This window comes from Rossellomorea vietnamensis NBRC 101237 (assembly GCF_001591825.1).
Lineage (GTDB): Bacteria > Bacillota > Bacilli > Bacillales > Bacillaceae_B > Rossellomorea > Rossellomorea vietnamensis.
Genome location: NZ_BCVQ01000001.1, coordinates 113,097 through 169,382 on the forward strand (window position 1 = coordinate 113,097; position 56,286 = coordinate 169,382).

Consider the following 56,286-nt stretch of genomic DNA (forward strand, 5'->3'; position numbering starts at 1 on the left):
CGAGCATGTGGGGAGCACGTCGATCCACGACCTTCCGGCGAAACCGATCATTGATGTGATGGCAATGATTCCATCTTTTGATGAAGTGGAGGAGATTGCGGAAAAACTTGCGGAGGATGATTGGCATTTTGTGCCGGTGGAGCTTGATGAACGGCCATGGAGGAGATTCTTTATTAAGGTTGAACATGATAGGCGTGTCGCCCATCTGCATCTCATGATGGAAGGGGAACCGCGATGGGAACAGCAGCGGCTATTCAGGGACCGGTTGAACGGAAACCCTGCCTTGAGGAAAGAATACGCAGAACTGAAAAAAAGTCTGGCAAATCAATTTCCGGATGACCGGGAAGCGTATTCGGAAGGGAAAGCAGCATTTATAGAGAGAGTATTGGGGGAATGAAATTGAAGAAACGAATGCTGATGATTATGATACTCGCCATAGGATTCCTGTTGATGGCCTGCAGCGGTGAACAGCAGCAGGTGGTGGAACAGGCACAACCGGAAAAGGAAAGCGAAGACGCAGCGGCAGAAACGGATGAAGAAATCGATTCGGTTGATTTGGAAGAGGCAACTGCTCAAGGACAAGATCAAGGTCAAGAAGAATCGGACGCCACGGAGGAACCACTTGCTACATACCCTTCAGAAAAAGTCGAATACGCCCGCGTCTGGTTGCAGGTAATCGGGAATGGAGACGTAGAAGAACTGAACGTCCAACACATTTCAGCCGGAGAGCAGCTGAATCCTTATGATGACAAGAGCGTCGCCTATCCGGAAGACGTCATCGTGTTAACCGGCAAAGCGTCGGCAGACGGAACCGTCACCTATAGCGGCAACGGCGACGGCACGATCAATGTGTACGATGTTCCATCGCACTGGCCGAGCAGTGAGCAAATCGAGGAGTCGATGGAAGAGTATACGAAGAAAATCGTGGATGGTACGGAGAAGGTGTCGGTTGATGCGGGGGATGAGGAAGAGGTTGTTGGGTTGATCGAGAAGATTAGTGGTTAGGAGGATCATATTGAAGAAAGAAGCATTATCAAAGAAATGGAATACCTTTCGAACAATCACACTAGTGATTATCCTGTTCATTTATATAAGGTATTTATTCGATGAAGATCCAACGAATGACCGCATTGGGTGGTCAGTGATGATTCTTTTTTGGACTTTTAAGGGGTTGTTTGATGCGATTGAAGATAAAAACAAGGGGAATAAGAAGTCAATGGTCGCCAATATTGTCTTTGTCATGGCTGGCTGTGGAGTCCTGCTTTGGCAGGGAATACAAGTGATCTTTTAGCTTCTGAGGGACGGACCTCATCAGTAAAGTTCTTATGTATTGATCATGATGACGGATGATTCTCTTACAGATGGGGGACTCTTTTTAATAGGAACGGAGTGAGGAGTGGACGTATGGAATTTGACGGTAAGAGGTTAAAAGAAAAGGCACGTGCAGCCATGCATAAGTTGAAGGATAATGTGAAAGGGTCGTACTATTCGATGGCCGATATCCCGTCATCGTCCGTACAGGAGCTTGCGGTTTTTATTCAGCTGAATCCTGAGTCCCACGTAACGAAGAAGAATCTGCTGGGGAATTCATTTTCCTTTTTCAGACTAAATCTGGACAGGCATGATTTCTACCTGGAAACCAGGGCTGGCCGTATTTTGCATCTGGATGGATCGAAAGATGGAAAGAGATTCGTTTCCTATCGGTCCTACCGGGATGCAGACGATTTACATTCCCCGGTGAAATTGAGTTGAGGTTTGAAAGGTAGGCTTTCTTACTGAAGAAGGCCTCTTTTTTTGTTCTGAAGAGGGACGGACCTTCCCAAATATGAAACTTTTTACAGTCCGGTTTCGTATCTAGAGTATAAGCTAATAGGAGGCATCCCTTTATGAATCCATATAGAAATAAGCGTTACTGGATCCTCATGCCACCATTTCTTTTAACAACATTGGGACTTTTCTTTATCCTTCCTGAGGATAAAGGGGTATATCCTTTTTTGGTCGTGATCGCGTTTTGGATTACATATTATGCTTGGAATGACTATACTTTGAAAAAGAGCGAGGAAACCAATGAATCTATTAAGAAAAGGATTAATTAGAGGTCTCATCCCTTTTGTTTTTTTTACACTCATTTGGCTGCTATGGACACTGTTTGAAGGCTCATCGGCCATTTCGAAGCAACTATTCCTTTACGGTCTGATCGCATTTTTCCTCGGAGTGGCAAGTGTCATCTATGAAGTGGAGCGATGGCGCTTCATCCAACAGATTGTGGTTCATTATCTGGTCATGTTCGTGACGGTTTTCCCGACGTTACTGCTGAGCGGTGCGTACCCCGTGGATTCTATAAGGGATGTAGCGAGGGTATATTTCCTTTTTAATCAGATGGGGTTGATTCTATTTTTAAGTACTTATTTTTTGTTTAAATGGAGGAATCGGGCGTATATGAGGGAACAGAATGAATAGAACGGTGGCGAGTGGCTCTCTTGTAGAAGAGGGCTATTTTTTTATAATGATCGTCATGACGGAAACCCTAAGTATAAATTGTGACTCTAAGGAAAAAACTAGAAAAACGTCTTATTCAAAAGGTGACCCATGCAAAATTACTCGAACGACAACACCGCCAGATGGTACCGGGCTCATGTAAGTCTTCTGGGTACCACTCAAATCCATCTTCGAAATCCCTATATCATTGCCTGGTGGAGTGCTGCCTTTCCTGGTTTCGGGCACCTGCTCTTATCGAAATATCTCAGGGGGTTCGTCCTGGTCATATGGGAGGTCCTTGTCAATATCCAATCCAATGTAAACCTGGCGATGATCTATTCTTTTCAGGGGGAAATTGAAAAAGCGAAAGATATTTTGGATACACAGTGGTTATTGATTTATATCCCCGGGTATATCTTCAGTATTTGGGACAGCTACCGGACGACGGTCGATCTGAATAATGTGTTTATTATGGCTGACCGCGAAGAGCACCGGTTTAATACCTTCAGTATCGGGGCGTTGGAGATCAATTATCTGGACAAGCGAAATCCGGTCATGGCCGTGATCTGGTCGCTGTTTATCCCCGGCCTGGGGCAGCTTTACATCCACCGGATTGTGACGGCATTCTTTGTCATCGTTTGGACGGTCGTGTTTTTTTACTATTCTCACGGTCTTGAAGCGACTTCCCTTTTATTTCTGGGGGAGATTGCGGAGTCGACGGCTGTCCTGGATGCGGAATGGCTGTTGTTTTTTCCTTCGTTGTACGGTTTTTCCATTTTTGATTCCTATATGAACACGGTTGAAAATAATAAATTGTATGAAAAGGACCAACGGAAATATTATTTGGAGAATTACCAGTCTCCATCGTTTCAGGTATTAAAAGGGAAGAAGGTGAACTAAACGATGCAGCTCTTCTCAACATTCGAGCACACCATTCACATCGAGTTGGCGGTTGCCACGTTGGAGAAAAAAGGTATACCGCAAGAAAACATCTTTGTGGTTCCCCTGGATAATATGAAGGAAGAACGAAAGATATTTGACACATTGGAGCGGTCAGACGGCACGTCATTGATTGATATTGGAGCCGCTTTGTCGACGGCCTTTGCCGTAATAGGAGCAAGTATCGGGTTTGAACTGGCATGGGGACCGATTTACTGGGGACTGATCGGTGCTGCAGTCGGATTTATGGTTGGGTTCGCCATTCGCCTCTTTACAGAGCTCGTTTTGAAAAAGAGAAGAAGAGTGCTGAAAGGCTTTCACTCCGAACTCATCATGATCGTGGACTGCAAAGAGGACGAAGGGGAGCTGGTCGAAAACATCCTGTTCCGTCACTTTGCCATGGGAGTAGCAAAAGTAAAAGGTGACTCGAAGCAGGGGGACGGTTCTTCTGCTTCCACCTAATCTAGGGAAACCCTGATGATGTTCCACCCATCCTCCACCAGGAAAACAAAAAAGGGAACGTCCAACTAAGGAGGTTCCCTTACCCTTTCAAGAAGAGATCATACTCGAAAATGTCATATACGACATGATTACCCAACAGATGGAGAATACAATGCCCGTAAAACTAAAAATGACCCCTAACACGGCCAGATGCTTCCCCTCCTGACCATTCTGTTTGACTTCTCTCCGTCCGATCATCCCCAGAATAGCGCCTATCAGACCGAGAATCGCCCCCACCATAGGAAAAATCACCATCACAACGGACAAGATCCCCAGTAAGACAGACGCCACGGCTTTTCCATTCAAGCCTTTCCTCTCTAGCTCATGATTCATTCCTCACTCCTCCTTATGAAAAAGTATATGAATCCACCATGGGAAAGGGTGAGGGACGGACCTCTGCACTCCTTCGCATTTTCTCGAAACCATCCCTTTGACTATCTACCGAAAAAGGAATAGACTAATATAGTTCCATTATGAACAGTTCATTATATTAACCATTAGAAATGAGGGAATATCCATGGGAAATCAGCAGATCACTCCTGCACTGCAATTATTGCGCTCCTTTTCACGGGTGAATAAGACGATGATGCGGTTCGTTCAGAAAACGGCTGCAGACAACGGCTTATCCGTCCCTCAATATACGATATTGGTGACGATCGCCCCTGAGGGAGAGCTGACACAGAAGACGATCGGGGAGAGGACGTTCCTGCCGAAAAGCACGCTTAGTCAAGCCGTCGATGGGCTGGTTCAGGCAGGATTCCTCCACCGGCAGCAGGTGGAAGACAATCGCCGTGAAATGCTTCTTTCCCTCAGCCATCAGGGGGAGACGATGCTAAAAGGCATCCACAAGCAGGAAGGCAGCATTCACTGCTTGACGGCAGGTGCTGTCGAAAAGCTGTCTGAAGAAGAGTTCGCCGGACTCTTGCAGGCGCATGAGCGAATTGCCGACTTCTTTGAGGAGAAAGGGAAAGAGGAGGATGCCACATGATTAAGCTCTTGAAACACTTATCCACATATAAATGGATGGTCGTCGGGATTTTTGCACTGATTTTCATTCAATCCATGTCGACCCTTTACTTACCGACCCTCATGTCTGACATCATCGACAAAGGGGTCGTCGTCGGGGACATCCCGTATATATGGAAGATTGGCGGATTCATGCTCGTCGTGTCCGCTCTCGGTGCGGTGGCTTCCATCATTGCGAGCTACTATTCTTCGAAAGCCGCCGTCGGGTTGGGACGCGATGTCCGACGAAAGCTCTTTTATCATATTGAAAAATTCTCGCTCCAGGAATTTGATGAGGTGGGGACGGCATCTCTCATTACGAGAACGACGAATGATATCACCCAGGTGCAGCAGGTGGTGATTATGTTGCTCCGAATGATCATCAGTGCGCCGATCATGCTCGTTGGCGGGATCATCATGGCGGTGTTGATGGATGCGAAATTATCCCTGGTCATTATCCTGACGATGCCGGTATTGGTCGGGTCGATCCTTTTGATCCTTTATAAAGGGATTCCATTGTTCCAGACGGTCCAGAAAAAGCTCGATCAATTGAATCTGGTGCTTCGTGAGAACTTGACCGGTATCCGCGTCATCCGTGCCTTCAACCGTGAACCTGAAGAGAAGGAGCGACTGAAGCGGACCAATCATGAACTGACCGATGTGTCGATCAAGGTAAATAAAATCATGGCCTTCATGATGCCTGTGATGATGCTCGTCATGAATATGACCGTCGTCGCCGTCATCTGGTTCGGTGGCATCCGGATCGATAACGGCGGGATGCAGATCGGGGATTTGATGGCGTTCATTCAATACGTCATGCAAATCATGTTTGCCTTAGTCATGGCGTCGATGATGTTCGTCATGGTGCCACGTGCCGATGTGTCGGCGAAGCGGATCAACAAGGTGCTTGAAATGACGCCTTCTTTTAAAGATAACGGAACGAAAGCAGCAGACGTTCAACAGGGGACCCTCGAGTTCGACTCAGTCACGTTTCACTATCCGGGTGCCGAAGAGCCTGCCCTGTCGGATGTCAGTTTTACCGCAAATCCTGGTGAAACAACGGCCATCATTGGCGGGACCGGTTCAGGTAAAACGACGCTCATCAACCTGATCCCTCGATTTTATGAGATCGCGAGCGGCACGATCCGGGTCAATGGTGTGGACATCAGGGACGCTTCCCAGGAAGAAATCCGCTCGAAGCTTGGACTTGTGCCGCAGAAGGCGACACTATTTACCGGAACGATTGCGGAGAATATCCGCTTCGGAAAAGAAGAGGCGAGTGATGAAGAAGTGGCAGAGGCAGCCCGGATCGCCCAGGCGGAAGAGTTTGTCAGCCGGATGGACGGGGGATTCCAGGCAGAGATCGAGCAGGGCGGATCGAATCTCTCCGGAGGTCAGAAACAGCGCTTGTCGATTGCTAGAGCCCTGGTCCGGAAACCGGATATCTATTTATTTGACGACAGTTTCTCAGCCCTCGATTACAAAACCGATGCCAGGCTCCGTGCCGCATTGAAACAGGAAACCGGTGATGCAACAGTGCTCATCGTCGCCCAGCGGGTCAGCACGGTGATCGATGCCGACCAGATCATCGTGTTGGATAAAGGTGAAGTGGCCGGAATCGGGACTCATCTTGAGCTCCTTGACACGAATGAAGTGTACCAGGAAATCGTGGCATCACAGCTTTCAGAGGAGGAATCGGCATGAGTAAGGAACGTAAACCTCAAAGAGGCGGAGGACATGGAGGATTCGGACCGGGCGGCGGCAACATGATGATGATGGGGCAGAAGCCGAAAAATTTCAAGAGCACCTTGAAGCGGCTCCTTGGTTATCTGAAACCGCGTCGTGGGCAGTTAATCGCTGTTCTTTTTGCTGCCATCTTAAGTACGGTCTTCGCCATCATCGGACCGAAGATCATGGGGAACGCCATCACGGAATTATTCGAAGGCGCCTATGCGAAGTTTCAAGGGGTGCCCGGTGCAGGGATCGACTTTGAAAAAATCGGTGAGATCCTGCTGTTGCTTGCCGGACTCTATGTGTTCAGCAGTATCTTCAATTTCATCCAGCAATACATCATGTCGAGCGTCGCTCAACTGACGGCGTATGACTTAAGGGAAGATGTGAATCAAAAGATCGAGAAGCTTCCATTGAAGTATTACGATGGCCGTGCGAACGGGGAGACCCTTAGCCGGATGACGAATGACATCGATACGATCTCAAGTACGCTGCAGCAAAGTCTGACCCAGTTCATCACGTCGATCGTAACGATTGTCGGGATCATCATCATGATGCTATCGATCAGTCCACTATTGACGTTGATTTCTGTAGTGAGCTTACCGGTTTCCGTCTTTGCCATCCGACCGATATTGAAGCGGTCCCAGAAGCACTTTGCCGATCAACAGCGGACCCTCGGTCAGTTGAACGGACATATTGAAGAAATGTTCACCGGTCACCAGGTCGTGAAAGCGTTCGGGCATGAAAAAAAGGCCGGCGTGCAGTTCGATTCGGTGAACGATGAACTGTATGAAGCAGGAAGCAAAGCCCAGTTCATCTCAGGAATCATCATGCCAATCATGATGTTCATCGGAAACATCAGCTATGTGCTGATCAGTGTCGTCGGGGGGATCCTCGTGACGAATCGTGCTATTTCCATCGGGGATATCCAGGCGTTCATCACGTATACTCGCCAGTTCACCCAGCCGATCACCCAGACGGCGAACATTGCGAATATCATCCAATCGACCGTGGCAGCGGCGGAACGGGTATTCGAGCTGTTGGATGAGGAAGAAGAAGTGAAAGAAGAAACCGTGGCTCACCTTTCCCGTCCGGAAGGCGAGGTTGCGTTCGAACATGTGGACTTCGGATACGGTGAGAATTTGTTGATCAATGATATGAACATTCATGTGAAGCCTGGCCAGACGGTTGCCATCGTCGGACCGACCGGAGCAGGTAAAACGACGCTCATCAACCTGTTGATGCGGTTTTACGAACTGAACGGCGGGAAAATCAAGATCGACGGCATCGATACGAGGTCCGTCCCTCGAAGTGAACTGAGAAGAAGCTTCGGTATGGTATTGCAGGATACTTGGTTGTTTAAGGGGACGATCCGGGAAAATATTGCGTACGGGAAGACGGGTGTGACAGAAGAGGAAATCATGCAGGCGTCCGAGATGGCCCATGCGGATCATTTCATCCGTACGCTTCCGGAAGGCTATGATACAGTCCTCAATGAGGAAGCATCGAATATCTCACAAGGACAGAAACAGCTGATCACCATCGCACGGGCGATCCTCGCCGATCCTCCAATCATGATCCTGGATGAAGCGACGTCCAGTGTCGATACCCGGACCGAGCTATTGATCCAGCAGGCGATGAATCGCTTGATGGAAGGCAGAACGAGCTTTGTCATCGCTCATCGTCTTTCTACCATTAAAGATGCAGATCTGATTCTCGTCATGGACCAGGGATCTGTCATCGAACAGGGGACGCATGCAGAATTGCTCAGACAGAACGGTTTTTATGCCGATCTGTATAATAGTCAGTTTGGGGAAGTGGCTGGATAAGAAGCATGGGGACGGTTCTCCTGCTTCCTGTTATCATAATCGATGACCAGGAAGCAAAGGAACCGTCCCTCTGCTTCTTTCATGTTAAAATAGATGTGTGATAGCGATTTTCGCTTCATAGTAGAGACTCTTAGTCTAGTATTTTGGGAATTTACATACAAGAGAGGGACCAGACAAAATGAATCAAGAAACCAAACAAAAATCCGTTGTCTTTGCTCTATTAATTGCCACGTTCCTGACAGCCATCGAAGGAACGATCGTCAGTACGGCGATGCCGAAGATTGTGGAGGACCTTGGCGGAAGTGAGCTGTATACGTGGGTCATTTCTGTCTATCTGTTGGCGATTGTGATCAGTACACCTGTCTTTGGGAAGATGGCTGACTTATTCGGAAGAAAAATTATGTTTACGATCGGTGTCAGTATTTTTCTAGCAGGTTCCATGCTCTCGGGATTATCGCAATCCATGGAACAGCTGGTTCTGTTCCGTTTGATCCAGGGGATAGGAGCGGGGGCCCTGACAACCTTGCCGTTTACGATCATCGGGGATGTGTTCACCTTTGAAATGCGGGCGAAGATGCAGGGTTGGATGAGCAGCGTCTGGGGAATAGCCGGCATAGCGGGTCCCCTTGCAGGCGGGTTTATTGTCGATACGGTTTCATGGCATTGGATTTTTTATATGAATCTACCATTTGGTATCGTATCTCTTTTCTTATTATGGACGTCGTTAAAGGAAAACATAGAAAAGAAGAAACGAAAAATAGACTACAGTGGAATTTTCACTTTTGCCGTTAGTATTACGGCTTTTCTCTATGCGTTGACGCTCCTGAAGGAACACCATCATGTGACGGGGGGAATACTCACGTTATTGATTGTGGCTGCTGTTGGAATGAGTTTGTTTCTTTGGATCGAATCCAAGGTGGAAGAGCCGATGCTCCCACTTTCGTTATTTAAAAATCGCTTTATCACTATTTCGATGATTGCAGGCTTTTTGCTGGGCTTCATTCTCGTTGCGATTACGTTCTATATTCCTTTATGGGTACAGGGAGTCACCGGATTGAATGCGACATTGTCCGGGGTGACGATGCTGCCAATGTCGATTACCTGGCCCCTTGCTGCGGTTTTGTCAGGAAAGTTGATGGCCAAAACGTCCATTGGAAGGATCACCGTGATGGGGATTTCCGTCATTACAGCGGGATGTGTGGGTTTGGTTTTATTTAACGAGAATACGATTGTTCCGTTGATGATGATTGTCACGGCGATGATCGGCTTTGGCTTCGGGTTGTCCCTGACCGCCTTCACGGTCGCTGTCCAATCTTCTGTTGAATGGAAGGTCCGGGGCGCTGCCATGGGAACGTTCAACCTCATGCGGAACCTCGGCCAATCCATCGGTATTGCGGTTTCCGGCCTGTGGCTGAGTGATCAGCTGAGCGGTCATGTATTAGAGTCAAGCTTGCATACCGTCTTTATGATTTTAGTCGTACTCGGCATATGTGCCATAGTAACAGCGGGAGTGCTCCTCGGTGAGAAGGGGAAAGAGCTTTCTTTGAATTAGAGGGACGGACCTCCTTCGAGACTCATAGGAAAGTGGATAACATAGACTACTCATGAGGGAAAATCATATCTGGTGTCTGACCGACTAATGGGTCAGGCACCTTTTTTATCCCCGCAAAGAAGGAGTATATTTCCATCGGGATAAGACCATGATGGTACTACTACTTCACGGGAGGGGCTACATATGTTCTTCAGCAGGATACAAAGAAGTCCCGGGGAAACCGGAGGCGAGACAGAATCAAAGCCGGACCTTCCCATTTCAAGCTCAGGTGAGTCCTTTACGAAAGAAATAAAAGCTGTGTTTCATGAAAGCGCAGATCTCGTCATGATGAGCCCAAGGCCCGGCGTGACCTTCATCTATTTCGATATGCTGATTGACAAAACGATGTTAAACCGTGACATCATGAGTCAGCTGGGCGGGGAAGAACTTACCCCCGACAGATTGAAAGAGAAGCTGAATGTCGGAAATATAGAGCTTCAAAATCAGGTGAATCCGTGTGTCAGCAGCCTTCTCGGCGGAGCGGTACTCATCCATCTTGAAGGGTATTCTAGTGTATTGGCCGTGAATATCCGTTCAGGGGACAGCCGTTCCTTATCAAAGCCAGAAAATGAATCGATTGTCATTGGGCCACAGCTCGGATTCAATGAGAGTCTTTCTACAAATATTTCACTGGTCCGCAGATATTTAATGAACCCGAACTTATGCAATAAATCCATCACCATGGGGAAGCAGACCCATACAGCCGTTTCCCTCTTATACATAGAAGGGGTTGCCTCGGAACAAATGGTGCAGACCGTAACGGAACGTATTTCCAATATTAAAATAGACGGGGTATTGGATAGTTCCCTTTTGATGCAATTGATCGAGGATAACAGTTTAAGCATTTTTCCACAGTTGATCTTGACCGAGCGTCCGGACCGGGCCTGTTCCTGGCTCCTGAACGGAAAGGTCGTCATTTTGGTGGATGGGAGCTCACTGGTGGTCGGATGTCCACAATCCTTCGTTGAGTTCTTTCAAAGTATGGAAGATCAGAATGTGAAGTGGCAGGTTGCTTCTTTTTTTAGAATTCTTCGATTTATTGCCATGTTGCTGTCGGTCTTTTTTACGGCGATCTATGTCGCTTCATTGACGTTTCACTATGAGATTATTCCGCAGCCTCTTTTGGTCCCTTTAAGTGAATCCCGCTCAAGGGTTCCCTTTCCGCCGATCATAGAAGCATTATTACTCGAATTCATTATTGAGTTACTAAGGGAAGCGGGTGCACGTCTGCCGACGAAAGTGGGACAGACCATGGGTATCGTCGGCGGTATTGTCATCGGGACGGCTGCTGTGCAGGCGGGTTTCACCAGTAACATCCTGATTATCATCGTGGCTCTTGGGGCTTTGGCTTCTTTCACCACACCAAGCTTCATGATGGGGAATGTGATTCGCATTATTCGATTCCCGATCATTATTTTGGCAGGATTCTGGGGCTTTTATGGAACGATGTTTGCATTTTGTTTCTTGCTGATTCATCTCTTGAGACAAACAAGCCTGGGGAGCCCATTTCTTGCGCCTTTTTATCCTGTGCGGATCAGGGATTGGGCGGACAGTATCTTCAGGCTGCCCCTTAAATATACGTCAAAACGTCCTTATCAGGCCAGGCCATTGGACTCCAGTAAGTACGATGGAGATGAATGAGGCCAGTTAAAGGAGAAGGGAGGGAGCTATGAAGATTCACGTACACCCACAACCACAATCACTTCTCAATGCTTTCATGGTCATGTTCATCATCCATTCTGTCCAATTGGGCGTTGGGGTGCAGGGGTTTCAGCGGATTATTTATATGGATGCAGGGCACGATGCCTGGATTTCTGTCGCTCTTTCCGGGGTGGTGACCTGCTTTATTGGCTTTATCATGGTGAAAACCCTCAATTACTATGAGAGCTCGGATCTATATGGGATCCAGCAGGATGTATACGGAAAATGGCTGGGCTCCTGTATGAATGCCCTTTACATCTTTTATTGTCTGGGTGCGTTCCTTGTCGTCATGCGAAATTATATTGAAGTGCTTCAAGCATGGGTGTTTCCTGAAGTACCAACCTGGTTCATCAGTCTGACGCTCTTGATGTTAGTACTATATGGAGCCCTTGGCGGCTTCAGAATCATTGCGGGCGTTTCATTCTTCAGTGTGTTTCTGTCACTTTGGCTACTATTTCTGCTGGGATACCCGCTTCAATTCAGTCACTGGTCGAACCTCCTTCCTATCTTGGAGTCCAATGCAACTGAAATCCTTAAAGGGACCTATTCCATGACCTTCACCGTCATCGGATTCGAACTCATTTATTCTTTTTATCCCTTTATAAAAGAGAAGAAGAAGGTTCACATGTATATGCAGTTTGGGTTAGTGTATACAACTCTTTTGTATGTGGCCATCATGCTCGTTACTCTAAGCTATTTCAGCGGAGGTCAATTGGAACGGACCATCTGGGGGACCCTCTCCCTGTTTAAAATCGTCCGGCTGCCTTTTATTGAACGATTTGAGTATGTGGCGATCACCTTCTGGATGCTCCTGATCCTTCCTAACTTGATGCTGTACCTCTGGTCGGCTTCCAGAGGTTTGACACGCATGTTCGGTGAAAAAAGGAGAAGGGGCTATATTTGGGCATTATCCTTTATATTATTTGGCTGTATCCAGCTGTTTGTGACCAGACAGCAAATCAATCAGTTGAATAATGTTTTTGCCCAGCTGGCCTTCTTCGTGGTCTATTGTTATCCACTCTTCTTGTTTCTTATTGTATGGCTGAAGAAAAAAGTCTTTCGAAAAGAGGTGAAATCATGAAAACGCCTTTCATCATGACGCTCTCCCTCGTCTTCCTTCTCATCCTCACGTCATGTGCAGAAACCAGTACGCTTGAGAAAATAGGGATGATCACGACGGTGGGATATGACAAAGGAGAAGGTGAAAAGATCAATACGACGACACTCATCCTTGAGACGGATCCGCAATCGATGGATAGTACAAATGTGATTTCAAGTCGATCGCTAACCAGTAAAGGAGCAAGAATCGAAAGCAATCTGAAGTCTCCCAAGAAGCTTGAGTCAGGTCAGCTCCGCGTGGCATTGTACGGAGAGGATGTGGCGAAAGACGGTTTGATCAACCTGGCCGATACGCTTTCCCGGGATCATTCCATCAGTGATTTAACGTTCCTCGCTATAGTAGAAGGGAGTGCAGGCGATCTCTTGAAGCATAAGTATCCCCAGTTTTCTGATGCCGGCCAATATGTGTATAAGGAAATTGAGCAAAACATAAGGGGGGAGGTCATCCCTTCACCCACCCTTCATGAGATGCTTCACGATTATTATTCAATTGGAGTGGACCCTTTATTGCCCTTACTGAAATTAGAGGATGACATGATCAATATTACCGGCATGGCGCTACTGAAAGGAGATAAGATGGTGGGGAGGATTTCCCCGAGTGACAGCTTCTATGTCAAACTGGTGAGTGACCGGTTTAAAGCAGGGAGTTTCGAGATCACCTTCAAGAACGGGGAGAAAGAACCGCTCATGCCCTCACTGCCCCCATCAACGGATATTGCGATTGCCCTGGATACGATTAGAAGTAAAAGCAAAATTGAACTAATCGACTCCGCTTCCTTGGATTTCCACCTTAATATCCATATCAATGCGCGCTTGCAGGAAATCAATCGGGATATTGATTTAAAAGAAAACAAAAACCTGGATTTGATTGAAAAAAAACTCAGTAAAAAAATCACCAAAGAAATCGATCAGCTCATCCAGTATTCACAGTCCAAACAATCGGACGTATTTGGCTTTGGTGAAGAATACCGAACAAAAGAATCTCATTCCGACCTGACGGATGAGAAATGGCATGACATGTATAAGGACATTAACGTAAAAGTAAACACAGAATTCGTCATCATAAGGACCGGTGTAGTGGAGTAGAAAGGTACAAGTTCCCGTCCTCTTCTTCTTTTTGAATTCTTCTTTTTGTAGCAGGATTTTTTTTTCGTAGACACGAATAAAGAAATATTCGGGTTAAAAAAAGGAGAGTGTTATGATGAGTTACAAATTCTTGGATAAGGAAATCGTAACGGACTTCCTTAGGACCAATAGAGAGGATTTTCAACAGAAACTATTATCTGAGGCTGTAAATGTCAGAGGGAAAATCAGTGATATTCTCGAAAAAGGAAACATTGATCTGTTAAAGAATGCCGAACTGGTCGCTCACTACATCGTTGAAAACAAAGAAGAAGAGTTGATTGAATTTGCGAAGATTGAGGGGATTGCCTGGGCACAACATGATCTTACCCTGGCTTTCAAACTCGAATGGGTCCATGCCATAAGAAGAACGTTATGGTATTTTCTTTATCAATTTGATGAGCAGAATGGAGAGGATGAATCTCCACGGAAGCCCTTCTTTGATCTGGAAAAAAGGATTAATGACAACGTGGATCAATTCCTGAATAATTTCTTTATCAGCTACTCCGATTACAAAGATGAGCAGTTATGGTCGCACAAAAAATTGGTGGAAAATCTTTCGGTTCCGATTATCCCGGTTAATAGCACCATTGCGGTATTGCCATTAATCGGAATGATCGATTCTTACCGCGTCCATGCATTGGAAGAAAAGGTGCTGATGGAAATCGGATCGATGAAAGTACAAACCCTGATTATCGACTTATCGGGTACCGCGGAAATGGAATTGGATGTCCTTTATCAATTTGAGAGGATCCTAAGCGGAATCAATATGATGGGCTGCAAAGCGATCTTAACAGGGCTGCGGGTAGAACTTGTCAGAAAAATAGTCGATTCAGGAATCGCATTTGACAGTCTGGTAGAAATAAAGGGTACACTACAACAAACGCTGAAAGAACATTTGTGAGAAAAGCAGAGGGACGGTTCTCGTGCTTCCAAAATGGAAGCACCGGAACCGTCCCTCTGCTTCTTGTCGAACTTCCACGTCATAGAAAGGATTTCCCGGGAAAGTGTCGAAGAAATTAGAATAGATATTTTTTCCTAAAGGAGATTCATTATGGTAGAAACGGTCCATCATTTACTATTACATGTGGTATTTATTCTGTTTACGATTCTTCTATTTCAACTGTTTACGAGTGAATCGGATAGGGATACTAGAGGATTTCACGTTACTTTTTTCCTTATGAATCTTGTTGTTCTCGTGTTTACGATGGCTTTTCCCGAGGTTTATTCGAGTGGTTATGTGTACGATTTTAAAGTGATCCCGGTGATTCTTGCCTTCCTCTATGGAGGGAAGAGAGTGGGGATCAGTACGTTTTTCGCCATGCTCGTCATCGGCTGGTTCACGGACCATGTATGGATCTTTCTCCTCGTGAATTATGCGATTTACAGTATGCTGCTGATCCCGTTATCTACCTGGTATCGAAAGCTTTCCTGGAAAAACAAAATGCTCCTGATTTCAGGTTTTTATTTATTCATCCCGGTTACACGGTCCCTTTATTTACTCACGCACCAAGAAACGGAACAGCTTCTGTTTATGGCCAGCTCCACATCCATCATATGGGTTACGCTGATCCTGTCGATTTATTTGATTGAAAATCGATTGGAACAGATCAGGGTCAAAAAAGAGCTCATCAAAGCGGAAAAATTTAACGTGGTGAGCGAGCTTGCAGCATCCGTTGCCCACGAAATCCGGAATCCCATGACGACGGTGAGAGGGTTCATGCAGCTCCTGCAGAAGGAAACGTTAACGGATCAGCAAAAGAGCTTTATCGATATTAGCATCCAGGAACTCGATCACGCCCAGGACGTCATCAATCAATACCTTTCCCTGGCAAAGCCCCAGACGGAGGAATACGAGGTGTTCAGTCTGTCCGAGACGATGAATGAATCCGTTGACGTCATGTCGACGTATGCCGTGATGAACAGTATAAAAATCAATAAGAATATTGAAGAAGATCTGATGATCAGAGGGATGAAACTGGAGGTGAAGCAGGTCCTCCTCAATCTTTTGAAAAATGCCATCGAGGCGGTAAAAGAAAATGGGGAAATCACGGCTGCTGCGAGTCGCCATCCTGACGGCCGAATGCGGATCATCGTTCAGGACAACGGAACCGGCATGCCTCCGGAACAACTCAAAGTACTCGGCAGGCCCTATTATTCCACGAAGGAAAAAGGGACGGGACTTGGACTCACGGTGAGCTATCAAATCGTGAAGCGGATGAAGGGTGAAATCAAAGTGGAAAGCGAACCTGGAGTGGGAACGACATTCAGCGTCTTTTTTCCAGGCAATACATAAGAGGGACGGACCTCTTGCTTCTTCTAAGCAAGGGTCCGTCCCCATCCAAATTTGCAAAACAAGGAGGAGCTGTACATGATCAATTATGACGGACGTACATTCGTATCCATTGAAAATACAGCAAACGGTGAGGTGTCCTCAAAGACCGTGTTTGAGTATAAGCAAGAAGGAAAGATCCTTTCAGCTACGTATAGTGGGGGAGATATTACGAAAGGGACCCTGATTGGCATTGTGAAGGACGATGGCAGCTTAGTGTTCAGATATAACCATGTGAACACGAATCATGAAATCAGGGGTGGTCAATGCACCTCTGTTCCTGAAATACTGAAGGATGGCCGGATAAAACTGCATGAAAAATGGAAGTGGATGGATCGTGAACAAAGCGTAGGGGAATCGGTAGTAGAGGAACTCATGAACGGGGGAACTGGTGCTACCTTTTAAATATTGACAGCGATCGGAAAGGTAGTGACTGAAGGGAGCGCCAACTTGGTCGACGCTCCCTTTCTTCCCTCTATTATTAATGAATGTCCCTCTTCTTAAATCTCCCCCCGCGCACTTCATTGATATCTGCGACAGCAAGGAAGGCGGAAGGATCCAATTCTTCCACAATGGATTTTAATTTCGCTTCTTCCAGTCGGGTGACGATGCAGAAGATGACTCGTTTGTCGTCTCCGGAGTATCCGCCTTCCCCACGTAAATAGGTGACACCGCGTCCGAGGCGGGCGAGTATCGCATCACCGATTTCTGCGTCTTTGTCACTGATGATCCAGGCGGATTTCGATTCGTCAAAGCCGTCGATGACGATATCGATCGTTTTGAATGCAATGACATAGGCAAGGACGGAGTACATGGCACGATCCCAGCCGAGGACGAATCCACCCCAAGTGAAAATGAATACGTTAAACAGCATGATGAATTCCCCAACGGAAAAGGGGAATTTTTTATTCAACAGGATGGCAAGGATCTCACTTCCGTCAAGTGCCCCTCCATACCGGATGACCAACCCCACTCCGGCACCCAGGACAATCCCGCCAAACACAGTGGCAAGCAGCATATCCTGGGTGAAGGCAGCTACATGATGAAGGTAATTCGTTGCCAATGAAAGAATCGAGATTCCTATTATCGTGGATATCGTAAAGGTCTTTCCGATCTGCTTATATCCCAGGAAGAAAAACGGGATGTTCAGGAAAAAAATGAAGACACCGAGACTGATGCCGGTCAAGTTATAGAGGATAATCGAAATCCCGACGATTCCTCCGTCCATAATCATATTTGGCACAAGGAAAACCTCGATCCCGAGCGCCATCATGATGGCGCCTAATACAATGAAAAAGCCTCTTTTCGCGATTTTTAAACGTGTCAGCTTCGGGTGCTGAAGACCCGATTTGATTTGTTGTTCGATTGTTTCGTCCGTCAACGTGCGTTCCTCCTGCCTTTTACTCTTTTAAGTCAAAAATGGCCTTGATATCTTCCCACTTAATAATCATCTCCCAGGAAAATTCCGGTATAAATGAAGAGAGGGGATTACCCGAGAGCTCTGCCGCTATAAACATGACGCCAAAAAAACCAATTAAAAACACAGTACAAAAAAGATAACAAGCCACTGATTCCCAAAAATATGTGTCCTTTTTCATAAAACCCTCCATGCGCTTTAATGAAAAACGCCAATTTTAATAAACCCTAATCCCATAGAGTTTTTGATTGAGTATATGAATGAAAGAGAAACATCGTTTAAGAGAGGTAATTGGATTGTGACATGATGATTTTCTTAAAGCCAATCGCATCAGGAAAGATGTCCATGGCGACATACTCCGTCACATGAGGGGGAGCATACGATTTCAATTTCTTACTTAAGAACATTTTACGAGGTACCACACTGTCAACATGATGAGGGAGTGAAGAGGGGGGAGAGAGCATAGCATCAAAACTTGTGAGATGTGAATCATCCGCTTTTAATACATCGCCATCCATATGGCCGTTGTGGTATTCCAACATGTGTGGCTGCTGGAAACTGATTAAAATCAACAGTAAGAACCATATTGAAGCTTTTTTCATCCTCCCCCACCTCCTTCATATGTATAGGTTCATTATATCATAGGCGCCGTGGGGACAGGTCCTTTGGCTCCTCGATGAGTGAGTTTTATGGAGGAGTGGCCTTTACTTTAATCCGTCATATACTCCTCCACCAACTCATAACAACGAGCCTTCGTCGACTCATACAACGAAATATACCACGCCACATTTTCGAACGTGCCGCCTTCAAACTTCAATCTTTCCTTCTCTGCCTTTGCCTCTTTCTCCTCGATCCATTTCACTTGTTCTGATTTTAACTCTGCCATGACTTCAGGAGACAGCTTTTCTTTCAGAAGGGAGTATATCTCATTCAACGCATCGTCATATTTTTCATAGGAAACTCCATAGTAGTTTTTCATGGCATTCGTGACACCTTTATCTGAATCCTTCTTATCAGGCATGGCATCCAGTTCCTTCTGGATGTTGTCCAGTTTATCTAAGTATGCCTGTTTTCCTTCCACCTTTGTGACGGCTGGTTCCTTTTCCGAACTTTTTTCTTCAGGGGATGTCTCATCTGACTGAGCCTGTTCGTTTTCCCTGGATGCCGTCGTATCTTCAGCCTGTGAATCATTGGAGTCATTACTCGCTGCAGACGCCTCGGAGTCAGGTTTACTGGCGGCATCCTCATCAGTAGATTGACTACAGGCAGACATTCCAACGAGTACCATCGCGGATAAAGTCGTGACGATCAACCAATTGCTTTTCTTCATTATTACAGCTCCAATCTTTAATATAAATGCTCACTTGGGTCATTTTAACATATCCAGATATATCCTTCTAACTTGTTCAGGGAGAAAGTCGGGGAGTCAATGCCATGACCTTCTTTACAAGCTTTCTATTTTATATATAAACTGGTAAAATTAGGATTATCAATCTAGTAAACGACAATGGAGCCCGAAGATCTCATGGCTCACTGGAGGTGCCACATGCTTGATATCAAAACGGATTACGTGTTTAAAAAGGTCGACCCGATCAACAAGGGATGGTCGAGTGATAAGAAATATTTCGTGGAAACGGAGACGGGGGAAAGGCTGCTGCTCCGGACGGCGGATCGTTCTGAGTATGAGAGTAAGAAGAGCGAATTCGAGGCGATGGAGCGTTTGGCCAAAACGGGGATTCCAATGTCTGTGCCACTTGAGTTCGGGTTGTGTGAAAACGGCGATCATGTGTATTCCCTATTTACATGGTGTGAAGGGAACGATGCCGCTGAGGTGCTGCCTGGATTAACGGATACGGAGCAATATGAGCTCGGACTGAAGTCGGGTCGTTACCTGAGGGAAATCCATTCCACTCCTGCTCCGCCCGAAGAAGAAGTGTGGCAAACAAAGTTTAATCGTAAGGTAGATACGAAGATCAGGCAGTACCACGACTGTCCGCTTAAGATCGAAGCCGGCGATCTTATCTTAGAATACATAGAAGCAAACAGACATCTCCTGAAGGGACGCCCCCAAACGTTTCATCACGGTGATTACCACGTCGGGAATATGGTTATTTCGGAAAGCGGCGAACTCTCCATCATCGACTTCAACCGTCATGATTTCGGTGATCCGTGGGAAGAGTTCAACCGCATCGCCTTCAGTGCATCGGCGAGTCCTCATTTTGCCACGGGACAGCTCGATGGCTATTTTAACGGAAGACCGCCGGAGGATTTCTTCAGACTCATGACCTTTTACATCAGCAGCAATATGTTGTCATCCATCCCGTGGGCGATGAGGTTCGGTGAAGAGGAGATCGCCGTCATGAAGGAGCAGGCGAAGGAAGTGCTGGGCTGGTTTGACGGGATGAAGAATCCGGTACCGACGTGGTATGTGGGAAGACTTTTATGTTCAGTGCGTGGATGACATTCCGTATAAATTAAAGGCACCGTTCGACTTTTCTTTTATTAAAAAGTACGGAGAAGTCTTTAAAGTCTATGATGATCAGGATTCGGGCAATATCTGTTTCGGGGTCAGGAACGGTGAAGAGAGACTGTTCATTAAATTCGCCGGTGCCCCGACCTCGCGATATGAAGGGGAGCCGGAAGAGGCGATCGCCGCGTTAAAGTCTGCCGTGAACGTGTATGAAGATTTGGCTCATCCCCATTTAGTGAGATTGATTCGCGGAGAAGAAGTCGGTGGTGGTTTTGCGGCTATCTTTGAATGGAGCGACGGGGAGTGCATGGGGAAGATGTATCCCCGGTCCCGTGAAACATTCATGCAGCTACCTGACAGTACAAGGCTTGACGTGTTCCGTGATGTCCTTGATTTTCACATCCATGCAGTGGAGAAGGGATATGTGGCCATCGATTTCTATGACGGCAGCATTCTCTATGACTTTTCAAAAGGAGAGACATTGATCTGCGACATCGATCTCTATGCGAAACGGCCCTACGTCAATGCGATGGGCAGGATGTGGGGATCGTCACGCTTCATGTCTCCCGAGGAATTCCAGGAAGGTGCCGAGATCGATGAAATCACGAATGTGTTTGTGATGGGAGCCACCGCCTTTGCATTGTTTGGCGGGGAGAAGGATCGATCCAGGGAAAAATGGAGACTGAGCGACGGGTTATATGAAGTGGCGCTGAAGGCTGTGAGCGATGACAGGGAAGCGCGTCAGCCGTCTTTGCTGGAGTTGAAGAGAGAGTGGGACAGGGAAACAGGTTCGGTGTCCCGATAAGGATCCAGGGGGCTGGCCCCCTGGATCCTCAATTCATTAAAGGCAGACCCATTTAGAGCCTGCCTCTTCACCATCCATCAATCTCTCCCCACATTCAGCGGCAGCGTAAACCCAACCGTGGTCCCTTTCTGCTTGTTCCTTCTAATCAAAAGTTCCCCATGATGATGCTCGATGATTTGTTTGCAAATCGCCAGTCCAAGACCGACTCCTTCTGTATTCTCGTTCACTTTATAAAACAGTGTGGACACATGCCTAAGGTGCTCCTCTTCAATTCCCTCGCCCTCATCTTCGACGTAAAACGTTAGATCATGTTCTCCCTTCTCATAAGAAACCGTGATGGTGCTGTTTCGACCGGAATATTTGATGGCATTCTCGATGAGGTTGATGAGCACCTGACGGATTCTATTCTGATCAGCTACGAGTTTCAGGGGTTCATCATCAATCACGATGATCTCCTGTTCTTTTTGCTGGCGCTTTTTATCCAGCTGCAACAGGACTTCCTTCACAAGCTGGTCAAAATGAAAAGGGGAAGGGTTGATTTCGAATGTCCCGTTCTGATAGCGGGAGAAGTCCAGCAGTTCCTCCACCATGTCGATCAGTCTGTCTGTTTCTTTCGTGATGATGGAAAGTCCCGTTTGGGTTTCTTCCACATTCTCCGGGTCCCCTGTCTGCAATGTCTCGCTCCACCCCTTGATGGAGGTGAGGGGAGTCCGGAGTTCATGGGACACGGAAGAGATGAATTCGTTTTTCATTTTTTCCGTCCTGAGGAGTTCTTTCCCCATATTGTTGAACGTCTGGCTCAGGGTGTGGAATTCATCTTTATATCGTCCATCCACCCTTGCTTCCAGGTCACCCTGTGCCATGCGGTTCGATACGTTCGTCAATTCGATGACGGGCTCCGTGATGATTCGTGAGAAAAAGGTACTGACCACGAATACGATCCCAAGGATCCCGATTCCGATCGCTGACAGGGTGATCAGGATCGTTTGGAAATTATTATGCAACGATTCGAGTGATGTGACAAAGCGGAGGATGCCGATCGTTTTATCGCTGGATTCCAATGGGACCGAGACGGCGAGGATGCGTTCTCCTGTTGCGGGATTGGTGCCGAACCAGGTACCTTTTCCTTTTGAGAAGGCCTCCTTTACGTCGGGATAATCCTGTTTTCCCCCTGGAATGAAGCCGCTTGAGGACGATAGGATTCTGCCGCTTCCGCTCAAAATTTGTGTTTCTGCCTGATCGATGGAGAAGTTGCTTTGAAGATCCTGCAGATTTTCCCTCAGATTGTACGTCGATAATTGACTATAACGCTTCGCAAATGAGGCCGAGTTCTGTGCATGATTTTGCAAAATTTCAGCCGTACCGTTGTAATAATAATGATAGATACCGGAAGCGACGATGCCGAGGAACAATAGGATCGTCATGGTGATCAGCGTCAGATTCTGTATGAGTAATCGCCGTCTAATTCCCATTATGCTTTCCTTCCCCGGATTCATCCCATCGGTATCCGTATCCCCATACGGTTAACAAATAACGGGGGGAGGAGGGATCTGCTTCCATTTTCCGACGGATCCTCCTGATGTTGACATCAACGATTTTCGGATCCCCCATATAATTGATCCCCCACACCTGGTCCAGGAGGTCATGGCGGCTGATGGCTTTCCCATTTGCTTTCAGGATGGTGCTGATCAGCTCATATTCCACCGGGGACAAATCGACTTCCTTTCCCTTCAACTTCAGGAGGCGCCTAGTTTCATCTAAATAGATCGATGGAGCAGGCTTTTCCGGTTCAACAGGACGGATCCTCCTCAGCAACGCTTCAATCCGGGCGATCAATTCATTCGGACTGAAGGGCTTCGAAATATAATCATCGGCGCCGTTCATCAATCCATGGACCTTATCCATCTCCTGTACTTTCGCCGTCAACATGATGATGCCGATGGATGAGTTCCATTCCTGGATCTCTTTGCACGCTTCGAACCCGTTCATTCCGGGCAACATCACATCGAGAAGGACGATGTCGACAGTCGTATCCCTCTCTTTCAACTGCTCGATGCCGGACTCTGCATTGTCCGCCTGCAGCACACTGTATCCATATCGTTTTAAATTGATTTCAATGAAGCCTCTGATCGATTCTTCATCTTCAATGATCATGATTCGTTTCACTCTTACCACCTGCATTTCCTCTTGATAAACGTAAGGTCGGTCCCGATACCCATTAAGAAGGCAACAAATGAACATATTTCTTGAATTCGGACACCGGTGATTTCGTCAAGTATACGAATTGATTGCTTTCCATCAGGACATTCCAACCCTCGAGTGAAGCCTGATCGTCTTTGTCCGCGACATACACATCAAAAAGAAGGGAGCCATCGTCTTCTGATAGAAATTTGACATATCTCCGTCCGTCGGAAGCTTCGATGATGATATCTGGCCAATCTTCCGGTAGCACCACTTCATACTGATACGGATAGTTCTGATAGGAGCGCAGGGTGAACTGCGGTTGGCCTTCATCGGATAACTGATAGTACTCATGTATGAACGGCATGTCTACATACGGTTTGTCCGGGTTCGCTTCGATCAGAAGGGGAAACTCCAGGATGCCGTCCCCGTTTTTGTCTTCGCTGTTGGCGGATGTTGCCCGAAATAATTGATCTTTGAATTCTTTTGGCACAAGTTCCACGAGTTTCTTATTTTTCACACCGACGATGAAGGAAGTCGAGGAATGGGCCCCGACAGTTGAATCGAAGATCGCTCCTTTGACGGACGGGGTGACATAGCCCGATGCCGAGTGATAGTAAGGATAGACATACGGATCGAGCTCCAGTTCATCCACCTTCTCCGATTTTCCTTTTGGAAAGGCATAAAGGGAGACGGTGTGCTCCTGGTTTGGTATCAATGAAGAAAGCAGCAGCTCGGCTTTGCCGTCTTCATTGTAATCGTCTGCGAAGAACGCGCTGTATTGGGACTCGAATAGTTTGTGTGGCTTTTTCCCTTCCAAATCATAAATGACAAGAGCGGAGTCAGACGCTTCTGCCGCATAGGAAAAGCCGATCAGGAGTTCCTTCGTACCGTCCCCGTTTAAATCAGAGGCTTCCACCTTCATCAATTCCCTCCCGATATTATTGATTCCGGCCACCTTTGTCCATTTGCCTTCTTTATTCTCAAGGACGATTCCCTCCATTTGAGATGTTTCCTCGGGAAGTCGGTAGAAGACGATCAACTCTTCTTCCCCGTCACCATCGAGATCCGTCTCCTGGATGGTGGCTGCAGTTTTATCTTCGTTTGGAGAGAGCCACTCCGCCTGAGGAGGGACGAAGCTTTGAATGGCCTGCTTCAGTTCCTGCTGTTCTACAGGAAGCTCCGGAGGCTTCATCAAAGAAGAATTGGACTGAAATAACGAACAGCCGCTTGTGACAGACAGCATCCCGGTTAAGAGAAGTATTATTTTTTTCATCTATATTTCACATCCTAGCCTTTGCTTTCAATAGTATAGTGTAAATCCATTCGACAAAAGTAACAAGAAAGTAACAAATTTCGACGTCTCATTGTAACCGCCTAGTAACCCTTTCACAGCTGTTTTCTCTTACGATAAAAGTACAACAAAACAGCCGGAGGAAAGGTGAAAAGCATGCGGAGAAAGAAAAGACGATTAAAGAGAAGTGTGCGGGTGACATTCGCACTGATGTCAGCCCTCTTCATCCTAGTATCGACCATTTGGGTGATGGATATAGGGGAAGCGAAAAGTAATGAAGGACAGGAAAGTTTAGAAAAGGTAATCGCAAAAGAAACGGTCGAAAAGGAACCTGTCAAAAAGCAAACAGATGAAGCGAAGGAAAAAGAGTCAGAGGAAAGTGGGGAGCTTCCTGATCAAGAGGGTCAGGAAGATCAACCAGTCGATTTTGTAACCGTTGATGAACCGGTTCAACAAGAGGAACCGACGGTCGAGCAGCCTGAGGTGGAAGAACCATCCGAGGATAAACAAGATCAGGAAGAACAAGCCGTACACCAGTCGGTCTTCCTCACATTTGATGACGGACCGAATGAAAACACAGAAGGCATCCTGAACGTCCTCGAACGCTACGATGCCAAGGCGACATTCTTTATGCTTGAGCCGAATATGAGAAGGTTTCGAGATTCCGTGAAGGATATGGCGGCAGAAGGCCATGCAGTCGGCATGCACGGAGTGACCCATGATGTGTCGAAATTCTATCAATCTAGTCAATCGGTCGTCGGTGAAATGAAAAAGGGACAAGAAACCTTGGAGTCTATCACCGGAATTCATAGCAACCTGATCAGGGTCCCTTACGGATCGGTGCCGAATATGACGCCAGCCTACCGGGAAGCCGTCGACGGTGCAGGGTTCCATATGTGGGACTGGAACATTGATAGCGAAGACTGGAGGCTGTTAAGCGAAGAATATGTTCCGAATGTGATGGAACAGATCAATGATTTTCCTTATAAGGAATCTTCGAAAATCATTCTGCTTCATGAGAAAGATGTGACCTTGGAGTATTTGGAGAAACTTCTCATCGACTTGACCGAAAAGGGATACAGCATGAAGGCAATCACACAACAAATGAACCCAGTGACATTTTAACGAAAGAGGAGCTGTAAAGAATGAATAAGAAATGGAAAGTAGGCATCACCGTCCTAATCGGATTGACGGTCTTATCAGGTGGACTTCTGTTCTTTGTTTTTTCAAAAGTGGGGGCATTCTTCGATGAGACGTATGAGCCGATTGATGTTCCTGACGCAGGAGAAGAAGAGCAAGAAACTGCTCCAGATGGTAAAGTCCACATCCTGCTGATGGGAGTGGATGAACGGCCACATGATAAGGGAAGGCCGGATGTCATGATGGTAGTGGAAATTGATCCGAAGTCTGACAAAACCAAGGTCGTCAGCCTGCCCAGGGATACCAAAGTATCCATCCCGGGCCGAGATGAAAGCACCAAACTGAATCATACGTACACATATGGAGGGACAAGCCTCACCGTGCAGACCGTTCAACAGTTATTGGACATCAACATTGACTATTATGCGAAAGTAAATATGAACGGATTTGAAGAAGTGATCAAAGAAGTAGGCGAACTGACCATCGACAATGAACTGGACTTCACGTTTGATGGATATCATTTTGCCAAGGGAGAATTGACGTTATCTCCGGATGAAGCACTTGCCTATGTGAGAATGAGAAAGCAGGACCCGATGGGCGACGAAGGACGGAACGAACGGCAGAGGAAAGTCATCAAGGCATCCGTCCAAGAGCTCCTGTAACAGAACGATTACGGCAAAATCCTTAAGTTGATCGATACGGTCTCTCCCTATCTTCAATGGAATATACAAGAGAAGGACTTGAAGACGTTATACAGCCATTATTCACACGCCATGAAACAGATCCAATCGTCGGAATTGCCTGGTGAAGGGAAGCTTGGTGAAGATGGATTATGGTATTTTATCGCAGAGGATCCAGAGCGGGTATTTTCGGACTGAATGTCCCCGTGGATTTAATCAAAAAAAGAGGCCCCCAAGCAACACATTCTGCTTAGGGGCCTCTTCTTTGGTTTATTCGCTCTTTTCCTTTTTTAACTCAAAATATTTATCCATCACCCGTTTGGAAATGACCTTATTAATGTAAGGGTCATGCTCCTGGTGGGACCATGGGACGACGGTTGAGAAGGCAATTTCCGGATCGTCGAATGGGGCATATCCGATCAGAGTCGTGTTGTAGGTTGGCTGTGCACTGTCCATGTCCGGTCCTTTGTAAAATGCCTCTGCGGTTCCGGACTTCCCGGCTGCATTGTACGGAGCATCCTTAAACAGATTGGCCGTACCTTCTGCGCCGTGAAAGACCCGGTAGAATCCTTTCTGAACGTGTTCGATTTCTTCACTGGATGCATCGATCCGGTTCAGCACCTCTGGTTCCTGCTTGTACACGACACTTCCTAACCGGTGTGGCTGGTTGGAAGGTTCACGCACTTCTTTTAACAGATGGGGCTGAACGCGTTTTCCTCCGTTGGCGATTGCCGAAACGTATTGAGCCAGTTGCATCGGTGTGTACGTGTCGTACTGCCCAATCGCAAAGTCAAGGAGAAGTCCCGGATGTTCAGCGGTTCCTTGATATCCAGATGACTCCCCTGGGAGATCGATTCCTGTCGGCACACCCAGTCCCATTTGGGCGAAATGCTCCCTGAGCGTACGGAATGCGTCGCCTTTCAGCTCAATCGGTGCGTGAGGCACATATCGGTTCCCGGCGATCCGAAGAGCGACTTTCCACATATACGCGTTAGAGGATTTCTCCAAGGCATAGAGGTCACTGATCGGCCTCGTTTGATTTCCCCATACATTGAACCACGACGTTTTCTTCGGCGTTCCTTTAATATAAAGAGGTTCATCCACAATCATTTCCCCCGGTTCGATATGATCCGTCATATAACCGGTCAGGAGTGTGGCCCCTTTCACGACGGAGCCCGCTTCGTAGGACGTCGTGTATGTCCCCAAGGAATAATCTTCGAATTCGATTTCCCCGTTCGGGTGGATTTCCTTCACTTTTTGACCGACCATCGCTTCGATTTCCCCGGTGTGAGGATCCATCATGACGACAAAGGCACGGTCCAGGTAAGGAGATCCTTTTGTACCGATGTGTTTCGATAGTTCTTCCTGGACGATTTTCTCGATTGCTTTTTGCAATTCGACATCAATGCCGAGTACGAGATCTTTCCCGCTCTGACCCTGTTGGATGACCTTTGTCCCGACGACCTGACCGTCTTCTATGATGTTTTTCACTTTCTTCTTCTGTCCGTTCAACAGGTCTTCATACTTTAATTCCAGGTAGCTGGTTCCGACGCGGTCATTCCGGTTATATCCTTCTGCGAGATATTCCTGGATCAGATCTTTCGGAATCCCTTCCCTGGTAGATGACACGTCTCCGAGCACGGAACGGAGAGTGTGGTCAAGGGGATAGGACCTTGTCCAATCCGTGGTCACGTCCACCCCGGGCAATTCATCGAGATGTGCGCTCACCTGTGCATACTCCGTGATGGTCACCCCCTTATTCTTCACGATTTGAGGGGAAAGGGCGTACCCTTTGGAAATCGTTTGATAGATCGCGAGCACTTCATATTCTTCTTCTGAAAAAGAAGACCATTCCTTTTCACTGATGCGTTCAAGCTTCAATTGATAGATTTTCTGATCGGCCTCTTTGGTTGAGAGATCCTTCTCTCCCTGAATGCGTTTGATTTCTGAGGCGGAGACCTTCTTATCCGCCTTTGAAGGATTCATCAAGATCCAAAAATCCTTCTTATCCCGTGTCGTGAGGGAATCGGTCTCGACGTCAATCATGTCGGCCAGCTTCCTCGACACTTCCAATAAATCCTTCTGAGACGAATCCGACGTCCGGGTGAAAGTGATGGCCCTCTCTGGTTTATTATCGACAATCAACTTCCCGTTCCGGTCATATACGCTCCCTCTCGGCACGGGTGAATCAACCGTCACGCTTTCCTTCTTCTCAACCGCCTTCTCATAAGACTGTCCATTCGCGATCTGAACCATCCCGAGCCGGACGATCAGCGTACTGAATAAAAGAAACACGGTGACAAAGAGAATCTTCATGCGCTTCGGAAGTACCATTTTCTTTGTTCGCTCTGTTCTATTCTTGTCTTTCATACAATCACCCATTTTATGTATTTGACTTTATTACAATTAAAACAAAGCCATGACAAAAACCCAAGGGATATGCTGAATCGTTCACGAAATCGTTTCATTCAGTCCTTGTTCCAAAAAACTTCCCATCCTGTACATACATTGTTAATAGTTTCGTAACATTTACCCTCTAAGATGAAATCAACAGCAAAGTTCAACAGGCAAAATCAATCGAGGAGGAAATAAACATGTTTGAACATAACAATCAAAATGAAGAAATGAATTCTACGGAAACAACCGATACAGACGTCACTCAAAAAGAAGAAATGCAGCGTACCCCGAAACAGAAGAAGCCGTTTAAAGGCAGGGGATTCCTCAACACGGTTGGTGCGGGGATCATCGGTTCGGTCCTGACGCTGACGGTATTGCCACAAACGGACTATTATCAGAACCTGGCTCAGCCAAGCGTCGAGCAATCGGCGGACAACGGACAGGCAAACACATCATCGAATTCAGGGATCACGCCCACATCGGTTTCAACCGGGGCAGGCGGCGATGTAGCGAATATTGTGGAGGATGCCTCTGAATCCATCGTCGGCATCGTCAATTATCAGAGTCAAAGCCGAATGGGAGCCTCAGAGGCCACTCCGGCGGGGACAGGATCCGGTGTCCTTTTTAAAAAAGAAGGGGACAGTGCTTTCATCATCACGAACAACCATGTGATTGAAGGGGCATCGAAGATTGAAGTTTCTCTCTACGACGGTGAAAAGACCGAGGGTGAACTGATCGGAGCGGACCCGCTGACGGATCTTGCCGTCGTGAAGATTGATGGTAAATATGCAGACAACCTGCTGGAAGTCGGTGACTCCAGTGCCCTGCGAGCCGGTGAACAGGTCATCGCCATCGGGAACCCCCTCGGACTGGATCTCTCACGGACGGTGACACAGGGAATCGTCAGTGCCGTCGACCGCACGATCCCCGTGCAGACATCCGAAGGGGAATCTGAACTGAACGTCATCCAGACCGACGCAGCCATCAACCCTGGTAACAGCGGGGGCGCACTCCTGAATTCCAAGGGTGAACTGATCGGGATCAACAGCGCGAAGATCTCGAACTCCGGTGTAGAAGGACTCGGCTTTGCGATTCCAAGCAAGGACTTCATGCCGATCGTCAGCGAAATCATCAAAACAGGGAAAATTGAGCGCCCGTACATCGGAATCGGGATGAAGAACCTGGCGGATATCCCGCGTTCATACTTGCCAAATCTGCCTCAATCCGTTGAATCCGGTGTGGTCGTCGCCAATATCGATCCGACATCTGCAGCAGCGGACGCCGGGATCAAAGAAGGCGATGCGATTACCGAATTGAACGGCAAGTCGGTCGGAAATGTCGCCGACCTGAGAAGACAACTGTATGGCGGCCTGAAAGTCGGGGATAAAATCGATTTGACCGTCTACCGTGATGGTAAGAAAATGACGGTGAGTTTGACGCTTACTAGTAATGCGATGATGAATGGGTAATGGGTGATGTGTGTACCTGGTACAAATCGAGTAAGTTGTACCAGGTACAAAAACCCCCAAATGTACCAGGCACCATAAAAACGACCAATAAACAAACAAAAAAGGAGTACGAATAAGTGACTAAAAAGAAACAAACGATCACATTATGGAGCATTATCGGAGGCGTTGTCCTCATCGGATCACTGCTTGCGGTATTTGGTTTTTCAAAAGAAGATGCAGTGGCCAAAGTGGGGAGTGAGACCATCAGTAAAGACGATCTGTACACGACGCTTGTAGATCAGTATGGGGATGGCGCCCTTGATACGTTGATTGCAGAGAAGATTGTGAAGCTTGAGAGTGAGAAGAAGGATCTCACGGTGAAGGATAGTGAAATCAAAAAGGAATTGGAGAATATTAAAGGACAATATGACAGTGAAGAGGCATTCAATGAGGCTCTTGCTTCAAGCGGATCGGATCTGGACAGTGTCAAAGAAAATATCAAGACGTACCTGTTGACGGAGAAGTTGCTGAAGGATCGGGTCAAGATCACGGATGATCAGATCAAGGAATACTTCGAAGCGAATAAGGATACGTTTGCGCAAAAAGAGCAGGTTGAGGCCAGTCATATCTTAGTGGACGATGAAAAGACGGCACAGGAAGTGAAGAAGAAACTTGATGACGGCGGAGATTTTGCCGAACTTGCGAAAGAGTATTCCACGGATACGTCGAATGCCGATTCAGGCGGGGAGCTTGGTTATTTTGGCAAAGGTGAGATGGTGACAGAGTTTGATGATAAGGCGTTTTCGATGAAAAAGGGTGAAATCAGTGAGCCTGTGAAGACGGAATTCGGCTACCATATCATCAAGGTGACGGGCAAGAAGGAAGCGAAAGAGGCGGTCCTTGCCGATCACAAAGATGAAATCAAGGACATCCTGTTTGATCAGGCCCTTCAAACGGAGTATGGTACGTGGTTAGCGGAAAAGAAAGAAGATTATAAGATTGAAAAAACATTGAAAGATTCATAAACCGGTCATGGTTTGTTCATGATTTGGCCATATCTTCTGGAAATAATGATAGAGCAGCTGCAACTTATAAAAAGGAGGAAATCAATATGAACAATAAGAGAGCACTCGCACTCGCTGGTGTGTTAGCAATCGGGATTGCAGGGGCCCTCCCTGCGTTTGCAGCAGAGAAGGATGCCGGGAAAACGAATGAATCTGCGGTTGTCGGAGAAAAGTCAGAGCCGGTATTTGGCGGTCATCATGGTGGACCCGGGAAGTTCCAGGTGAATGAAGATCTGCTGAAGGAAAAAGCGGATGAACTTGGCATCGACACCACGGATAAGGATACCCGTGAACTCGCCAAAGAGATCATGGAAGCCAAGCTGGAGAAAAGAGCGGAAGCATTGGGAATTGAAACCGACGGGAAAGAACCCCGTGCCATCATGGATGAAATCCGTCAGGCGGAGCTGAACAAGAAAGCGAAGGAATTGGGCATTTCCACTGACGGAAAAGACGGGGAAGAGCTTGCTCAAGAAGTAAGGGAAGCCTTGGTGAAACAACAAGCGGAAGAGCTTGGAGTCGAGACCGAGGGCAAGGATCTAAACGAACTAGCTAATGAAGTGAGAGAAGCCGCCCTTACGAAACAGGCGAAGGACCTTGGTATTGAGACCGAAGGAAAAGATCATCATGAATTGCGTCAGGAAGTATTCGAAGCATCGATCCTGAAAGCCGCAAAAGAATTAGGCGTTGAAACGGAAGGCAAAACGTCTAAGCAGCTGATGGATGAAATCATGACCGAGCATGCTGATGAAGCGAAGAAACTGGATTTCTTCCCTTTCAATAAGGAAGAGGGCTTGTTTTTCCACATGGGCGGTAAAGGTCAACACGGTCCGGGACACGGGAAAGGACCACATGAAGCTTCTCAGAGTGAGCCATCGATGGACGAATCTCAAAGTGAATCATTATAGGAACGGACATCCCCGCCATATGAGCGGGGGTTTTTCTATTGAAGGAAATCAATAGAAGGAATTGGTCAAAACGACTATAATTTAAATAGAGTGAAATCGGGAAGGGAGCGATGTTCATGAACGTATTGGTCGTTGAAGATAATCAAAGCGTCACAAGCATGCTTGAGATGTTTTTTTCTAAAGAAGATATAAAGGGTGAGTTTGTTCATGATGGTGCTGAAGGGTACCGTCGTTATCAGGAAGGCGAGTGGGATCTTGTCATCCTTGATTGGATGCTGCCCGGGATGGACGGTGTGACGATTTGCCGAAAAATCAGGGAGGAAGGGTCCCAGGTGCCGGTCATCATGCTAACGGCGAAGGATAGTGAGTCCGATCAGGTGCTTGGCCTTGAGCTCGGTGCCGATGATTATGTGACAAAGCCCTTTTCACCTCTTGCCCTGATGGCGAGGATCCGGGCGGTGACCCGTCGCTACCAGGGGCAAGGGGAAAAGAAAACGACTGAAACTCAGGATGTGGCCACGTCCGATTTCCGTATTAGCAAGGAAACCCGTGAAGTGTTCCTGAAAGGCGTTCCCCTTACAAATTTGACGCCGAAAGAGTTTGAACTTCTCTATTATCTTTCCCAGCATCCGCGGCAGGTGTTCTCGAGGGAGCAGCTCCTTGAGCGGGTATGGGGCTATGACTTCTACGGGGATGAGCGGACGGTGGATGTACATATCAAACGGCTCCGCAACAAGATCGGCAGCAAGGATAAGCCGTATCTTCATACGGTGTGGGGCGTAGGGTATAAGTTTGATGAGGCGGCGGCCGGGGATGAAGTTTAGGTATCTGTATCAGCTGCTTCTCAGTCATACGAGCGTCCTCGTCATCGCCTTCATGATCCTCGGCCTCCTGTTTTCCCATTATGTCGAAAACCTGGTGTATGAAAATAAGGTGACGGAGCTGCGGACGTATGGGGACAAAATTTTATCAGATCTTGAGCGGCCAAGTCCGAGACGGCCCCTGTATCTGGACGAATACAGCAACCTGCTTCACGCCCGGAACATTGATGTGATCACCTTCAATCGTCAGGGAGAAGTATCTTTTTCAAGTGGAGGGGTCTATCCTCGCATCGAGCTTTCAAAAGAAGAATGGCAAAAAATCGAGAGCGGGGAAACCGTCCCATTGAAAAAAGATTTCGGCCGCTTTGATCAGGCGGTGTCCCTCGTCATCATGCCACGGGTGGTCAATGACCAGCTGACAGGCGGTCTGATCCTGATTTCCCCGATCAGCGGGACGAGGGAAATGCTGAGTGAGATCAATCAATATCTGCTGTATATCGTCCTGTTGGCCCTCGCCATCTCCGTTCTCGTCAGTTTGTTCCTATCGAAGCTCCATGTGAAACGGATTCAGAGGATGAGGGATGCTACGTCCAAGGTATCGTCGGGAGATTACGATGTACATGTTCCAAGCTCTAACTTCGATGAAATTGGCGATCTGGCTGAAGACTTTAATGAAATGGTCACGAAACTCAAGGCATCGAAAGAGGAAATCGATGCCCTGGAGAATCGGAGACGGCAGTTCATGGCCGATGTGTCCCACGAACTGAGGACCCCGCTCACGACGATCCGCGGAGTCATGGAAGGGATCCGGAACGATATGATCCCGGAAGAACAGAAAGAGAAGAGCTTCGGTCTTGTCAGTCAGGAAACGAAGCGGCTGATCCGCCTCGTGAACGAGAACCTGGATTATGAAAAAATCCGGTCCAATCAGGTGGTCCTTTCGAAAGTGACCCTTCCGTTACTCGATCTTTTCGAAGTCATCAAGGACCAGCTCGATTTGCAGGCAGAGGAAAAAGGCAATACTATCACCGTTCTGGCAGACGAAGGGGCAGTGGTGCATGCCGACTACGACCGACTCGTCCAAATCCTGATTAACATCACAAAAAACAGCATCCAGTTCACCACGGATGGAACGATCGCGCTGAGTGGATCTTCTTCCGGGAACGAAACGGTCATTGAAATCCAAGACACCGGAATCGGCATGGACCCCGCAGAAATCAAATCCATCTGGCGCCGTTTTTATAAAGCGGACCTGTCCCGGACGAATAATCCATACGGTGAATTCGGCATCGGACTCTCCATTGTGAAGCAATTGGTCCTGATGCATGAAGGGTCGATCGATGTGTTCAGTGAGAAGGGTGAGGGGACAAGGTTTGTGATCCGGCTGCCGCTTTGACAGGGCGGTAAAGCCACGGGGACAGGTACTTTGGCCTTTTTTAGACGAGGTACCTGTCCCCGTTTTTTTTCATCGGCCACTACGGCTTGATCCCAAGGTATCTTTCTATATGCTCGACCCTTTCAAGAAGTCGCTGCACTTTTCGATTCAATTGGGAATAATGTGCTTCGATCATGTGCACATGGGTATCATAGCCTCCTGTATATTGTCTGTGATAAGGAGGGCACCTGGGGTCAGGTGGATAGACAACTTGATTCACCGGTATTCGGTATTCATACATACGGTCACTCTCCCATTTCATTGGTCTATTCAGACGTTGAGATACTATATGCCTTCATCTGTCTGTTCGTTCGCTGTCACCCTGGATATGATCTTTAAAAAGGTCGATGAACAGGGTGCCATTGCTATTGATCACGGCATAATAGATGTCGTTCCATAATGGACAAAGGAAAGGGAAAGAAGACTTAATAAAAAGAATCCTATCCAATAAAAGTAGAACACAAGTTTTTTATTTCGGTTATAATAGAGTATAAAGTATGATTTTTTAAAATCTTTTAAAATTACTGAAAGTAGGGAAGAGATACCGATGAATCACTTTGAGCTATTGACCGGTCTGCTTCTTAACCTTCTTGCCATATTGATCATCATTTTACTGATAAGTTTTCATTACCTTTCCCGAAATAAAGTACATAAACTTCACATCAAACCGTTGTCGATCTATCTGGCCAGTTCACTGCTTCTGTTACTCAGCCTGGCATTAAGTGTCCGATTGGAAGATGGATTTGTGTATGACTTGCGGTTCATCCCTTTTTTAATTGGAGGGATATACGGCGGGAACCGGGTACTGCCCTGGCTCGCCCTTACCATGATTGCCATCCGTGCCCCGATGATGGGTCCTGGATTATGGGTGACCGTGGTCATGGCGGTTCTCTTCACCCTGCTCGTCCTATATATGCGTCCGAGATGGGAGGGGAAGAACTGGATGACGAGGGTGTACTGGTATACGCTCTTTGCGTTCGGGTACTCGGTCCTGTCTTTATGGATCCCGTCCATGATTTTTCATTTCGGGTATGACCATTCGATCTTAATCTATTCGGCTGTCCTGACGGGATCGACGTTCTTCGTCTTTTACCTGTGTGAAATCATCCGGACCATCTATATTCTTCAATTGGAAGCGATCAAATACGAGAAGATGCAAGTGGTCAGTCACCTGGCCGCCAGCATGAGTCATGAAGTGCGGAATCCACTCACCACGGTAAAGGGATTCCTCCAACTGATACAGGAAGATCCAACCAATGTCAGTACAAATAGTGAGCTGTCGAAGGTCGCCGTCAGGGAGATCGACCGGGCCACAGAAGTCATCAATCAATATTTGGACTTTGCCCGTCCCCACCCGGAGGTTGAGGTGGAAGTGGAAATACGGGGTGAAATGAACCGATCCCAGGAAATCATCATGCCCCTGGCGGTGAAGAAAGGAATCATCCTGAAGGCGAACATCCTTCATCATCACTCCATCAAAGGGGATCCCAACAAGCTCCAACAGATCCTCATCAACATTATGAAGAATGGTCTCGAGGCAATGGAAACGGGAGGGACGCTCCGGATTTTCAGCTACCAGGACAATGAAAAGGTGTTCATCGTCATCAACGATACTGGGATCGGAATGACCAAAGAACAACTTATGCGCCTCGGCGAACCCTACTTCTCCATGAAAGGCAAAAATGGGACCGGCCTCGGCATGATGACCGTCTACCAACTCACAGAAGGCATGAAAGGCACCATCAAAGTCCAAAGCAAACCCGGCAAAGGAACCTCCGTCATCCTCTCCTTCCCCATCTACAAAGAAGAAGGAGAAGGGACTCTTCCAACCCCGGCACATACAACAAAGGTCCGTCCCTCACTGCGATAGGGACGGGCCTTTGTTTATTTAAGGGAGAGGGACGGACCTCTGTTTTCAGCCCGGTTTGGGGATGAACCCCACTGGTTATGGGATTCGTGCTCGAATTTCAGAGGTCCGTCCCTCGCCCGTTTGAAACTTTTTACATGTCCGACCGTATAGATAAGTAAGAGTAATCGAGAAAGGATTGAATGGTGTTGGATGGGATTTTCTTGATCATTATATTAGCGGCCATCGGTTGTGCCATCGTGGGGACGGTCTTTCTAGCCAATAAAGCACTGGGTCAATACATGCACAACAAGAGAGGGATCGATCAGCAGTCAGTGATCGTCACTTGCCCGAATTGCGGGGCGGAGAACGAGCGTCAGATGAATGGGCAGCATTGCAGGGAGTGTTATGAGGCGTTTTAAGAAGTGGGTTGAGTTTCTTGAAAAGAGCCTTGCGATTTAGAAAGGAGGGTCTTCATATGATCTGGTTATTCATATTGGGTCCGATCATTCTCGTCTCAGGCATCGCGATTTACTTTGAGAAAAAGTCAGGGATGACGCCTCCTGACCTGACGGAACACGCGATGAAAATCGATGAAGCGGATAAGAACGCCAATATGCACAAGAATTCGGGAGGTTCATAAAGAATGGTCAGAAGCAAAAGGGCCATGGCTAAAGACGTTGAGGGACGGACCTCAATTTTCTGCCTTTTTTACTGGTGAAATCCATTGAAATCGGCATTTTCATTAAAATTTATAAGGTCCGTCCCTCTCGCCTAACGGCCGTTTCTTCTGTAAAATAAACTGATAGATGAATGGAAGGGAGTGAGCCGATTGATTAAGTACGAATGTCTACATCATGTGAGTTTGAATGTGACGGATCTCGATAAGGCGAAAGCGTTTTATGGGGAGGTCCTGGGTTTAAAGGAAATTCCGCGTCCGGATTTTGATTTTCCCGGAGCCTGGTATGACATTGAGGGCCAGCAGCTTCACTTGATCGCGGACCCGTCTTCCCAGACACTCCGGAAGGACAAGCATTTGTCCAGCCGGGAAGGTCATTTTGCCCTCCGAGTGGAGAACTACCATGACGCACTTCAATGGTTAAAGGAAAAAGATGTAGAAACATTAGAGAAACCCCATTCCAAAAGCGGCTTTGCCCAGATCTTCTGTGCAGACCCGGATGGGAACCTGATTGAATTGAATATAGATCAAAAAGAGTTGTAAATGAAATCAACAGAAGCCTTCCCTCCTCGTGAGGGATCTCTTGTTGGTTTCTTTTTTTTGTGCCATGACATTATTTGAATTTGCCATTCGTTTCATTGAATGTTCTTTCGGCCTTTATCAAATACTGATTAAATAGCAGATCAATCCAAAAGGGTGGTTTAGTTGAAAGAACAATGCAATAGCACGACGAAGATTAGCAATTGGTGTGTGGTGAGTATGGCATCGATTCCTTTGGTCATGACCTTGGGGAATTCCATGCTGATTCCTGTCCTGCCGATATTTGAAAAAGAGGTGGGGATCACTTCTTTTCAGACCAGTATGATTATTACAAGTTATTCGATTGCGTCGATCTTTCTGATTCCAGTGGCCGGATATTTGTCGGATCGCTTCGGCAGGAAGGTAGTCATCCTGCCGAGTTTGCTGATTGCGTTAATTGGGGGATTGGTAGCAGGCTTTGCTTCCTGGAAGATGGACGATCCTTTTACGTGGATCATTATTGGGCGTGTGCTCCAGGGAATCGGTGCAGCCGGGGCGGCTCCGATCATCCTGCCACTGGTCGGTGATTTGTATAAGGATGATGATGAAAAGACGAGTTCCTGTCTTGGATTGATCGAGACGTCCAACACATTCGGCAAGGTGTTGAGTCCCATCTTGGGGGCTTTATTTGCTGCGTATTTATGGTATCTTCCGTTTTTCTCTATTTCTGTGTTCAGTCTCATTTCGATCGTCCTTGTTCTCTTTTTCATAAAAGTTCCTAAGAAGAAGGAAGAACCCGTAGCCCTTTCAGCTTTCATCCAGAGTACGAAGAAGATTTTCAAGCAAGAGGGAAAATGGATCTTCACTGTCTTTCTCGTCGGGATTTACATTATGCTCGTCCTGTTTGCCGTCCTGTTTTTCCTATCGGATTCATTGGAGAAAACCCACGGACTGTATGGGGTGAAAAAAGGCTTTGTTCTTGCCATTCCGTTACTGGCTCTCTGCATTTCTTCCTTTATTACTGGCAGGAAGATCAAGGGAGAGTTGAAGGTCATGAAGGTGATCATGACGATAAGTTTAATTCTTATGAGTATCAGTGTCGCCTTGATCGGGTTTGTCGATCAGCGACTGATTCTTCTCCTCGCTGTCTCAAGCTTCCTGGGCCTCTCGATCGGTGCACTACTGCCGACGATGGACGCTTTGATCACGGAAAACATTGAGAAAGAAGAGAGGGGGACGATTTCTTCCTTCTATAGTTCATCCCGTTTCATCGGAGTGGCTGCAGGTCCGCCGTTGATGGCGGTATTGATGAAATCCCTCCTGAATATTAGTCTCATTGGGGCGGGAGTCCTTGGCATCCTGATGTTTCTGCTGGTTTTGATTTTTATTAAGCCTGAAAAATCTGGTTCAACAACATAAGAAAACCGACCTTACGAGGATAATTTATCGTATCGGAGGAATAGTATAAAGACATACCCTTTTCCCTCTTCCCTTGAAGAGGGATTTTTAGTGAAAGGACGGAGATGACATGGACTTGGATTGGATTTGGAAAGCCATACTCATAGTGCTGGCGGGCACCTTATTGCTAAGGGTCGCCGGGAGAAAATCAATCTCCCAGATGACCCTTGCCCAGACGGTCATCATGATCGGGATCGGATCGCTACTCATACAACCGGTGGCCGGACAAAATATTTGGACGACAATCGGAGTCGGGTTGATTCTCGTCCTGACCCTGATCGTCATCGAATACCTGCAGGTGAAATCAGATCGCGTCGAACAGTTCATCACCGGTAAGTCCAAAATTCTGATGGAAGATGGCGTCATCAATGAAAAGAACTTTAAAAAGCTACGGCTGACAGTCGACCAGCTCGAAATGAAATTACGGCAGCAGGGAGTCAGTCAACTGTCGGACGTGAAATGGGCGACCCTTGAGCCGAATGGACAAGTGGGAGTGGAATTGATGCCAAGCGCAAAGCCGGTGACGATGAAGGAATTCTCCCAGCTCCAGGCAGAGGTCAAGAGACTGATCAACCTGCTTCAAGTCCCCCAGACTACGGGCAGACCAGTCAGCCAAAATAGAGGAGGGGAAGATATCTTCAAAGAAATCAATCAAAACTCTTCCGTTCAACCTCCGCCAAAACACCTACAGTAAATAAGGAGGAAATCATTATGAAAGCCGTCACCTATCAAGGGAAAAATACCGTAGCCGTTAAGGAAGTAGAGGACCCTGGTATCCAAGATTCAGAAGATGTCATCGTTAAGATTACGTCCACCGCCATATGTGGATCTGATTTGCATCTTTATAAAGGGGACTTCCCGCTCCCGATCGGGTATGTCATTGGGCATGAACCGATGGGGATCGTGGAGGAGGTCGGGAAAGACGTGACGAAAGTCAAAAAGGGAGACCGGGTGATCATTCCTTTTACCGTGGCATGCGGGTCATGTCCCTATTGTGAGCAGCATTTGGAAAGTCAATGTGATCATTCCAATCCTCATTATGACGCTGGGGGATTGCTTGGGTATTCAGAGAAATTCGGTAATTATCCCGGCGGGCAAGCAGAGTATCTGCGGGTTCCTTATGGGAACTACACCCCGTTTTTAGTCCCTGAGAGGTGTGAATTGGAGGATGAAGAGATTCTCTTATTATCAGATGTACTCCCGACAGCGTATTGGAGTGTAGAACATGCAGGGGTGAAGAAAGGGGATACGGTCATTGTCCTGGGATGTGGTCCGGTGGGCTTGATGGCACAGCAGTTTGCCTGGAAAAAAGGGGCGGAAAGAGTCATCGCAGTGGATTACTTCGATTATCGCCTTCGTCACTCCAAAAGGGTCAACCATACGGAAACATTTGATTTCACCCAGTACGATGATATGGGGGAAACATTGAAAGAGTTGACAAAGGGCGGAGCGGACGTAGTCATTGACTGCGTCGGAATGGACGGGAAGAAATCGCCGCTTGAATTCATGGAGCAGAAATTGAAACTCCAGGGAGGAACCCTCGGGCCGATCCAGATTGCCACGAAAGCCGTAAGGAAGTGCGGAACGGTTCAACTGACCGGGGTATACGGTGGACTCTACAATATGTTCCCACTTGGAGCATTTTTCTCCCGGAATGTTACGTTGAAAATGGGTCAGGCACCGGCAAGAGCCTATATGGCCCCACTTTACGATCAAATCGTCAAAGGGGAAATCGACTCGACTTCCATCATTACGCATAAACTTAAGCTTGAAGATGCAGCAAAAGGGTATCATCTGTTTAACAAGAAAGAAGATGATTGCATTAAGGTGATTTTAAAGCCATAAGGTAGGATTCCTACCTCAGGAAATGCTTCAAATAAACTAAAAAAAGATTCTCAGGTCACTGGAAACAGTCACAACCTGAGAATCTTTCTATTTCAAGGATTACTCACAATGTTCATTTTTGTTCTTATGAAGCGGGGGAGGAATCAGCCATCCCTTTTCTTTATTGAGCTTCAATACTTTTGCTCCCAATTGAGCTTTTTGCATATGAAATTGGCCGAACATCATCGCCACGTCTTCACGGATGCTTTGTCCCATGACCGTGCTGCATGCCACTAAGCCTGAAGCAATGTTAGCCGACATTGCCGCTGCAATGGATGGATCCGGCATCCTTGCACCAGTCGGGATATCATCCAGGCACGCATGTGGAGGCTCAGGTGGAGTGGGAGGAAGTCCGATCCCATTTTCCTTAATAGTTTCTCCACTTGTTTGATTTCTTCCTGACCGCCTTCAATGCTGTCTTTCAGTAATTTCTTCAGATCATTATCACCAGCGTGATTAAGCTGCATTTGATACCCAGCAACAGTGGCTTTAGCCGTCAATAAATAGTTCCACGTACCAAATACTTCACCGTAATGCAATGGCTCTTCTTGTGGATTTCCACTTAAAATACCCATCATCATCCTCCTGATTGTCATATTGGTGTGCCACCTTTCGAAAACGATTGTCCGAGCACAAGGAATAAGTTTCCCAACGGGAGTTGAAAGTATGTAGTGAATTGAAGTATATTTCGATGGGTAGAATGCAAACTATGTACTCTGGCAAGACTTCAATCGGCCCCCTTACCTCCATAGGTGGGAGGCCTTTTTGTTTTTGTGTGAGGTTGAAGCCAAGAAAAAACCAAAGGTCAGTTTACGATATCATGATAACGATCGATCGCAAGCGTCCCATCTTTCTGAATTTCCGCGTAGAATACGTCTTCCATGTCTGTGATGCCTTGTGAGGCAAGTTGTTCCTTCAACCAGTCCTCATCTAGGTGGAGTTCCGTCAGATTATTCAGGACTACTTTTCCATCTTCGATCACTGCAGCCGGTATAGGCACCTGGTGGGTGGAAACGGGACTCTTGAAAGTCTGTTGATCTCCCTTTGTAAGGGGTAGATCTTTCTCCTTTTTCATGACAGAGAGCGTTCCATCTGTTTCAAAGATGGCATAATCCACTTCCTTTATGGAAAAGACGTTTTTCTTTCTCAGCATGACGTTAAGGGCATCCAGATCCAGTCGTACTTTACTGAGTTCCGCGTCCATTATTTCCCCTTTCCGGACGACAACCCGTGGCACCCCCTCCACCGCTTTCCGGAATGCTTTTGATTTAAGGTCAACATAACCCATTACAACCGTGAAAATGGTCCACCCTGCCAAGGCGATCACTCCATTCCTTACACTGATTGTTGAATCAATGGCAAGGGAAGCCCCCAACGTCCCGATGGCGATGGCTGATACAAAGTTGAAAAAGGTCATCTGGGAAATCTCTTTTCTACCCATGATGCGGGTAAGGGTCAGCAACAGGAGGAAGGAAAGGATGAGTCTGAAAGAAAGCTCGATGATGGTCACATTCATGCACCTCTTCTCACATTTTTACACTCCTTTTGTAAGATGTGCAGATAGAGAACAATTTATTAAAAAGGCTTCCAATTTCATTTGCCCGTCATGGGTGAAGATCCATCTGCATAACAATAGAAAGATATTGTCAATTCAGGAGGGAGTACCTTGCATCAGAACTATAAAGTGTATCATCCATACGTCAGTCCCTTTGATCCATGTCCGCCGATCACAAAGAAGGTATATTCGACACCGCCAAATCTCTATATGGGATTTCAGCCTGCAAATCTGGAGCAGTTCACGCCGCGGGAGGCACTGCGGAACGGGACGCTCTGGAAGGCGTTCTACGATCCTTACTACAGCCCTTATGAACTGAATGGGGATGGTGATTCATGATGAAGCAGGTTCCGGCTCATTATTACGAAGTGATGGAGGAGCTACAGACCGTTGATTTCGTCATCGTCGAACTGACACTGTACTTAGATACTCATCCTGATGATTACGAGGCCATCAAACAGTACAACGAATTTGTACGGATGAGGAAAAAAATCAAAAAGAAATTCGAAAAGGAATTCGGTCCCCTGACCGGGTTCGGATACAGCTACTCAAACTATCCGTGGGACTGGAAAGACGCCCCTTGGCCATGGCAGGTCTAATACGGAATAAAGGAGAGGATCGACACTATGTGGGTGTATGAAAAAAAACTTCAATATCCTGTACGGGTCAGTACATGTAATCCGAAGCTGGCGAAATTCCTGATCGAGCAATACGGCGGCGCCGATGGAGAATTGGCGGCAGCCCTGAGATACTTGAATCAGCGTTATACGATCCCAGATAAGGTCATCGGCTTACTGACCGACATCGGGACCGAAGAATTCGCCCATTTGGAAATGATTGCCACCATGGTATATAAACTCATCAAAGATGCCACGCCGCAGCAAATGAAAGACGCGGGACTCGATCCCCACTATGTGAATCATGACGGCGCGATCTTTTACCAAAATGCGGCGGGGGTTCCCTTTACCGCATCGTACATCCAGGCAAAAGGCGACCCGATCGCCGACCTCTATGAAGACATCGCTGCCGAAGAAAAGGCCAGAGCCACGTATCAATGGATCATCAATATGAGCGATGACCCCGATCTGAACGACGGACTGCGTTTCTTACGGGAACGGGAAATCATCCATTCCCAACGCTTCAGGGAAGCGGTGGAGATTTTGAAAGACGAGCGGGATCGGAAGGTGATTTTTTAAATGAGGGAAAATGGTCAGCGGCTGATAGCCCTGATCATTTTTTTCTTTAATTTGCATTAGGTTCTTTAATTGACAGAATTTTCAAATCTGGTATATTGGTAATGATTAGCAGGAATCATTACTGGAGGTACAAGATGAAACAACTCAAACAATCCGGCCTTGAAGCCGTTCTCATTATCATCGGGATCATTCTCGTCAGTGCCACATCCGGCCTGTTCACAACTCAGGCGTTTTCCCTCGTTACTTATGGAAAGGAATTGATGGAGGTATGCAGGGAGCTAGTCGAGCCTCACCATCTGGTTTATACGAACCCGGTCTCGCATATCGAACGTCCGCTATTTCCCATCATCCTGAAAGCTTTCCTGAGCAGTGCACGTATCTTTTTCCTGGCACTCGGGTTGGCGTTAACATGTTCAATCCTGTTGATGATCCTCTATTTTTCCGTGGGGAAAAAGGTCCGGAAAGGAGTGGGAGGTGTCGCATTCTTTATCGCCTCGCTGCCGGATATTTTTGTAATTGGATTTCTTCAACTATCGGTCATCTGGTTCTTCAAACAATCTGGTATTCTGCTCCTCGATATCGCATCACTGGGTGAAAATCAGGTCATCCTGTTCCCGGCGATCACGCTCTCGATCTTGCCGACGTTCTTTTTTCTGGGATCGATGGTGTCTTTTTTGAAGGAAGAAGAGGGGCTTCCTTATGTGGAGCTTGCCAAGGGGAAGGGTCTAGGCCGATTCCGGATCATGTTCATCCATATGATGCGGAATGTGCTCGTCAGTCTGACCTATCACGGCAAGCAGATCATCTGGATGATGCTGTCGAATCTATTAATCTTGGAATATTTATTCAATGTGTTCGGGGTCACGTCGTTTCTCTTTTCCTATAACACACCTGCGATCTTCGCGGTTACGTCGATCATGTTATTCGTTCCACTCTATCTCCTTTTAAAATTCATGCAGTTCGTGATCTCAAGAAAAATAGGAAGGGAGATGAGTCTATGAGAAAGTGGAATCGGCATCACATCACCATCAGCATCTGTTTATTGTTCATCGTCGTGCTCGTCGGGTGGAGTATGATTTTTAATCTGACCGATGCCAAAATTCCGAATACATATATCCTCTATGATGATGAGGCAAATATCATCGGGGATGCCCCTTTCCCTCCTTCAGCCGACTTTCCGTTTGGCACGGACCGGGAAGGAGACCACCTGTTTTACAAAGTATTGGAGGGGGCGCAGTATACCATTGGCGCCGCCATCCTGATTTCCCTTATCAGTTTCATCCTATCCTTTGCCATCGGGGTGCTGGGAGGGTTTACAAAATCCCGGGGGAAGAAGTGGACGCAATCGATGTTCACGTCCTTTTATTTCATCCCGCAATCGATCATCGCCTTCAATATGCTTTACCCCTTGCTATGGGAACCGATGCAAGGGTTCGAAACGAGTTTCACCGAACGGGTCATTTGGCAGTCCATCGCCCTGGCTGTGATCATGGCTCCAACAACGGCAATTCTCTTATCAAACGAAACACGTCAGATTCTCGACAAAGAGTTCGTGACCTGTGCGCGGGTCCTTGGGGGAAGCAAGACTTTCCTGTTCAAGAACCATGTGCTTCCACACTTGAAACCGCGGCTCTTTATCATTTTTCCGAAAATCATGATCCAGGCGCTTCTCATCATCGCCCACCTCGGATTCTTCGACCTATTCTTCGGTGGGACCGATGTGTGCTACGGCCCCATGTGCCCGCCGCCGCAACCCTTCGTCCAGGAATGGGCGAGCATCATGTCCATGAGCTATGTCGAATTGACCAACGCCTGGTGGATCTTTATGATCCCGATGTTCTTCTTCGCCCTGACCATTCTTTCCTTAACAGGGATTGCGCGAGGGCTTGAGGGGTTGTTGGAGGAGGATGAGGTGAAGTCGGGTTCGGTTGAAAAGAAGAAGGATGGGCGCAAGGAGAACGGTCTTTTAATGGAAAGTGATTTTAGATTGGTGGATCGGGAGTTGTGAAATACATCTCTTATAACCTTACTGGATACGGGGGGATAAAATGAAAAGGACGTACTCTCTAATCTTACTAATGTTATGTCTACTCTTGGCCTCTTGTTCTTCTGAGAAGGAGAAAACGTTCGTAGAAGACGAAGCGACTAAGGTAGTAGCATTTGATCCGATACAAGTGAAGGGTCTGAATGCAACCTTGGAGTCTTATAAAATGACGTACATGAGTGAAGGGGAAGAAGCCGTAGCATATGTGACACTACCAGAAAAAGAAGGATCTTATCCGGTTAACCTTAGTTTACACGGCGGTTTTCCGGCGTCAAAAGACTTGTCCCATGTATCAGATATGATGGGGGTAACCTTCGATAAGAATATGGTTCTCTATTCCGCATCCCCTGGCTTGATCAGTCTCGTGCCTTTATACAGGGGATACGGGGAAAGCGCTGGGACCGTTCCCGGATTGAATGGGGCCACTCTTGACACGAGCCATGCCATCGATGCCTTAACCTCGTACCTAGAGAAAAACGAGAAGAGAAAGAGGACGGGGAACGTGTTTGTATCCGGGACATCGCTGGGTGGGGGAGTCGGACTGAAACTGGCCACGATCCGGGATGATATTGCCGATGTTATGGCCATAAGCCCGTATGTCGGTCTGGACCCGGTTTATCCTTGGCTGTTAGAGAACTCGGAGAAGGATATTGGTTTTCTGGATATGTATCAAGATGCATACGGGGACTATGATCCGAAATCGGAGCAAACAAAGGAAGAGTCCATCAATGTTAAAAAAATCAATGTCCCTGTTCTGATTGTACAAGGAGACGCGGATCATCATACCGATTGGCATCCGGTAAAGAACTTTTATGATGAGTTGAAAAAAGAAAATGACAATACAACCTTTGAACTCATTCCAGATGGAAACCACGGCCTCATGAATAAGCAGGAGGAGTTGAATGCGATCACTGCGGCATGGTTTAATGAACAGTTTTGATGATGGCCAGGAAGTGGATGATGGATTAACAATAATCTCCTAACCCGTCACACCCAACTTTCTGCTATATTTATAGTACAATGATGGAAAACGGTTAAGGGTAGGGGAGATGGATCATGACATTGAAAAAGATGAAAAGCATCCTGTTCATGTTGCTCGGGTTCATAGCCCTAGTGTGCGGGGTTGCCGGAACAGTCCTGCCCGTTCTGCCGGGTGGCCCGTTTTACTTGCTGGCGGTTTACTTCTTTTCCAAGAGCTCGAAGCGCGTGGATGCCTGGTTTAAAAACACGTACATCTACAAAAAATACGTGGTTCCCTTTCTAGAAAAAAAGGGAATGACCCTGAAAGAAAAAATCAAAATCAATATGACCGCAGACTTCTTTATTTTGCTTTCCGTCCTGTACGTCGACATTCTCCTTGTCCGGATCATCCTCATCGGACTCGCATTATATAAACATTATTATTTTATCAAGAAGATCAAGACGATCCCTCCTCAGTCATATCAAGTGGAGGAGAGCCAGTGATCTGCGGGCTTAGTCAAAATGAAAAGATATCAATTAAAACGTGATTTCAGGGGAGTCAAAAAAGGCTCTTGTTTCTATCTGGTCGTTGAATCCGAATATATCGGCATCAAGGAATATGTCGTACGAACGCAGGATTTCTCAAGGAGACTGATCATCTCTGAGAGGGAGATGGAGAAGTATTTTAGAAGGATGATATAAAGGGCCCGTCGAATGTGACGAGGCTTTTTTTGTTGTCCAAAAAATTAAGTTGGAGGAGTCTGAGGATGCCTCTATGAAATATATATATTGCGTAACGACATATATATGTTACTATAAACTTAAAAGATGTTGGATGAATATGGAAAACAGGGGTAGAGCTTTCCCGTGTTGAAAAAATTCGACCCAACAGCAGCTGGCAAACCAAATGGGAGTCACCATGCAGACGATCATCCTGATTGAGAAAGGTTCATACAATCTACCATTGAATTTATTTCTGGAAATCTGTTATGCCGTCGGGAAGACGCTGGATGAAGTGTTTGGATAGGTAAGGGGGAGAAGTAAGTTGAAGAAAATTGCAGACGAGCGACTAAAACTACAAAACTTAAAAAATATTAGAGTACTGTTCCTGTTTCAGAACGCAGGCATCATCGGGATTCTTGCCTATGACTTTATCACATCGGGACTGGACGGGATGACGGATAATCCTCTTTGGTTTCTGTTTATCATGACGACTGTGGTTTCAGCTTATTTGTCCATGAGCATCAGTGTGGATCATGAAGAAGAGAGGCAGCCTCCTAAGAAGAGTTTGTTGATGGCCGTAGTGGTCGTGACCATCTTATCCGTTATATTGGGGATCTTCGCCTCTTTACCGGAAGGGTCCGATATGAGAGATGGATTAATCGTTGGAGGGGTTGTTTTTTTATGCGGGTTGATCCCCGCCATCTATGTGTATACCATCAGGGAAAAAAGGAATGACGAATAGGAAGGTCCGTCCCTCATGAGGGACGGACCTTCCTCATAAGGGGTTGATTTATTTTCCAGCATCTGCTAAAGTGTATCTATATTGTATTGCAACATAGTTCTGATCTGAATTTTTTTTAGATAACTATCTTGCTTTGCAATGTAGTTGGGTTGTGTAGAGGGGGAACGAAGGTGTCATCCAGTCAGTTATTGAAGGGGATCCTGGAGGGGTGCCTGCTTTCCATCATTTCAAAAGGTGAAGTGTATGGATATGAAATGATGGAGAAGCTTGCGGCCAATGGATTCAAAATGGTCAAAGAAGGAAGCATTTATCCGTTGCTCCTTCGGATGAAAAAAGAAGGGCTCGTGACAGCCTGTCAGAAAGAAATGCCTTCCGGAGGTCCGAAACGGAAATATTACTATATCACTCCAAAAGGAAAAGAAGAGTTGGAGGATTTTAAACTAAGATGGAGAGAAGTCTCTGAGAGTGTAAATCAATTATTGGAGGAGGAGTAAGCATGTCATTATCGAAAGAGAGCGAAGACTTTCTGGGGAATTTGAGAATCTATCTGATGTCTAGCGGGAAGAACGAACAAGAAGTAGATGAGATCGTGGGGGAACTGGAGGATCATTTGGTTGAAACGGAGAAAAGGGGAAAGAGCGTATCAGAGGTTACCGGTTTGACACCCCGGCAGTACATGAATCAAATTTCCGCAGAGATGCCCATCGATTACAAGAGTATCTTCGAGTATATCGTGATGGTATTAGTGAGCGCTTTCTCTTTTATCGTATTGAGTGACGCCTTAAGCGGGGACCTGACCTATTCGTTATTTGAATTAATCGGTTATCCACTTGTCATGATTGGGTTTTTATTCTGTACCTCAGTGGTGTTTAAATATGTTTCAAGCCATCCGGTGTCAAAAGCAAGAGAATGGACACTATTTTCGATTCTTGGAGGAGTTCCCATCTTATTGTTCATGGGATTGTTATTTCTTGGACAGAACGTCGAGGCACCTACCGTTGTAATGGAAGGAATCGGAAGGCTATTTGCGCTCATTCTTGCCTTCGCGGCCATCATTGCCGTGTCTCTGTGGTCAAAAACGTGGATCATGATCATCCTGGCAATCCTTGTGAATGGACCGCAACTACTCATTCAACAAAGCTCCTTTCCAGAAGAAACGAAACTGATATTGACAGGTCTTTCCCTTCCCGTTTTTGTCGGTGGATACTTTTTGCTTCTTTTCGTCAAAGAAAGGAAGAAAGAAAAACATGCAGGGCCAGTGACATAATGGAAAAGCTTGAAGGACGATCCGTTTGGGGAGCGTCCTTCTTTACATTCTCCAGGAAAGATAGGAGAAAATCCTGTCATAGAGGTATCACAAAAAGGAATTCGCCTCAAGAAGGGAGTATATATAGAAAAGGAACAGAACGTAAAAGGACGTGTTAGCACATGATGAAATGGTCACTGCCCCTCCTAATTGGAGTCATGTCAGTACTTTATTTATTCATCCCATCCGATCCATTACCCGTGAAAGTGATCTTTAAGCTTATCCCCATGTTTCTCATTATCGTCTTCGCCTTCCGGCAGTTATCTTTCAACCCGGCACCGGCACTGCGTTTCATCCTCTTTGGCCTCTTCTTTTGCACGCTTGGAGATGCGTTCATTGCGGTTTCATTTATAGCAGGCCTCGGGGCGTTTCTCGTCGGACATCTTTTCTACTTGTGTGGCTTTATGGCATTATCCCGGATGAACAAGTGGCGACTTGCAGCTGCCCTCCCGATTGCACTGTATTCGTTCATATTCGGACAGCAACTGATTTCAGCACTCCGAACAGATGGGGATACAGATCTCGTCATACCGGTCATTGTCTACATGCTCGTCATTTCCATGATGGCAATATCTGCGATCCTGACCGGAAACAAGTGGGCCATTGCCGGGAGTCTCCTGTTCGTTCTATCTGATTCTATTTTGTCGTGGAATATGTTCGTATCAGAGATCCCTTTTTCAGCCGTCTTCATCATGACCACCTACTACTCTGCGCAGTTCCTGATTGCGTGTAGTCTCTCATCCCTGCAACAACCAAAAGAAACAATTGTGTGATCTGGAATGTTCTGTAATAATAAAAGCGGGCACTGCCCGGTGAAAGCCTGCCCGAGGAGACTCGACAGGTTTTATTTTTGGTTAAAAATGTAAAAAATAAAACTTTTATCATTTGAGTTACGTCTAATGAATGATACATACAAAGCAGGTGAATTTTCTAAAATGGAAGAGCGGACAAAATCCGAGAAAGACCGGTTGCTTGAGGAAGCCATGACCCAGTACGGAAATGATGTCTATTATGTGGTTTATTCCTATGTGAAAGAACATAGCCTGGCCGAGGATCTGACACAGGAGGTCTTCATCAAGTTTTATCAAAAGATGGATACCTTCAGGGAAGATTCCTCCCTGAAGACATGGATCATCTCTGTTGCCATCAACCATTGCAAGGATTATTTAAGGAGATGGGATACGAGGATGATCAGTATCTCCAATAAGATCAACGACATGGTGAAAGGAAAGATGGGGGCACCGGAACAGACCGTGATCAAAAATGAGCAGAATTCAGAGTTAATACAAAAAGTTTTGGGCCTGCCCGTTAAATACCGGGAAGTCATTTTCCTCTATTATTTTGAGGAAATGAAGCTTGCCGAAATCGGTGCGAGTCTCGACATCAACACGAATACAGTGAAGACCCGGCTGACAAGAGGCAAGGCTCTGCTCGGTTCCACGATTGAACGAAGTGAGGTGTATAGGAATGGATGAATTGAAATCATTGCGCGGGTTGATGAAAGAAGAGACCTTCAAGGGACGTGGTTTTACCAATAAGATGAGAGAGAATATCTTGAATGAAGTCCATTCGAATCAGCCCAAATCGTTTTCTTTCCATAAAAAACCGATCCTGGCGCCTATCCTGTCTATGCTATTTTTCGCCGCCTGCCTTTCGATCTTTGTTTACTTCGGCGGAACCCAGCTTGGGATCATTGGGAACAATGCGAGTGCTCCGTTATATGAAGCAAGTGATCGGCCGGAATCCCTTGGGAAAGAGTTCAAGTTCATCACCAAAGTGCCTTTCAACGTGAAAAATGTCAGCACGGAAGCGAAGGAAGGTCCATACGGAAACGCACAATTCGTCACTCTCATGGGTCCGGAAAAGCAGACGATCACGATGTCATTTCAACTTCTTGAGCCTGGTTTAGATCTGACTTTATCTGAAGAACCGGTGAAGGTCGGTACTTCTAAAGGAAGCTATTCTGAAACAGAGGGCCCTTTAAAGATAAGTAGGCTGACATGGATGGAAGGCGAGGCGATATATGAAATGAAATACATGCCCGCAAGGTCCGGTATCACTCTCACGAAACAAGACATGATACAGATGGCGGAGTCTTTCCGTTAAGGAAAAAGGATGATGGCTGCCTGCGCCATCATCCTTTTACTGTTAGTCACCGTAGACCACTTTCACGATTTTTCCGCTGCTGTCATATGTGACCCTTTTCCACTGACTGCCGCCATTCGCGCTTATATATAAGACAACTGTATAACTGCCCGATGTAGTCCGGGAGGCTACTTTCCAAGTGACGCCACCTTGGCCACCGCCGTCTTCAATGACTTTCGTTCCGTCATTCATCATAGATCAACTCCTTTTGTTAGTGATTACCATTAATACATGACTATTATACTGTAAATCTTCTTGTTGCCTCTTCTTTTTATACAGGGATGGGATGAGGAAATCGCCGGTATAGATCTGGATAGCTATCGAAATCGACTCGCGATATTAATATTTTAATAAAAGTGTAGAGAGGATAGGTGAAATAAAGGATATTCGATAAGTTGGCATGAATATCGATAATCCCGCACGATAAACCGAATTCTTGCACGATAAATCTGAATCCGGCATGATTATGCAGAATCTCGCCTGAAAGTGAGTGAATTCCGCATGATTCAGGGGGGATTGTTTAAAACCTGTTTGTTTGAAATAATTGGTAGTGTGATACACGATTGGTTTTCCAAAACGGAATTGCAAAAAGGAAAGATTGTTAGAAAGATTGACTCATTATAGGAGGAATGCCCCGATGTACACTCCCTTTATCCTTTGCATATGCCTGGGACTATTAATTGTATACACAGGTTACTTGATCTGGGTGAAGAAAAAGCTCAACCTCATTGCCGGGTACCAGGAGGATGTCTTTAAAGGTGATAAAGAAAAGCTGGCGAAAATATTCGGTCTCTATACAATAGTGGTCGGCATTATGACAATGATCCTTCCTTTTGCCCTTGAATATGTCGGTCTCTATACGGGAACGGTGTTTGGGATTGTGATAGGAGTGGGTGCCGTCGCCCTCAGTGTGTATGTGATGGGGAATCAGATGAGATCATGAGGGGAAATTCCAATCCGACCCAGAAAACAAAAGAAAAGGAAGTGAATCTTCTTGAGCACCGATCAATCCTCCGAACAGGCCAAATGGATTGCGAAATACGGAAGTCTGGTTATTGCCTTCTGCAATTTGATAACGTGCATAACAAGCTGGGGAGAGAATTGGATTCTTACTGTTCTTTTAGGAATGGGCGTATTGGTTTGTGGAACGATAGGTATTTTTGACCTTAAGCGCCATATGAAAGGATAGTTGTTCCCTGGATTACCAGGGTTAATGATTAGTGAGACAGTAGAATCTGTTTCTTCCTACCACTACGTTTGGTACATAAATGATTGAAAAAGGAAGTTAAAAACATGATTAAAAATAAAAATTATCTCATCGCTTCGGGCATAATCCTGATTCTTTGTATGTCATTCTATTTCCCGTTTCCGAATGCCCCAATGGTTTACAAGCGGATGGCGTTCATGTCTTTTCCTATCCAAGATCAAGATGGATACAATGTGCTGGCAATCATCGGTTCTTTCCTATTTATCTTTGCAATCGTTTTACTTGTAAAAGGTCTTTCCAACTATCACATCCGCACTGTGGTGATCGTTGCAATTGTTTATTCTTTATTACCATTTGGACTTATAAAGGTTTATCAGGAAACCGTAGCGGATGGAATTAATGCCATTTCGTACAATGGGAAGGGTACCTGTGACTTTGAGAAGATAGAGGAAGAAGAATTTACAGGGGAATGTAACTTGCTTATCTCCAATCATAGCGGGGAGCCAGTGACCTTTGACATTGAATTCCTGGATACGTTCTTTCCAGGATCCGAGACGAGATTCACCTCTCTCATGAATGAAAACGGTCCCTACACCGTCACCATTGAGGCGAATCGTAAAAAATCAGTCAGTCTGAAGGAGGTTCTTGACTTATCGGATATTCCCAATCATGTAGATGGAGGCAGCTCGACGGAGGTCCATTTTAAAATCGAAGATGGGGGCAAAGAAAGGATTATGTAGTGAGCATTGGTTTTAATGTACTATAAAGGGTACCATTTGGAGGGAGAAACATTGACACTGATTGTATTGATCATGGGATTAATCGTGTACTTTATCGGAAGCACGAAGAAGAATCTCACCATTAAAGGAATGGGCATTGGCTTTATTCTTGCACTATGCTTTTTAAAGATTCCTAACTTCATTGAAGGATTTATTCAAGGAGTAACGAAGGGTTTCATGGGTTGAACATAAAACAGAAAGATCGACAGTACAGCATCTTAAGGAGAGTAGCAGCATGGAAACACACCTCTTGGAATGGTTCAACACATTAGGCATCTATGCCATCGCATTAAGTATTTTACTAAACATCATCATTAGTGTTCTAGGTGTCCTACCGAGCGTCGTGATCACGGCTGCGAATATTACTTTTTTCGGATTTGAAAAAGGATTGGCTGTTTCAATCGCAGGAGAAGCGCTGGGAGCAATCGTCAGTTTTTATTTATATCGCAAGGGTATCAAGAAATTATTTCAACATAAGGAGATAAACAACGGGTTGTTGACACGATTACAGAATTCGAAGGGGGTTGAAGCTTTTTGCCTGATCATTGCCCTCAGGATCTTTCCTTTTATTCCATCGGGTCTGGTAACATTGGCTGCTGCCATCAGTAAAGTCGGGATCATTAACTATTCTATAGCGAGCACGATTGGAAAAATGCCGGCTCTCGTCATTGAAGCCTATTCGATTCAGCAGGTGCTGGTGTGGAACTGGAAAGGGAAACTCATTTTGAGTGTGTTTTTACTTTTCATCATTTGGCTTGTGTTGAGCAGGAAGAACTCAGCAAAGGAGTGAACAGATTGAAAATCACCAAACGAAGTCTGATATGACTCATTCTAAATGTATTTTGTTACCTCATGTGTGTAAGGGTGGCCCTTTTTATCACAATCTATTTTTAAGGGAGGCAAGAAATCCATCGTCCGGGAATGATTCTTCTTTTGATCGTCACCATGAACGACAGTTATACCATTTGGAAATGGATGAAAGAAGGAAGGCTGTAGGTGTAACGGTACAAGGCTTCGATCGGCCACTTGAGACCGATTAGGTAAAAACCTCAATTTCCTCCGAACTTCCTATAATATGCGAACGAACCATTTGAGTGCGCATAAACTATCCTGATAGCTTATAGGAAGGAAGGTCATGTAATGTGAAGAAGAAAAATAAAAAAGACACCCTTTCGTGTCGAATTCAGCTTCCTCCACAAGGATGTCCGGATTTATTCCCACCTAACATTTGTATTAATCCTGTCATCCAGTTGGAGGAATTGGGTGTCATCAGCTGCGAGGCGACCATCAGGGGGAGGGTGTTGTGTGATAATGCACCGGTAGAAGGAGTGCAAGTTACTCTGACCTCAAGCTTTCCGGAACTGATGTTCAGTGATCCGACCCCGGTCACAGACAGGCGGGGGATTTTTACGACGACGGTTACGGTCCCCCGGGGAACACCGATTACAGCTGATGTACGGATTACTGCAACAGCCACCGTATCGGATCAGACCATCAGTGACTCGATTACCGTAAGGGCGGGATGTGTACGGTGTGATAATCCAGTCCTCACCCTGAATCCAATCGAGGGTCCGGTCGGATGTCAAGGGACTCAAATATCAGGACGATTGCTCTGCGATGGGCTGCCCGTTCCAAATGCAGCCGTGTCGTTTACGATCGGTAATGATTCCACCAAGGTGACAATCGCTCCAAACCCCGCCATCACGAATGCAGACGGGACATTTACCGCCACGCTGGTACCGTTCCTTGGAATCGATGCAACGATCACGGTGACGGCAAATGCCATTGTCGGAGGACATCCAGTCACTTCTGAAACACAGTCGGTAACAGTAGTATGTCTGCCTTGTCAAAATCCTGTCATCATCCTCGATGACCTGGATCCCGTCGTTTGTGACGGTGTCGTGACCGGACGCGTCCTGTGCGATGGCAGGCCGGTACCGGGAGTGCAAGTGAGATTAAGCAGTCCTCTCCTAGTTTTTGCTTCACCGACAGTCACTACCAATGGCAATGGAGAATTTTCAGGCAGATTCAGTGTACCACCGGGCACTTCCGAACAGGTGACGACTTATACAGCAAGAGCAGAAGTAAACGGGATTTCAGTGTCTGAAACCAATTCCGTCGAAGTCAGCTGTCCACCGTGTCAGAACCCGATCATCCAACTAGATAACGCGGGTCCGATCAGTTGCAGCGGCCCTGTTACTGGCCGTGTCTTATGCGATGGTGCCCCTGTCCCCGGCGTGCAGGTGACATTAAGCAGTCCGCTTCTATCCTTCCAGCCCTCTGTTGTAACTACCAATATTAACGGAGAATTTTCCAGTACCGCATCTGTCCCATTCCCGACCCAAATCACAACAGGCGTTCCTTATACGGCAAGTGCAACGGTAAACGGCATCCCTGTATCGAATACTAACTTTCTGCGTGCAGGATGTGTTGACTGTCCAAATCCGGCTATGAATCTGATTGTGCCTCCATCGATCCAATGTGATGGCACGCTTATGGGAAGAGTGGTCTGCAATGGCACAACACCAATTCCAAATGTACCGGTCTTCTTCGACATCGTGCAGTCACATACCAACGTATTTATCAATCCAGATCCGGCGATTACTGGAGCCGATGGTCGATATACGGCGACGATCATGGGTGTTGCGGGGACTATGGAAACCGTTACCGTGACAGCCAGAGCGACCGTTGGGGGGATTCCGATCAGTGCAGGGCCGTTCAGCGTCCGAATTAATTGTCCTCCTCCGCCGGCATGTCCGTGTAAATTCAAGCTCGATACTCAAGGGGGAGCACAGCCTGGAGCCCAAATCAGGGTGACCCGCTATGATAATAACGTCA

The 56,286-nt window shown here is 46.6% G+C and carries 68 protein-coding genes and 1 pseudogene (2 of these 69 running past the window's edge); 56 read left to right on the forward strand and 13 right to left on the reverse strand.

Translation table 11 applies throughout. The features are described from left to right. The 8 genes from BVI01S_RS00555 to BVI01S_RS00590 all read left to right on the forward strand — a co-directional run. On the forward strand, positions 1-397 hold the 3' portion of the coding sequence (locus BVI01S_RS00555; protein ID WP_061808817.1) for a GrpB family protein. It extends 137 nt beyond the left edge of the window; only the last 397 of its 534 coding nucleotides appear in the window; its start codon lies off the left edge, out of view; the stop codon is at positions 395-397. 2 nt (positions 398-399) lie between these two features. Next, the gene (locus tag BVI01S_RS00560; RefSeq protein ID WP_061808818.1) at positions 400-1,005 is read left to right on the forward strand and encodes a YdeJ family lipoprotein; all 606 of its coding nucleotides are present in this window, start codon (positions 400-402) and stop codon (positions 1,003-1,005) included. Between the two features lie 10 nt (positions 1,006-1,015). Then, positions 1,016-1,291 (forward strand): hypothetical protein, encoded by a 276-nt coding sequence (locus BVI01S_RS00565; RefSeq protein WP_061808819.1) that lies wholly within the window; start codon positions 1,016-1,018, stop codon positions 1,289-1,291. Between the two features lie 113 nt (positions 1,292-1,404). Further along, positions 1,405-1,752 carry a hypothetical protein gene (locus tag BVI01S_RS00570; protein WP_061808820.1) on the forward strand — a complete coding sequence of 116 codons (348 nt, stop codon included), beginning with the start codon at positions 1,405-1,407 and terminating at the stop codon, positions 1,750-1,752. Positions 1,753-1,886: 134 nt separating this feature from the next. Continuing rightward, positions 1,887-2,096 (forward strand): hypothetical protein, encoded by a 210-nt coding sequence (locus BVI01S_RS00575; RefSeq protein WP_061808821.1) that lies wholly within the window; start codon positions 1,887-1,889, stop codon positions 2,094-2,096. After that, a complete protein-coding gene (locus BVI01S_RS00580) occupies positions 2,068-2,460 on the forward strand; it encodes a DUF3021 domain-containing protein (protein WP_061808822.1) in 393 nt (130 codons plus the stop codon). Before BVI01S_RS00575 ends, BVI01S_RS00580 begins: the two co-directional genes overlap by 29 nt. Positions 2,461-2,589: 129 nt before the next feature. Next, a complete protein-coding gene (locus BVI01S_RS00585; RefSeq protein WP_061808823.1) occupies positions 2,590-3,378 on the forward strand; it encodes a hypothetical protein in 789 nt (262 codons plus the stop codon). 3 nt (positions 3,379-3,381) lie between these two features. Further along, positions 3,382-3,879, forward strand: coding sequence for a hypothetical protein (locus BVI01S_RS00590; RefSeq protein WP_061808824.1), 498 nt, complete (start codon positions 3,382-3,384; stop codon positions 3,877-3,879). An 87-nt stretch (positions 3,880-3,966) separates the two neighbouring features. On the opposite strand, the gene BVI01S_RS00595 is transcribed toward BVI01S_RS00590, so the two are convergent. Beyond that, complete coding sequence (locus BVI01S_RS00595) at positions 3,967-4,251, reverse strand: DUF4190 domain-containing protein (protein ID WP_061808825.1); 285 nt, start codon at positions 4,249-4,251, stop codon at positions 3,967-3,969. A gap of 184 nt (positions 4,252-4,435) precedes the next feature. On the opposite strand from BVI01S_RS00595, the gene BVI01S_RS00600 reads away from it, so the two are divergent. The 3 genes from BVI01S_RS00600 to BVI01S_RS00610 are packed head-to-tail and all read left to right on the forward strand — an operon-like array spanning position 4,436 to position 8,483. Then, complete coding sequence (locus tag BVI01S_RS00600) at positions 4,436-4,906, forward strand: MarR family winged helix-turn-helix transcriptional regulator (protein WP_061808826.1); 471 nt, start codon at positions 4,436-4,438, stop codon at positions 4,904-4,906. Then, entirely contained in the window at positions 4,903-6,627 is a 1,725-nt protein-coding gene (locus BVI01S_RS00605; protein WP_061808827.1) for an ABC transporter ATP-binding protein, read from the forward strand. Before BVI01S_RS00600 ends, BVI01S_RS00605 begins: the two co-directional genes overlap by 4 nt. Next, positions 6,624-8,483 carry an ABC transporter ATP-binding protein gene (locus BVI01S_RS00610; RefSeq protein ID WP_061808828.1) on the forward strand — a complete coding sequence of 620 codons (1,860 nt, stop codon included), beginning with the start codon at positions 6,624-6,626 and terminating at the stop codon, positions 8,481-8,483. Before BVI01S_RS00605 ends, BVI01S_RS00610 begins: the two co-directional genes overlap by 4 nt. On the opposite strand, the gene BVI01S_RS22355 is transcribed toward BVI01S_RS00610, so the two are convergent. After that, positions 8,459-8,602, reverse strand: a complete 144-nt coding sequence (locus BVI01S_RS22355) for a hypothetical protein (RefSeq protein ID WP_156477267.1) — start codon at positions 8,600-8,602, stop codon at positions 8,459-8,461. The two genes, BVI01S_RS00610 and BVI01S_RS22355, sit on opposite strands and share 25 nt — an antisense overlap. 59 nt (positions 8,603-8,661) lie before the next feature. Between BVI01S_RS22355 and BVI01S_RS00615 the strand changes: the two genes are divergently transcribed. From BVI01S_RS00615 to BVI01S_RS00645, 7 genes are all read left to right on the forward strand, one after another. Continuing rightward, positions 8,662-10,035 (forward strand): MDR family MFS transporter, encoded by a 1,374-nt coding sequence (locus tag BVI01S_RS00615; RefSeq protein ID WP_061808829.1) that lies wholly within the window; start codon positions 8,662-8,664, stop codon positions 10,033-10,035. Between the two features lie 183 nt (positions 10,036-10,218). Continuing rightward, positions 10,219-11,715 (forward strand): spore germination protein, encoded by a 1,497-nt coding sequence (locus BVI01S_RS00620; protein WP_061808830.1) that lies wholly within the window; start codon positions 10,219-10,221, stop codon positions 11,713-11,715. A gap of 28 nt (positions 11,716-11,743) precedes the next feature. After that, complete coding sequence (locus tag BVI01S_RS00625; protein WP_034761975.1) at positions 11,744-12,856, forward strand: GerAB/ArcD/ProY family transporter; 1,113 nt, start codon at positions 11,744-11,746, stop codon at positions 12,854-12,856. Next, on the forward strand, positions 12,853-13,980 hold the full coding sequence (locus BVI01S_RS00630) for a Ger(x)C family spore germination protein (RefSeq protein WP_061808831.1): 1,128 nt from the start codon (positions 12,853-12,855) through the stop codon (positions 13,978-13,980). The genes BVI01S_RS00625 and BVI01S_RS00630 overlap by 4 nt, the downstream gene beginning before the upstream one ends. Positions 13,981-14,095: 115 nt before the next feature. Continuing rightward, positions 14,096-14,920, forward strand: coding sequence for an STAS domain-containing protein (locus BVI01S_RS00635; RefSeq protein ID WP_061808832.1), 825 nt, complete (start codon positions 14,096-14,098; stop codon positions 14,918-14,920). 150 nt (positions 14,921-15,070) lie between these two features. After that, entirely contained in the window at positions 15,071-16,312 is a 1,242-nt protein-coding gene (locus BVI01S_RS00640; RefSeq protein WP_061808833.1) for an ATP-binding protein, read from the forward strand. A gap of 75 nt (positions 16,313-16,387) precedes the next feature. Continuing rightward, positions 16,388-16,753: an avidin-fold protein gene (locus BVI01S_RS00645; protein WP_061808834.1), complete on the forward strand. Its 366-nt coding sequence runs from the start codon at positions 16,388-16,390 to the stop codon at positions 16,751-16,753. A 76-nt stretch (positions 16,754-16,829) separates the two neighbouring features. On the opposite strand, the gene BVI01S_RS00650 is transcribed toward BVI01S_RS00645, so the two are convergent. The 4 genes from BVI01S_RS00650 to BVI01S_RS00665 form a co-directional block, all read right to left on the reverse strand. Continuing rightward, positions 16,830-17,714 carry a YitT family protein gene (locus tag BVI01S_RS00650; protein ID WP_034762742.1) on the reverse strand — a complete coding sequence of 295 codons (885 nt, stop codon included), beginning with the start codon at positions 17,712-17,714 and terminating at the stop codon, positions 16,830-16,832. A gap of 34 nt (positions 17,715-17,748) precedes the next feature. After that, positions 17,749-17,946, reverse strand: a complete 198-nt coding sequence (locus tag BVI01S_RS00655; RefSeq protein WP_061808835.1) for a hypothetical protein — start codon at positions 17,944-17,946, stop codon at positions 17,749-17,751. Between the two features lie 97 nt (positions 17,947-18,043). Further along, positions 18,044-18,367: a hypothetical protein gene (locus tag BVI01S_RS00660; RefSeq protein WP_061808836.1), complete on the reverse strand. Its 324-nt coding sequence runs from the start codon at positions 18,365-18,367 to the stop codon at positions 18,044-18,046. Between the two features lie 107 nt (positions 18,368-18,474). Beyond that, on the reverse strand, positions 18,475-19,095 hold the full coding sequence (locus BVI01S_RS00665; protein WP_061808837.1) for a lysozyme inhibitor LprI family protein: 621 nt from the start codon (positions 19,093-19,095) through the stop codon (positions 18,475-18,477). Positions 19,096-19,311: 216 nt separating this feature from the next. Between BVI01S_RS00665 and BVI01S_RS00670 the strand changes: the two genes are divergently transcribed. Together BVI01S_RS00670 and BVI01S_RS00675 are read left to right on the forward strand one after the other, a co-directional pair. Continuing rightward, positions 19,312-20,226, forward strand: a complete 915-nt coding sequence (locus BVI01S_RS00670) for an aminoglycoside phosphotransferase family protein (RefSeq protein WP_061808838.1) — start codon at positions 19,312-19,314, stop codon at positions 20,224-20,226. After that, a complete protein-coding gene (locus BVI01S_RS00675) occupies positions 20,192-21,040 on the forward strand; it encodes a serine/threonine-protein kinase (RefSeq protein ID WP_061808839.1) in 849 nt (282 codons plus the stop codon). Before BVI01S_RS00670 ends, BVI01S_RS00675 begins: the two co-directional genes overlap by 35 nt. 77 nt (positions 21,041-21,117) lie before the next feature. Here the strand turns inward: BVI01S_RS00675 and BVI01S_RS00680 are convergent, their stop codons facing one another. The 3 genes from BVI01S_RS00680 to BVI01S_RS00690 are packed head-to-tail and all read right to left on the reverse strand — an operon-like array spanning position 21,118 to position 24,497. Beyond that, complete coding sequence (locus tag BVI01S_RS00680; RefSeq protein WP_061808840.1) at positions 21,118-22,512, reverse strand: sensor histidine kinase; 1,395 nt, start codon at positions 22,510-22,512, stop codon at positions 21,118-21,120. Beyond that, positions 22,502-23,206, reverse strand: a complete 705-nt coding sequence (locus BVI01S_RS00685) for a response regulator transcription factor (protein WP_061808896.1) — start codon at positions 23,204-23,206, stop codon at positions 22,502-22,504. The genes BVI01S_RS00680 and BVI01S_RS00685 overlap by 11 nt, the downstream gene beginning before the upstream one ends. Before the next feature lie 52 nt (positions 23,207-23,258). Continuing rightward, entirely contained in the window at positions 23,259-24,497 is a 1,239-nt protein-coding gene (locus BVI01S_RS00690; RefSeq protein WP_061808841.1) for an FG-GAP repeat domain-containing protein, read from the reverse strand. A gap of 174 nt (positions 24,498-24,671) precedes the next feature. Here BVI01S_RS00690 and BVI01S_RS00695 point away from each other — a divergent pair, with 174 nt between their 5' ends. From BVI01S_RS00695 to BVI01S_RS22360, 3 genes are all read left to right on the forward strand, one after another. Next, positions 24,672-25,640, forward strand: a complete 969-nt coding sequence (locus BVI01S_RS00695) for a polysaccharide deacetylase family protein (protein ID WP_051758392.1) — start codon at positions 24,672-24,674, stop codon at positions 25,638-25,640. A 20-nt stretch (positions 25,641-25,660) separates the two neighbouring features. Further along, on the forward strand, positions 25,661-26,317 hold the full coding sequence (locus BVI01S_RS00700; protein WP_061808842.1) for an LCP family glycopolymer transferase: 657 nt from the start codon (positions 25,661-25,663) through the stop codon (positions 26,315-26,317). Between the two features lie 78 nt (positions 26,318-26,395). Beyond that, positions 26,396-26,533, forward strand: a complete 138-nt coding sequence (locus BVI01S_RS22360; RefSeq protein ID WP_156477268.1) for a hypothetical protein — start codon at positions 26,396-26,398, stop codon at positions 26,531-26,533. A 72-nt stretch (positions 26,534-26,605) separates the two neighbouring features. Here BVI01S_RS22360 and BVI01S_RS00705 read toward each other — a convergent pair whose 3' ends face one another. Next, positions 26,606-28,705 carry a peptidoglycan D,D-transpeptidase FtsI family protein gene (locus BVI01S_RS00705; protein WP_061808843.1) on the reverse strand — a complete coding sequence of 700 codons (2,100 nt, stop codon included), beginning with the start codon at positions 28,703-28,705 and terminating at the stop codon, positions 26,606-26,608. A gap of 224 nt (positions 28,706-28,929) precedes the next feature. Between BVI01S_RS00705 and BVI01S_RS00710 the strand changes: the two genes are divergently transcribed. The 13 genes from BVI01S_RS00710 to BVI01S_RS00765 all read left to right on the forward strand — a co-directional run bounded on the left by BVI01S_RS00710 (position 28,930) and on the right by BVI01S_RS00765 (position 40,752). Beyond that, positions 28,930-30,201: a S1C family serine protease gene (locus tag BVI01S_RS00710; RefSeq protein WP_082197456.1), complete on the forward strand. Its 1,272-nt coding sequence runs from the start codon at positions 28,930-28,932 to the stop codon at positions 30,199-30,201. A 116-nt stretch (positions 30,202-30,317) separates the two neighbouring features. Then, the gene (locus tag BVI01S_RS00715) at positions 30,318-31,205 is read left to right on the forward strand and encodes a peptidylprolyl isomerase (RefSeq protein ID WP_061808844.1); all 888 of its coding nucleotides are present in this window, start codon (positions 30,318-30,320) and stop codon (positions 31,203-31,205) included. An 86-nt stretch (positions 31,206-31,291) separates the two neighbouring features. Continuing rightward, positions 31,292-32,149, forward strand: a complete 858-nt coding sequence (locus BVI01S_RS00720; protein ID WP_061808845.1) for a hypothetical protein — start codon at positions 31,292-31,294, stop codon at positions 32,147-32,149. Positions 32,150-32,265: 116 nt separating this feature from the next. Then, positions 32,266-32,973, forward strand: coding sequence for a response regulator transcription factor (locus BVI01S_RS00725; protein ID WP_034762003.1), 708 nt, complete (start codon positions 32,266-32,268; stop codon positions 32,971-32,973). Next, positions 32,963-34,366 carry a sensor histidine kinase gene (locus BVI01S_RS00730; protein WP_061808846.1) on the forward strand — a complete coding sequence of 468 codons (1,404 nt, stop codon included), beginning with the start codon at positions 32,963-32,965 and terminating at the stop codon, positions 34,364-34,366. The genes BVI01S_RS00725 and BVI01S_RS00730 overlap by 11 nt, the downstream gene beginning before the upstream one ends. Positions 34,367-34,616: 250 nt before the next feature. Further along, positions 34,617-34,805, forward strand: a complete 189-nt coding sequence (locus tag BVI01S_RS22365) for a hypothetical protein (RefSeq protein WP_156477269.1) — start codon at positions 34,617-34,619, stop codon at positions 34,803-34,805. Between the two features lie 147 nt (positions 34,806-34,952). Continuing rightward, a complete protein-coding gene (locus BVI01S_RS00740; RefSeq protein WP_034762009.1) occupies positions 34,953-36,275 on the forward strand; it encodes an ATP-binding protein in 1,323 nt (440 codons plus the stop codon). 200 nt (positions 36,276-36,475) lie between these two features. Continuing rightward, positions 36,476-36,673 (forward strand): hypothetical protein, encoded by a 198-nt coding sequence (locus BVI01S_RS00745; RefSeq protein ID WP_156030097.1) that lies wholly within the window; start codon positions 36,476-36,478, stop codon positions 36,671-36,673. 56 nt (positions 36,674-36,729) lie between these two features. Continuing rightward, complete coding sequence (locus tag BVI01S_RS22370) at positions 36,730-36,894, forward strand: hypothetical protein (RefSeq protein ID WP_156030099.1); 165 nt, start codon at positions 36,730-36,732, stop codon at positions 36,892-36,894. A gap of 189 nt (positions 36,895-37,083) precedes the next feature. Continuing rightward, positions 37,084-37,473, forward strand: coding sequence for a VOC family protein (locus BVI01S_RS00750; RefSeq protein WP_034762013.1), 390 nt, complete (start codon positions 37,084-37,086; stop codon positions 37,471-37,473). Between the two features lie 216 nt (positions 37,474-37,689). Further along, positions 37,690-38,868 (forward strand): MFS transporter, encoded by a 1,179-nt coding sequence (locus BVI01S_RS00755; RefSeq protein WP_051758393.1) that lies wholly within the window; start codon positions 37,690-37,692, stop codon positions 38,866-38,868. Positions 38,869-38,977: 109 nt separating this feature from the next. Then, entirely contained in the window at positions 38,978-39,601 is a 624-nt protein-coding gene (locus BVI01S_RS00760; RefSeq protein ID WP_061808848.1) for a DUF421 domain-containing protein, read from the forward strand. A 17-nt stretch (positions 39,602-39,618) separates the two neighbouring features. Beyond that, a complete protein-coding gene (locus BVI01S_RS00765) occupies positions 39,619-40,752 on the forward strand; it encodes a zinc-dependent alcohol dehydrogenase (RefSeq protein ID WP_061808849.1) in 1,134 nt (377 codons plus the stop codon). A 99-nt stretch (positions 40,753-40,851) separates the two neighbouring features. Here the strand turns inward: BVI01S_RS00765 and BVI01S_RS00770 are convergent. Together BVI01S_RS00770 and BVI01S_RS00775 are read right to left on the reverse strand one after the other, a co-directional pair. Beyond that, positions 40,852-41,366: pseudogene (locus BVI01S_RS00770) on the reverse strand (DUF3231 family protein). Between the two features lie 230 nt (positions 41,367-41,596). Further along, on the reverse strand, positions 41,597-42,307 hold the full coding sequence (locus tag BVI01S_RS00775) for a YetF domain-containing protein (RefSeq protein WP_369690867.1): 711 nt from the start codon (positions 42,305-42,307) through the stop codon (positions 41,597-41,599). Between the two features lie 150 nt (positions 42,308-42,457). On the opposite strand from BVI01S_RS00775, the gene BVI01S_RS00780 reads away from it, so the two are divergent. The 15 genes from BVI01S_RS00780 (at position 42,458) to BVI01S_RS00845 (ending at position 51,423) form a co-directional block, all read left to right on the forward strand. Continuing rightward, positions 42,458-42,685: a spore coat associated protein CotJA gene (locus BVI01S_RS00780; RefSeq protein ID WP_034762019.1), complete on the forward strand. Its 228-nt coding sequence runs from the start codon at positions 42,458-42,460 to the stop codon at positions 42,683-42,685. Beyond that, on the forward strand, positions 42,685-42,945 hold the full coding sequence (locus BVI01S_RS00785) for a spore coat protein CotJB (RefSeq protein ID WP_034762756.1): 261 nt from the start codon (positions 42,685-42,687) through the stop codon (positions 42,943-42,945). The genes BVI01S_RS00780 and BVI01S_RS00785 overlap by 1 nt, the downstream gene beginning before the upstream one ends. A gap of 27 nt (positions 42,946-42,972) precedes the next feature. Next, a complete protein-coding gene (locus BVI01S_RS00790; protein WP_034762021.1) occupies positions 42,973-43,542 on the forward strand; it encodes a manganese catalase family protein in 570 nt (189 codons plus the stop codon). Positions 43,543-43,676: 134 nt separating this feature from the next. After that, the gene (locus tag BVI01S_RS00795) at positions 43,677-44,543 is read left to right on the forward strand and encodes an ABC transporter permease subunit (RefSeq protein ID WP_061808850.1); all 867 of its coding nucleotides are present in this window, start codon (positions 43,677-43,679) and stop codon (positions 44,541-44,543) included. After that, entirely contained in the window at positions 44,540-45,550 is a 1,011-nt protein-coding gene (locus tag BVI01S_RS00800) for an ABC transporter permease (protein ID WP_034762024.1), read from the forward strand. The genes BVI01S_RS00795 and BVI01S_RS00800 overlap by 4 nt, the downstream gene beginning before the upstream one ends. A gap of 40 nt (positions 45,551-45,590) precedes the next feature. Next, positions 45,591-46,526 (forward strand): alpha/beta hydrolase family protein, encoded by a 936-nt coding sequence (locus BVI01S_RS00805; protein ID WP_034762026.1) that lies wholly within the window; start codon positions 45,591-45,593, stop codon positions 46,524-46,526. A gap of 116 nt (positions 46,527-46,642) precedes the next feature. Beyond that, positions 46,643-47,050 (forward strand): YbaN family protein, encoded by a 408-nt coding sequence (locus tag BVI01S_RS00810; RefSeq protein ID WP_231479997.1) that lies wholly within the window; start codon positions 46,643-46,645, stop codon positions 47,048-47,050. Positions 47,051-47,068: 18 nt separating this feature from the next. Continuing rightward, a complete protein-coding gene (locus BVI01S_RS00815) occupies positions 47,069-47,248 on the forward strand; it encodes a hypothetical protein (protein ID WP_034762029.1) in 180 nt (59 codons plus the stop codon). A gap of 193 nt (positions 47,249-47,441) precedes the next feature. Then, entirely contained in the window at positions 47,442-47,573 is a 132-nt protein-coding gene (locus BVI01S_RS22375; RefSeq protein ID WP_244886821.1) for a helix-turn-helix transcriptional regulator, read from the forward strand. A gap of 18 nt (positions 47,574-47,591) precedes the next feature. Further along, on the forward strand, positions 47,592-48,011 hold the full coding sequence (locus BVI01S_RS00820; RefSeq protein WP_034762032.1) for a hypothetical protein: 420 nt from the start codon (positions 47,592-47,594) through the stop codon (positions 48,009-48,011). 170 nt (positions 48,012-48,181) lie between these two features. Further along, a complete protein-coding gene (locus tag BVI01S_RS00825) occupies positions 48,182-48,505 on the forward strand; it encodes a PadR family transcriptional regulator (RefSeq protein WP_034762035.1) in 324 nt (107 codons plus the stop codon). Positions 48,506-48,507: 2 nt separating this feature from the next. Beyond that, positions 48,508-49,278 (forward strand): DUF1129 family protein, encoded by a 771-nt coding sequence (locus BVI01S_RS00830; RefSeq protein ID WP_051758394.1) that lies wholly within the window; start codon positions 48,508-48,510, stop codon positions 49,276-49,278. A 161-nt stretch (positions 49,279-49,439) separates the two neighbouring features. Further along, positions 49,440-50,090: a lysoplasmalogenase gene (locus tag BVI01S_RS00835; RefSeq protein ID WP_034762038.1), complete on the forward strand. Its 651-nt coding sequence runs from the start codon at positions 49,440-49,442 to the stop codon at positions 50,088-50,090. Positions 50,091-50,252: 162 nt separating this feature from the next. Next, positions 50,253-50,792, forward strand: a complete 540-nt coding sequence (locus BVI01S_RS00840) for a sigma-70 family RNA polymerase sigma factor (RefSeq protein WP_034762762.1) — start codon at positions 50,253-50,255, stop codon at positions 50,790-50,792. Beyond that, positions 50,785-51,423, forward strand: coding sequence for a hypothetical protein (locus tag BVI01S_RS00845; RefSeq protein WP_034762040.1), 639 nt, complete (start codon positions 50,785-50,787; stop codon positions 51,421-51,423). The genes BVI01S_RS00840 and BVI01S_RS00845 overlap by 8 nt, the downstream gene beginning before the upstream one ends. Before the next feature lie 42 nt (positions 51,424-51,465). Here the strand turns inward: BVI01S_RS00845 and BVI01S_RS00850 are convergent, their stop codons facing one another. Next, positions 51,466-51,657 (reverse strand): hypothetical protein, encoded by a 192-nt coding sequence (locus BVI01S_RS00850; protein WP_034762042.1) that lies wholly within the window; start codon positions 51,655-51,657, stop codon positions 51,466-51,468. Positions 51,658-52,099: 442 nt separating this feature from the next. Between BVI01S_RS00850 and BVI01S_RS00855 the strand changes: the two genes are divergently transcribed. The 5 genes from BVI01S_RS00855 to BVI01S_RS00880 all read left to right on the forward strand — a co-directional run. Next, positions 52,100-52,405, forward strand: a complete 306-nt coding sequence (locus BVI01S_RS00855; protein WP_034762044.1) for a DUF3784 domain-containing protein — start codon at positions 52,100-52,102, stop codon at positions 52,403-52,405. Positions 52,406-52,755: 350 nt separating this feature from the next. Further along, complete coding sequence (locus BVI01S_RS00865; RefSeq protein WP_034762050.1) at positions 52,756-53,409, forward strand: hypothetical protein; 654 nt, start codon at positions 52,756-52,758, stop codon at positions 53,407-53,409. 51 nt (positions 53,410-53,460) lie between these two features. Further along, positions 53,461-53,634, forward strand: coding sequence for a hypothetical protein (locus BVI01S_RS00870; protein WP_156030101.1), 174 nt, complete (start codon positions 53,461-53,463; stop codon positions 53,632-53,634). A gap of 49 nt (positions 53,635-53,683) precedes the next feature. Next, a complete protein-coding gene (locus BVI01S_RS00875) occupies positions 53,684-54,238 on the forward strand; it encodes a TVP38/TMEM64 family protein (RefSeq protein ID WP_034762055.1) in 555 nt (184 codons plus the stop codon). A gap of 352 nt (positions 54,239-54,590) precedes the next feature. Next, positions 54,591-56,286, forward strand: the 5' portion of a protein-coding gene (locus tag BVI01S_RS00880) for a transthyretin-like family protein (RefSeq protein WP_034762057.1). 380 nt of this gene lie beyond the right edge of the window; 1,696 of the gene's 2,076 nt are visible here — the first part of the coding sequence; it begins with the start codon at positions 54,591-54,593; its stop codon lies off the right edge, out of view.

Bases quoted from the DNA above. Each gene is read 5' to 3' on its own strand.
- BVI01S_RS00570 (WP_061808820.1), top strand. From the start codon at position 1,405: ATGGAATTTGACGGTAAGAGGTTAAAAGAAAAGGCACGTGCAGCCATG.
- BVI01S_RS00575 (WP_061808821.1), top strand. From the start codon at position 1,887: ATGAATCCATATAGAAATAAGCGTTACTGGATCCTCATGCCACCATTT.
- BVI01S_RS00580 (WP_061808822.1), top strand. From the start codon at position 2,068: ATGAATCTATTAAGAAAAGGATTAATTAGAGGTCTCATCCCTTTTGTT.
- BVI01S_RS00585 (WP_061808823.1), top strand. From the start codon at position 2,590: ATGCAAAATTACTCGAACGACAACACCGCCAGATGGTACCGGGCTCAT.
- BVI01S_RS00590 (WP_061808824.1), top strand. From the start codon at position 3,382: ATGCAGCTCTTCTCAACATTCGAGCACACCATTCACATCGAGTTGGCG.
- BVI01S_RS00595 (WP_061808825.1), bottom strand. From the start codon at position 4,251: ATGAATCATGAGCTAGAGAGGAAAGGCTTGAATGGAAAAGCCGTGGCG.
- BVI01S_RS00600 (WP_061808826.1), top strand. From the start codon at position 4,436: ATGGGAAATCAGCAGATCACTCCTGCACTGCAATTATTGCGCTCCTTT.
- BVI01S_RS00605 (WP_061808827.1), top strand. From the start codon at position 4,903: ATGATTAAGCTCTTGAAACACTTATCCACATATAAATGGATGGTCGTC.
- BVI01S_RS00610 (WP_061808828.1), top strand. From the start codon at position 6,624: ATGAGTAAGGAACGTAAACCTCAAAGAGGCGGAGGACATGGAGGATTC.
- BVI01S_RS22355 (WP_156477267.1), bottom strand. From the start codon at position 8,602: ATGAAGCGAAAATCGCTATCACACATCTATTTTAACATGAAAGAAGCA.
- BVI01S_RS00615 (WP_061808829.1), top strand. From the start codon at position 8,662: ATGAATCAAGAAACCAAACAAAAATCCGTTGTCTTTGCTCTATTAATT.
- BVI01S_RS00620 (WP_061808830.1), top strand. From the start codon at position 10,219: ATGTTCTTCAGCAGGATACAAAGAAGTCCCGGGGAAACCGGAGGCGAG.
- BVI01S_RS00625 (WP_034761975.1), top strand. From the start codon at position 11,744: ATGAAGATTCACGTACACCCACAACCACAATCACTTCTCAATGCTTTC.
- BVI01S_RS00630 (WP_061808831.1), top strand. From the start codon at position 12,853: ATGAAAACGCCTTTCATCATGACGCTCTCCCTCGTCTTCCTTCTCATC.
- BVI01S_RS00635 (WP_061808832.1), top strand. From the start codon at position 14,096: ATGAGTTACAAATTCTTGGATAAGGAAATCGTAACGGACTTCCTTAGG.
- BVI01S_RS00640 (WP_061808833.1), top strand. From the start codon at position 15,071: ATGGTAGAAACGGTCCATCATTTACTATTACATGTGGTATTTATTCTG.
- BVI01S_RS00645 (WP_061808834.1), top strand. From the start codon at position 16,388: ATGATCAATTATGACGGACGTACATTCGTATCCATTGAAAATACAGCA.
- BVI01S_RS00655 (WP_061808835.1), bottom strand. From the start codon at position 17,946: ATGAAAAAGGACACATATTTTTGGGAATCAGTGGCTTGTTATCTTTTT.
- BVI01S_RS00660 (WP_061808836.1), bottom strand. From the start codon at position 18,367: ATGAAAAAAGCTTCAATATGGTTCTTACTGTTGATTTTAATCAGTTTC.
- BVI01S_RS00665 (WP_061808837.1), bottom strand. From the start codon at position 19,095: ATGAAGAAAAGCAATTGGTTGATCGTCACGACTTTATCCGCGATGGTA.
- BVI01S_RS00670 (WP_061808838.1), top strand. From the start codon at position 19,312: ATGCTTGATATCAAAACGGATTACGTGTTTAAAAAGGTCGACCCGATC.
- BVI01S_RS00675 (WP_061808839.1), top strand. From the start codon at position 20,192: ATGTGGGAAGACTTTTATGTTCAGTGCGTGGATGACATTCCGTATAAA.
- BVI01S_RS00680 (WP_061808840.1), bottom strand. From the start codon at position 22,512: ATGGGAATTAGACGGCGATTACTCATACAGAATCTGACGCTGATCACC.
- BVI01S_RS00690 (WP_061808841.1), bottom strand. From the start codon at position 24,497: ATGAAAAAAATAATACTTCTCTTAACCGGGATGCTGTCTGTCACAAGC.
- BVI01S_RS00695 (WP_051758392.1), top strand. From the start codon at position 24,672: ATGCGGAGAAAGAAAAGACGATTAAAGAGAAGTGTGCGGGTGACATTC.
- BVI01S_RS00700 (WP_061808842.1), top strand. From the start codon at position 25,661: ATGAATAAGAAATGGAAAGTAGGCATCACCGTCCTAATCGGATTGACG.
- BVI01S_RS00705 (WP_061808843.1), bottom strand. From the start codon at position 28,705: ATGAAAGACAAGAATAGAACAGAGCGAACAAAGAAAATGGTACTTCCG.
- BVI01S_RS00710 (WP_082197456.1), top strand. From the start codon at position 28,930: ATGTTTGAACATAACAATCAAAATGAAGAAATGAATTCTACGGAAACA.
- BVI01S_RS00720 (WP_061808845.1), top strand. From the start codon at position 31,292: ATGAACAATAAGAGAGCACTCGCACTCGCTGGTGTGTTAGCAATCGGG.
- BVI01S_RS00725 (WP_034762003.1), top strand. From the start codon at position 32,266: ATGAACGTATTGGTCGTTGAAGATAATCAAAGCGTCACAAGCATGCTT.
- BVI01S_RS00730 (WP_061808846.1), top strand. From the start codon at position 32,963: ATGAAGTTTAGGTATCTGTATCAGCTGCTTCTCAGTCATACGAGCGTC.
- BVI01S_RS00740 (WP_034762009.1), top strand. From the start codon at position 34,953: ATGAATCACTTTGAGCTATTGACCGGTCTGCTTCTTAACCTTCTTGCC.
- BVI01S_RS22370 (WP_156030099.1), top strand. From the start codon at position 36,730: ATGATCTGGTTATTCATATTGGGTCCGATCATTCTCGTCTCAGGCATC.
- BVI01S_RS00755 (WP_051758393.1), top strand. From the start codon at position 37,690: ATGGCATCGATTCCTTTGGTCATGACCTTGGGGAATTCCATGCTGATT.
- BVI01S_RS00760 (WP_061808848.1), top strand. From the start codon at position 38,978: ATGGACTTGGATTGGATTTGGAAAGCCATACTCATAGTGCTGGCGGGC.
- BVI01S_RS00765 (WP_061808849.1), top strand. From the start codon at position 39,619: ATGAAAGCCGTCACCTATCAAGGGAAAAATACCGTAGCCGTTAAGGAA.
- BVI01S_RS00775 (WP_369690867.1), bottom strand. From the start codon at position 42,307: ATGAATGTGACCATCATCGAGCTTTCTTTCAGACTCATCCTTTCCTTC.
- BVI01S_RS00785 (WP_034762756.1), top strand. From the start codon at position 42,685: ATGAAGCAGGTTCCGGCTCATTATTACGAAGTGATGGAGGAGCTACAG.
- BVI01S_RS00790 (WP_034762021.1), top strand. From the start codon at position 42,973: ATGTGGGTGTATGAAAAAAAACTTCAATATCCTGTACGGGTCAGTACA.
- BVI01S_RS00795 (WP_061808850.1), top strand. From the start codon at position 43,677: ATGAAACAACTCAAACAATCCGGCCTTGAAGCCGTTCTCATTATCATC.
- BVI01S_RS00800 (WP_034762024.1), top strand. From the start codon at position 44,540: ATGAGAAAGTGGAATCGGCATCACATCACCATCAGCATCTGTTTATTG.
- BVI01S_RS00805 (WP_034762026.1), top strand. From the start codon at position 45,591: ATGAAAAGGACGTACTCTCTAATCTTACTAATGTTATGTCTACTCTTG.
- BVI01S_RS00810 (WP_231479997.1), top strand. From the start codon at position 46,643: ATGACATTGAAAAAGATGAAAAGCATCCTGTTCATGTTGCTCGGGTTC.
- BVI01S_RS00815 (WP_034762029.1), top strand. From the start codon at position 47,069: ATGAAAAGATATCAATTAAAACGTGATTTCAGGGGAGTCAAAAAAGGC.
- BVI01S_RS00830 (WP_051758394.1), top strand. From the start codon at position 48,508: ATGTCATTATCGAAAGAGAGCGAAGACTTTCTGGGGAATTTGAGAATC.
- BVI01S_RS00835 (WP_034762038.1), top strand. From the start codon at position 49,440: ATGATGAAATGGTCACTGCCCCTCCTAATTGGAGTCATGTCAGTACTT.
- BVI01S_RS00840 (WP_034762762.1), top strand. From the start codon at position 50,253: ATGGAAGAGCGGACAAAATCCGAGAAAGACCGGTTGCTTGAGGAAGCC.
- BVI01S_RS00845 (WP_034762040.1), top strand. From the start codon at position 50,785: ATGGATGAATTGAAATCATTGCGCGGGTTGATGAAAGAAGAGACCTTC.
- BVI01S_RS00850 (WP_034762042.1), bottom strand. From the start codon at position 51,657: ATGATGAATGACGGAACGAAAGTCATTGAAGACGGCGGTGGCCAAGGT.
- BVI01S_RS00855 (WP_034762044.1), top strand. From the start codon at position 52,100: ATGTACACTCCCTTTATCCTTTGCATATGCCTGGGACTATTAATTGTA.
- BVI01S_RS00865 (WP_034762050.1), top strand. From the start codon at position 52,756: ATGATTAAAAATAAAAATTATCTCATCGCTTCGGGCATAATCCTGATT.
- BVI01S_RS00875 (WP_034762055.1), top strand. From the start codon at position 53,684: ATGGAAACACACCTCTTGGAATGGTTCAACACATTAGGCATCTATGCC.